Origin of the sequence: Pseudoalteromonas sp. SG43-5 (assembly GCF_014164345.1) — a bacterium.
Taxonomy (GTDB): Bacteria; Pseudomonadota; Gammaproteobacteria; order Enterobacterales; family Alteromonadaceae; genus Pseudoalteromonas; species Pseudoalteromonas distincta.
This window is the reverse complement of sequence record NZ_JACJFA010000003.1, coordinates 173,014-230,684: the sequence shown is the minus strand read 5'-3', so window position 1 is coordinate 230,684 and position 57,671 is coordinate 173,014. Positions and strand designations below refer to the sequence as shown.

Sequence of the window (57,671 nt, the reverse complement as noted above, 5' to 3'; positions counted from 1 at the left end):
TATAGGTAAATAGGCTGAGTTATTAGCATCTTGTGGCAGCATATCAATTAATAGCTCGCCTAAGCACAGGAGTTTAGTCATTTGGAATATCCTAAAAAGCCTAGCAAGGCTAGGCTAAAAAACGTGAAGGGTGTTATTTATTCATACTTTAAAAGGCGCTACAGTGACTACTCACCGCAGCGCCGCAATACACACATTTAGTTAAAAGCGTATTTTAAAGTTACCGATGTTGTGCGGCCGTTAATAGTACGGGCACGAATAATGTTATTTTCAGGTACTGAACCTTCTTCTGCTTCTGTAATACCTACTGTATCAAATAGGTTATTCACATTAAGCGCAATATTAAGGTTTTCAGATAAGTCATAGCTTACAAAGCCATTTACCTGTGTGTAGCCGTCAAATTGTAGATCGTTATTATCTTGAGCGTATGCATCGGTAGTACCAATGAAACTTACCCCTGCAGCGCCTTTTTCATAGTTGTAACGTGCCATTAATGAGTAAATTAAATCGGCTTGACGACGTGGCGTATTACCTACAACATCTGGGTTAAGCGCATCTTTTGCTATTTCTGCATCGGTCCAAGTTAAATTACCGCGAAAATCCCATGCATCAATAAAGTAAGTAGATTCTATTTCAATCCCTTTTGCTTCGTATTCACGGTCAAAAAACGTTTGTGATGTTGCTTCAAAATTTTGCTCTTCAGTTTCGGCAAAAAACGCAGTAGCAAACACTGATAATGAATCAAAGCGCTTTTTAACACCAAACTCAAACTGGTTTACTTCATCAACAGCGTCTTCTTTTGCAACAGAGCCGTCGGCGCGTACTTTTCCAAATAAAAGACGGTCAGCATTTGCACGCCCACCTTTACTAATACGTGCAAACGTAGCAAGGCTTGGGTCAATTTGATAATTAGCACCAATTGAATAAGAAGAATAGTTCCAGTCATAGTTTACTGGGCTGGCGTTGGCAATATCAATACCTGCAACGTTTTGCTCAGGGATTGATATTTCTCCGTCGCGGTTCATATCTACAGTTGATGTTACGGCACCTGCATAGTTACCGCGAGCTTCGCCACTGTCGTAACGGGCACTTGCATCAATGCTTACGTCGCCTAATTTAGTAGAGAATGCAACGTATGGTGCACGGGTGTCGTACTCTGTGTCGTAATCACGTTGGCAACAGTTTCCCCAGTAAGGTGTGCCATATGCATATAAACCATTTTCTGAAAATTCAGTACCGTCAGCTGCAGTAACATTTAATAATGCAGCATTGTCGCCTTTAAGCTCCATAAGGTATGAATTCCATAACCACGACATAGCAATGTTTTGTGTTGACGCGTAATAACCAAAGGTAATGCTGGTGTCATCATCAAACGATTTAGTTAGTTTAAAGTCGTTAACTAATGAATCGAAGTCGTTCATTGTTACGTCAAACGTATGAATTCGCATAGCAAGGTCGTCGTTAAATGCAGCGCCCGTGTTTGCGTTACTGAGTGTTGCGCCTACACCACCAATGCTCTGTGCAATAGATGATGCGCTGCCAACCTCTGCAGGAATAAGCGAGTTAAAGTTGCCGCTTATTGATGATTTACGAAAACGGTTTTCGATACGCCAATCGTTATCTAAATCAAATACAGCTTCAAAACCAACAGAGTCAACCTTTGGATTCATACCATCGCGAATATCGCCGCTACTGATTTGGTTTTCACCATTTAGACGTACTGTTTTAGTAAATAACGCTGAGTGAGGTGTGTCTGATTGCGCATCAAAGCCAGCAATAGAGTCACCATTTGAGTACATTGGCATAGGAAGGTAGCCAACACTCTTATCGTCTAAGTGTTTGTAATAAAGGCGAACGTAACCGTTGTCGAAATCTTTAGTAAGATTAGCTTTTATTTGGCCACCTTTATTAGACGTGTAACCTGTTTCGCGCGGGCCTTCGCCTTGTCGAACAAAGCCACCAACATGAAAACGCACGCTATCGGTTAAGTAAGTGCCGTATTCAAAGTCTGTACGAACGCTGTCGTAATCTAAGCCAAGTGTTGTAGATACACTGCCAGATTCGTTTTCGCCATTTTTAGAGATAAAGTTAATAATGCCACCAGGTGCATTACTTGCGGCAGTAGATGCTGAGCCACCACGAATCGATTCGATAGTTTGCACAGTGTTATCTAATCGCATAAAAATATCTGAATTACCAAAAGCGATATCACCGTATTGCAGTACAGGTAAACCATCTTCTTGTAATTGTAAAAATTTTGCACCGCCTGAAGCAACTGGCAGGCCACGAACAGCAATATTTGCATTACCTTCGCCACCTGTCGATTCTGCACGGATACCAGGAATGATTCTAAAAGCCTCGGCTGTTGAGCGAGGAGTAGACACCTGAACTTGTTCAAGTGATACGCTACTAACTGAAACGCTTGAAGCCATGATTGTTGTTCGACGTGGTACGCCGGTTACAACAATTGTTTCAAGACCTTTGTTTTGTGATGCTTCAGGTGTTGCTTGGTCTGTTTCTTGTGCGTTAACGCCTTGACTTACGGCAAGTGCTAAAGCGCTGATTAAATATAAAGGTGTATTGTGTGTTGTCATGTGGACGCCTCGTTGTGTTGAACCCAATAGGATTTGTTATTTTCACTTAATCGATTAAGTAAAAATAACAAATATTTTACAATAAGCAAATTATTTTGTGTTTAATTTGCTCTTTTATTATTCATATGTTGATTTTAAAAGTATTTTTTATTGTATTGAGATACAAATTTATTAAGCTGTTGGGTTATTTTCTTGTAAAGCACTCATTGATGGGTCGCGTAAATAATTGAACAACATAGCTACAAATAAAATCACGGCAAACCCTGTTGCTAAGTAAAAGCCATAGCGCACATGGCCAAAGTAATCGCTGATCATACCCATAAATAAAGGAGCTAAAGCAGCCGATAATGCGGTAAAAAATAATATAACGCCGGCTACGGCTCCATGGCGCTCAGCAGGAAAACACGATATACCTTTAGAGTTTAAAGTTGGATAAACCATAGACATAAATAAACCTGAAAGAGGTAGTAACCCTACAGCCCAGTCAACGCCACCAATAAGTGTACCCACATAACAAAGCGCAATACCTAAGCTTAAATAAGCCATAACACCTTGCCAGCTATAACGATTTAGTAACCATACGGCAATAAAACGACCTGCAGCACGTAGTATAAAAAATATAGTAAGTGCATAAGTGGCAAGGAGTGGCCAAGAGCCTGTGTAGTCCTTTAATAGCGTTGGCATCCATACATAAATAGCCACTTCAGTCGCTACATAAAGTGCAATAGCTAAAGAAAAGCCAAGTGCATAAGGGTTTTTTACCATTTTCATGGTCGTGGCCAAAGAGGCTGGCTTTTCAGTTGTTTTAACTACGTCAGGGTAGTCTGCGCGCCATGCTAATAAAGCAAGGATTAAACACATTACGCCCGCAGTAATATACAGGTATGTCCAACTAACGTTTTGCACTAATAAAACACCAACTAGGGCAGGGCCTACAATAGCGCCAATGCCAAAAAAGCCCTCAACCTTGTTCATAGTTTTAGTATGGTCGTCGTTACTATGTGAAATATCGCCAAGCAATGCCAGTGCGCCGGTTTTAAATAAACCAATGGCCAGACCTATGCAGCAAAGCAATACTAAAAAGAAAGTAAAACTGGTGCTAAATGCAAATAAAAAACAACTCGCGGAAAATATTAATAGACCTAGCATAATGGTTTTTTTACGGCCAAGGCTGTCAGCTAAAAAGCCTAAAAATAATCCACTAAAGGCAATGAGTGCCATAGGAGCGTAATGAAATGCACTAGCTTGAGTCATGCTCAAACCGAAATCTTTTATAAGTTCGGGGATTATCATGCCGACTGCGTCAGAGGTCATGGCAAACATAAAAAACATCATGTATGTAAGCCAGCGTATTTGTTGCAGTGGGTCGCTGCTTACGTGAGTGTGTGATTTTGTCATGTGTTTATTCCTCGTTAAATTCTCTATTAATACTTCGTAAGTCAGTCAGTTGCTTACTGTAGTATTACGTGAGACACGAAATTTGTATGTAAAATTATTAAAAATTACTTGTAAATTCTTACTCGCTAGTTAAAGATATATCTTAATCGATTAAGTTTCAACATGGTAATCACACAATGATGAAGAATAAAGTTCAATTGATCACATATGCTGATCGAATCACTGGCCAAAATATAGGCGCGCTAACCACACTTTTAAACGGCCCTTTAAAAGGCGTATTTGGTGGTGTGCACTTATTGCCATTTTACAATCCTATTGATGGCAGCGATGCTGGCTTTGACCCTATTGACCATAGTGAAGTTGATTCTAGAATAGGCACTTGGGAAGACATACAAGTATTAGGTAAAGATCTCGACTTAATGGCTGACCTAATTGTTAACCATGTATCGGCGCAGTCTTTTCAGTTTCAAGATGTATTAGCTAAAGGTAAGCAATCAGAATTTTGGGATTTGTTTTTAACCAAAGATGATGTATTTCCAAATGGTATGAGCGAAGCTGAGCAAAAAGCAATTTACCGCCCACGTCCTGGTAGTTGCTTTACCCCAATGAAATGTGGTGATGGTAAAACGTATGACTTCTGGACCACTTTTACCGATAACCAAATTGATATAAACGTAAAAGTAGAAGCCGGTGTTGCGTATTTAAATAACGTACTCACTAAATTTTCGGCTAACAATGTAAATATTATTCGTTTAGATGCGGCGGGTTACGCTATTAAGCAAGCTGGCACTAACTGCTTTATGCTTGATGAAACGTTTGGCTACCTAGATAACTTATCTAAGCAAGCAAACGATTTAGGCATGGAAACCATTGCAGAAATTCATAGCCATTATCAAACTCAGGTAGAAGTGGCAAAACGCGTAAATATGGTTTACGACTTTGCGTTACCACCGCTTATTTTACACAGCTTATTTAACAACGATGTAGATGCACTACTCAAATGGTTACAAATTTCGCCACGTAATTGCTTAACTGTACTTGATACACACGATGGTATTGGCATTATTGACGCAGGTCCAATGGGCGACAAACCAGGGCTATTAAATGCACAGCAGATTGATAACCTAGTAGAAACAATGCACGCCAACAGCAACAACCAAAGCCGCCAAGCTACGGGCGCTGCGGCGAGTAATGTCGACTTATATCAAGTTAACTGTACGTACTACAACGCATTAGGTGCTAAAGACTTTGATTACTTACTGTCGCGTGCAATTCAATTTTTTGCTCCAGGTGTACCACAAGTGTATTACGGCGGCTTATTTGCCTGTGAAAATGATATGGAGCTATTAGCTAATACAAATGTTGGCCGTGATATTAACCGCCCATATTTAGATGCAAATATAATCGACAAAGCCTTAAATAAGCCTGTAGTAAAAGGTTTAATTGAATTAATTAAAATTCGCAATTCACACCCTGCATTTGCAGGTGAATTTAGCGCCCAAGGTGAAGGCAGTATGTGTTGTTTATCGTGGCAACTAGATGAGCAAACTATTTCACTCACTGTTGACTTTAAATTACGCCATGCACTTATTACGCAGGTAAACGGTGATGAAGAAACAACGATTAACTTAAATTCATTTTTAGCTTAATGTTATAAAAGTAATTTACAAGCGCCATGTAAAGCAAAAGCCAAGCTTAAGTAGCTTGGCTTTTTAACACATAAAACTATTACAAGGTTTGTAAGCTAACTACTCGCACCAATCTCTAATTCGTAACTGACTTCCTGAGTTTTTTCTTCTTTAGAAATAAATAATTCAGCGGCTATAACGCCTTTTTCTTGGCTGTTTTGATGGATGGTGGTGAGGCGAGGCACAAACCGGGCTGCTTCATCAATACCATCAAAGCCCACAATACGCAGTTCTTCACCTATTTTTATGCCTTGTTTTATTGCTTCTCGCATTGTGGCAAGCGCAATTAAATCACTCATACAAATAATAACGTTAGGACGAGGGGAGGCACTTAAAACCTCTTTAGCAGCAATATTAGCAAAACGCTCGCTACTTTCAGGAATGTTCCAAATACGATCGTCAGCCACCGTAATATTTGCCTCGCTTAAAGCGCGTTGATAACCACGTAAACGTTGATGCGAAATAGATTGTCCGGTTTCAAATTCGTGGTGTTCATACACGCGGCATAATACGTTTTCATCAAGTAATCTAAGCCCTAATATAGCCACTTTATCGCTTTGATTATGCAGTACGTGTTTAGCAATTTCGTAACTTGCTTGCTCGTTATTAATATTTACAGAGGCATTGCGAGCAATATCAAAATCAATTGTCACTACATGTTTAGACACTGTTTTTAACTGCTCAACTAACGCGTTATTACGAGGGCGGCCATAACAAATAAAGCCATCTACCAAGTCGACCACGTTGTTAAGGTTACCGCTATTACCTGAAAACAATAAAACATTAATGCCGTTTTTTTCAAGCACCGAGGTAACACCGCGCATAAAGCTGCTGGCCACAGGGTCCGACACCATGTATTCCACACTATCGGGCAGCACTAAAGCCACAATATTAAATGTGCCATTACGCAAAGATTGCGCGGCCTTATTGGGCCCGTAATAGCCCAAAGTTTTACACGCTGCGAGAATATCGTCTCGGCGTTTAGCCGATAGCTGATCAGGGCGATTAAACGCATTAGATACTGTCGCGTTAGACACACCTAACTCTTTAGCAATACTTTTTAGGGTCCAGCGGGTTTGCTTACTCATACCAATTCTTTACTCAATACACATGTTAATAAACTAACATATTCAGGGCGTTAGCAAAGTAAAAAAATAAGATTTTAGGGCTAATGTCGGCATTCTTTAGGCGCAATGCCAAAGGTTTGTTTAAATAGGCGACTAAAGTGGCTCGCGCTATTAAATCCAACATCAAAGCACACTTGGCTAATTGCATGGCCTTGTAGTAATTGAGTACGCGCTTTTTTTAGTCTTAACTGTTGCTGCCAAAGGGCTGGGGTAGTGCCAAATGCGAGTTTAAATTGATGATAAAACTTACTTCGGCTCATACATGCTATTTTGCATAAGGTATTTATGTCGAGCGTTTCACTTAAGTGTTCTTCAATATAAAGCAGGGCATCGCTCACTTTTGTTTTAAGGCGTGGCTTATCGCAGCTAGCTAGCAATAGCTCGCGGCTTTGTTGTTGTAATAAACGGGTGATCAATTCGTTCAACGACAAATCAATCAAGTAATGTCGCTGTGCGCCTTGCTCACTAAATAAATGCACCATGCGCTCTAATAATTGCTGCGTTTGAATATTATGTTGGGTATGCACTAACTGAGGTACATATTCAAATAAGCCATCGTGTGCAAAATTTTGCTGCATGTTTAGTGCATTCGCCACGCTCGTTATTTTATCTGTGCTAATTTCAATGGCTAAACAGGTGGTTGGGGCGTGCATTGATGCTTGTGGAAAATCAATTAAAACACCTTGCTCTGGCGCTAATACAAACGACTCGTGTGGTAAAAATACTTTATGGTATTGGCTCCTTTCTACGTGCATTACCTTTTTGCCGCTTAGCATGGCACAAAACAGCAGCTCGTTTGAGTGTAGTGCTACCTTTTGCGCGCTTTGATACGTGTCGTAAATACTCAACTCACTGCTATCTGCAGCGAATGTGACTTTATTTTCTATTAATACATCAAGTTGTTGGCGTTTTTTGTTTAACTGAGATGTGTGCATATCAATCCTTTAGGTTTTATTAGTTTGGACTCACAGACAACTTTTGTGGACAGCTAATCAAGTTTTTAGGTACTTGTTAGTTTAATGTCAATCAACATTGATTAAATATAAAGCATTTTGTTTTATATAAATGTTCGACCTTTAGCTAACAACAATAAAGAGAGCACACACATGATATATGCAAATCCAGGTAGCGATGGCGCACTCGTAAACTTTAAACAACAATACGGGAACTACATTGGCGGAGAGTGGGTGAAGCCAGTAAATGGCCAATACTTTGATAATATAAGCCCAGTAAACGGTAAGGTATTTTGCCAAATACCGCGTTCAGACAAAGACGACATAGAGCTGGCTCTCGATAAAGCGCATGCAGTGCGAGAGCAATGGGGCACAACGTCGGTGACCGACCGAAGTAACATACTGCTAAAAATAGCCGACCGAATTGAGCAAAACCTAGAGTTACTAGCTGTTGCCGAAACATGGGATAACGGTAAAGCAATTCGTGAAACACTCGCTGCTGATATTCCGCTAGCGGCAGATCACTTTCGCTACTTTGCAGGGTGCCTACGATCGCAAGACGGCACTATAGGTGAAATAGACGCAACCACCGTTGCGTATCATTTTCACGAGCCACTAGGTGTGGTTGGGCAAATTATTCCGTGGAACTTCCCTATTTTAATGGCCGCATGGAAACTTGCCCCAGCTCTTGCTGCAGGTAACTGTGTGGTACTAAAACCAGCCGAACAAACTCCAGCATCTATTTTAGTTTTAATGGAAATTATTGGTGATTTACTGCCTGCAGGCGTGCTCAATATTGTAAATGGGTTTGGTAAAGAAGCAGGCGAAGCACTGGCCACAAGTAAACGCATTGCTAAAATTGCATTTACAGGCTCTACACCTGTTGGCTCACATATTTTAAAATGTGCTGCTGAAAACATTATTCCGTCAACGGTAGAGCTTGGCGGTAAATCGCCCAATATATTTTTTAATGATGTAATGGAAAAAGATGACGCGTTTTTATCAAAAGCCATAGAAGGCGCCGTACTTGCTTACTTTAACCAGGGCGAAGTATGTACCTGTCCATCAAGATTGTTTATTCAAGAAGATATATACGAGCAGTTTATTGAGCGCATACTCGAACGTACCCAACAAATTAAACGCGGTAACCCACTCGACAGCGAAACCATGGTGGGCGCTCAAGCTTCAAAAGCACAGTTTGATAAAATACTTAGTTACATAGACATAGGTAAAAAAGAAGGCGCTGAAGTACTCACCGGCGGCAACGTAGAGCAGCTAAATGACGATTTAAACGGCGGTTATTACATACAACCTACACTGCTTAAAGGTACAAACGACATGCGTGTATTCCAAGAAGAGATTTTTGGCCCTGTTATTTCTATGTCGACCTTTAAAGATGAAGCCGAAGCACTTGAACTTGCCAACAGCTCAGAATTTGGCTTAGGCGCAGGGGTGTGGAGTAGAAACATGAACCGTGCTTATACCATGGGGCGCAAAATTGAAGCTGGCCGAGTGTGGACCAACTGTTACCACATGTACCCAGCACATGCTGCATTTGGTGGTTATAAAAAATCAGGAATAGGGCGCGAAACACACAAACTAGCACTCGATCACTATCAACAAACTAAAAATTTATTAGTGAGCTACAGTGAAGATCCGCTCGGCTTTTTTTAATAAAACAGTTCAAACTTAAACACAACAACCATTAAGTAATGAGAGCGCTGCATATTTGCAGCGCTTTTTATTCACAGTGCTCACAACACTATTTTAAGCGTGTTGTAATATATAAGTACAATACCAGCCGCGTTCAAAACGTTAAAACCTAAGCGTTTTAATAACTCATTCCTGCGTTAAAAAACGATTTTACGATATTAACTTTTTATAAAAGTTGCTCTAAAAATGTGCAGTGATTTATGCATTGTCGGATATTACTGATCTCCCCCAATTTAGTGTGTTACTGCATTAATGGAAACTTCTTTATAGTTAACTAATTGTTTACAGATGGTTATTTGCTGGCTAAGATAAATGCATTGTAATATAGGGACATTTTTCGGTTTATAAAGCGACAAATGTCGTAGATAAAATTGTTAGGTATCTCAATGGAATTTGAACAGACCAAAATTGGAATTGAAACCACGTATCCAGACAGTGGTCATGTAGAAATCGAATATCCATGGGCTGATAAAGTTGGAGAAAACAGATTTCAAATCAAAAACTTCCCCTTCTATGCTTACGGTATATCATACGATGACATAGTAGAAGCTGAGTTCGTTAATAAAGATGATAAATACCCGTTTTTTACTAAAGTAATCACAAAGTCGGGACATAGAACGCTAAGAATTAAACTGGATGAATCTGCAAAAGAATCAAAACGCTCGCAGGGTATTTTAGATAAATTAAGTTCTATGGAGTGCGGTTATGAAGGGACTAACGGTGAATTTTACTTTGTAATAAATGTTCAACCCCAATGCGATTTCGATGCAGTTCGTGATTTTCTCAACGATAACGATATTCGTTGGGAATATGCAGATCCTACATACGAGAAAATGCATAGCACCGATACCTAACAATCGCATTAACACTCGCTGCGCTCACTAGGGACAAAAACACGTAGGCTCCCTGCGCTTCGCTTGTACGTATTTTCGCCCGTTATGCGGGTGTTAGGTGCTTCTGAGAAATCAATGGCCAAATCAGAGATAAGACAGTTCTTAAAAGAAATCCGCACTAAATTTCCTGACGTTGTGCCTCTCATGGAAAAACATGAAAAATGGGCACTCACATTCCTAATGGAAGAGTTCGCAAATTTGACAACCATTTTGTTTAATCAAGGTAATTTAGAAGAAGCATTAGAACAGTTGCAGTACATGAGCGAAAAACTAGATACTGCAACCAAAGCAGAATTCGAATACATAGATGTATATTATGCAGAGCACTTATTCTGGAAAGGTACAAAAGAAGGTATTGAGCGTGGCTGGCCTCTCGTGCCAGATAATCTCAAAAAACTATACTTGGGCTTTCATGGTAAAGCCCCTAGGGTAGTGGTTTAAATATGCACGCACCTAACAACCTAATCAACACACTCACTTCGTTCGCTGGGATGCATACACATGGGCTGCGTCGCTTCGATCCAAATTATAGCCCATGTGTTTCCGCCCCTAAGTAGGGTGTTATTAGGTGCTCTAGATAGTATGCAGAATATTAATCCATGGCTTTGGTCAGCTTTTGTTTTGTCTCTCTCAGGGATCTTTTTTAGATGGGTGTTTGGTAATACGTTTGTGAGCTTGTTTCTTGCCGTATTGCTAGCTTTAGCGATAGTACCTTTAGTTAAAAAAATTCAGAGAAAGAATTAACAAGATACCCATCCAAACTTTGTATTTTTCGAAGCCTAGATTCTAATAGGTTAAATAAAGTGGCTGTCATCATGATTTTTTGGGTACAAACTAATTGCCTTAAAGCATAAAGTTATATAACTTATTAAGGTGAATACATTTTATTGACGTAAATTAATTAGCAGGAACGCCAAATGAACAATAAAATACTTAAATCATCTACCGCTACGTATCAAAGTGGTGTTGCAAAAGCCGATGGTAAATTTTATGTAACGCAAGGTGAGGTACGTTTTGAGCCATACAATGAAAGTGCTGGTTTAGGGCCTTATACTTTTACACGAAGCGCAATCGTAAAAATTGAAAAATCAGCAGGAACAGGCGCAGGCATTTTACCACTAACAAGCGATGCAATAACAATCACTTTAGATAATGAAGATACTTATGATTTTATTTTAGCAAACCCCGATGAATGGATTCGTCTACTCAAGCATTAAACAATCTCTAGAGCTGGCATTTAGGCATAATTATTTTAAGTGTGAGCTAAGTTAAACGGCATCAATATCAATAGTGTCCAGTTTTAACTATTAAAAAACTACAATAAAAGGATTTGAATGATGTTTAAAATATCTATGCTCACTTTTTCTACTAGCAGCTTTATTGTATCTTTTATGGGTTTTGCTAACACCGCTGTGTCACCGCAAACTGATTTAACTGGACACCTATCTTAGACTTTGATTTCTCATAAATTAAAAAGCATTATTTTGAATAATTATTTAGCTAGAAATTTCATGTTTACTCTAGTTCTAGTTTATAACCGACGGGCTCGCCTTGTGGCTTTTGGTAACTAAAACTGGTTAGTTTTACTAAAACGCTATCGCTTTTTTGCCAGTATACAATTGCCCTGTGATTACGTACTTCATGCATAATTACATCGTAATGTAAGCTCATGGGGAATAGTTCACTCTGGTTATTAAATGGTGCTGAAAGCTCAATAACCATGGAGCGGTAAAACCCAACGTGAGAGTTATGCACTAAATTAATTTCAGCATGGTTAAGCGTAACTGGCAAAGCTTGAGCATCGCTTATTAATGCCATATGGCTGTGTAAATAATCGTTTAATTTATTGAGTACATTACCTTTTAAGGGCTCATCTATTTGTGCGCCATCAAGTGAAAAGAGCGACGGCGCGGCTATAATTAAATCTTCAAGGGCAAAGCTTAACTTTAAACTCAGCGTATTAGTTGGCTGCTCAGTTAATGTTAGCTCACTGCCTGGTAGCGCATGTGCATTAGCAAATTTAGTGCTTAGTAAAACACATAAGGCGAGTGCTAAGACTCGCATTATAGGGTTTTTAATCATTGTGTTTGGCCGCCGTAGTCATCGGTTTTATCTCGCCATACAGAGTGTGTGTGATTGCCCTCTTCGTTAGTTGATTTATTTGATTGGACAACTAATGTATTACTTGAGCAAATTAAAACGTTATAAAAAAGCCGCTTGTTGAAACAAGCGGCTTAACTATTCTAACTAGGAAATAGTTTAGAACGTGTAACGTGCACCAATTGAGTAACGAGGACCGTATTGATTAGCAAATAAGAACTGCTCTTCGTAACGTCCGTAACCTTCTTCGGTTGCATTATTTAAGTTTATGCCATCAAAAAATACCGTTACGTTTTCGTTTACATCGTAGTTAACGCTCATGTCCCATTGGCCATACGCTTTAGCATATTGCGGAGGCGCATCAGCTGAACCTTGCGCTTGGCCTACACCAATTAGATACGAGTCGCGCCATGCATAAGTAATTTTAACTGATAGGCCGTCTTTTTCGTAAAAGCCTTGGAAGTTAGCTGAGTCACTTAAGCCTGTAAGCGGTGCTTGTTGATCAAGGCTTTCGCTATCAAATTCAACGTCGCCATCTACAAATGTTGCGTTAACACCAACACCAAAACCGGTTTCACCAATTAAGTGCTGTACTGCAACTTCAAAACCATCTACCGATTTACTGTCGGTGTTTTGCGGTTGGCTAATATTCCATGTAATTAGCGGATCGTCGCTGTTTGGTTCAATAACGCCATTTGCATTGCCGTAACCGCTGGCAATCATTTGTGCAAAAATAGCGTCGGTTGTTGCTTGCTCACCACGTGATTCAATATCGCTTACGGCTTGTAAGTAACGAGGGCCGTTTAAAATATCGTGCAAGCCATCAATAGTAGTTTGCGTAATGGTGGTTTGAATAAAGTTATCAACGTCTTTTTTAAAGTAACCAACAGATGCGTAGCTGCCTTCTGCGTAGTAATACTCAAGTGATAAATCAAGGTTTGTTGATTCAAACGGCAATAAGTTTGTATTACCTTGGCTACCTGTGCGAGAACCTGGTTTTGGGCTGCCTGTTAAGCTGCGGCCACCGGCTAAATTACCCAGTGGTGCACGCGACATTGTTTTACCCCAAGATACGCGGGCTACTACGTCTTCAGTTAAATCAACACTTACGTCGATTGAAGGCAGTAAAACATCGTAATCACCTTGTTGCTCTAAGAAGTTATCATCGCCGCCAGCAGCGTATTGCATGATCCACTCAGAAGCGCTGATCCAATTAACTTGATCTTCAACGCGTTGACGTACAGTACTGGTTACATCTGTTTGCTCATAGCGTAGGCCTGCATTTACTTTTACGTAGTAGTTACTTACGTCAAATTCCCAGCTTGATTGAACATAAAAGCTATTAGTGATTTCTTCTACGTAGCTTTCGCTGTCAATACCATCCATATATGCATTTGCGGCGTATGCATCGCCGCCTGTCACATCAGCTGTTAAGTAAGCAATTTGGCGCGCAACAGCTTCGTCAAAATCGTAGGTATAGTAGTAACCAGGTTGTAAGTCACTGCCGCCCCCTTCAAATTGATCTAAAAGGCCCGATGTATCGTGACGGGTAAACATGCCGTCTGGGAATATTTCTGTATACGACGGGTTAAAACCAGGGCCACCTACTAAACCACTCCATGCGGTGTAACCACCGGTGTTTTGTTCTGTACGTGATGCGCCAAATTTGACTTTAACTAAACCAATGTCATAACTTTCGTTATACCATGTTGTATGTAGCTGTAATTGTTCAATGTTTGATTCACCCGGTGAGTGAGTAAACTGACTAAAGTTTGAATCAATTTCGCCAGGCGTTAATTCACTTGTGCCATTTAACCAATTAACTTGTGCACTGGGTACTTCGCCCGTGCGGTAATCATAAATTTTATTAGCTAGCTGATCAGAACCTAAAATTACTTGGCCGGCACTTCCCAGCCCATTGTCGGCGCCGTTATCGGTTTCGTTTTTAGAGTCGTGGTAATCAAGCTCTACGTGCCACGTGTCACTAATTTCCCAATCTAGGTTTAAACCAAGTGAGCGCGCTTTTACTTCTGAAGTTCCTTTATTAGCTGTGAATGACGCATCGTTACCGCTAATATCAGCATAAACAGCCGTACCATTTTCATCAAGCTCGTAGCCATTAATATTGCTACCAAAGTCGTTCCAAATACCCCAACCAATACTTTGAGAACCTGTTACAGCTTTACTTGCGGTGTAATCAAGTGTTGCTACAAAGCCATCTACCGGTGCATATTGAAAGGTAACTTGTCCGTTTGTACGTTCACGTTCTACATCTTCAATAGAGTAATTCATGTCTTTAGGGAAGTAGTAGTTACCTGCAGGGTCTGTGCGGTTATCAACGACGTTGCTGCTATCTAATTCAGGTAAGTCTACGTTTGCCTGCCAGCCTTGAATATTGGCACTTTGTTTTTGAAAGTCACGCTCTTGGTGCGAAAACGAAAAACCAAAGCCAAAAGTGTCATCTACAAAAGTATTGCTGTAAACAGTAGAAAACTCTGGTGTTACGTCATCACCAGCTTCGTTTGACGAGTCGTGATTTGCTTTAACGGTTGCTGAAAAGTTTTGACCCGGCTTTTGAAAAGGGCGCGCAGTAGAAATATTAACTGTTGCACCTAAGCCACCGCTTGGCACGTCTGCACGTGCTGTTTTAAAAACTTCAAGGGCACTTACGCCCTCAGAGGCAACGTTTTCAAGATTATACGAGCGTGTATAACCTGTGCCCGGCATTTGGCGGCCATTTAAGGTTATTAAGTTAAACTCAGGGCCAAAACCACGTACTGTAATTTGGCTACCTTCACCGTTTGCACGGCTCACCGATACGCCGGTAATACGTTGTAATGATTCTGCTAAGTTGGTATCTGGGAATTTACCCATTTCTTCAGACGAAATGGCATCTACAATACCTGAAGAGTCGCGTTTCATATCCATAGAACGAATAAGTGAACCACGAATACCTTTTACTTCAATAACTTCTACATCAGATGAAACGCTTGTTTCTGCTTCTGCCGCAATAGCTGTGTTTAATGTGCTCGCAGCAATGATGAGAGACACAGAAGCCGCAAGTTGGCTCTTTTTAAAATTGAATGTGTTCATAATAGCTCTGCTTTATAAAATGTTGTTGTGTAGCAATAGGCGCTAAGCGCCTATTGGTGTGTGTTTTATGGATTTGCAATAATCACGTTATCTATACGGTAAAGCGCGCCATCGCCCATGTCCCAGCTAGGAAAAACCATAATTACGTTTAATGCGCTAATGTCTAGGCCGGCATCAAATAATTGCTGAAGAGGGAAGGTGTATGTTTGCCATTCGCCCGTTACAGGTACTTGGCCTTCAACACTGCTAGATAAAGCAAGCTCTACGGCACTCGATGTACCAATTGATTCAATTTTAAATAGCCATTGTGCGTCAATATCTGAAGGGGCTGATACAACTTTCATATCAAATTGAACTACACCATTTTCAAGTATTGCAGAGGCATCAAACGATACGTCTTCATCAGCTATAAAGCCCATTACTGTAGCAGTAGAACCAATGCTAAATTGCGCTACTGCGCCATGCGCGTCATCATCGGTTTCTGTTGTTGGTGTAGAGCCACCACAACAATCCCAAATACTCCACTGATCGGCAGCTGCATCTTTAAATACAGTAAGCTCACCCGTTGCAGCTGGCGCTGCATTTGGATTATAAATCTTAACGTTATCTACACGGTAAACAGAGCCTTCACCTGCCCCCCACGCTGGGAAAATCATTAATACATCTATAGTACTTACATCTAAGCCAGCAGCTGCAAGATCAGACAATTTAAATGTATATGTTTGCCACTCGCCAGTAACTGGCGCTAAGCCTTCAACACTTGCCGTTAATTCAAGCTCTACTGCAGAGTCGCCGCCATTTGACTCAACTTTAAATAACCACGGTGTAGCTGGATCGCTAGGAGTAGAGGTTACTTTTAAATCAAATTGAATAACGCCTTCATCTAAAATGCTACTAGCGTCAAACGATTCGCCTGCGCCTCCTGACGATGTGCGGCTATTAAAGCCCATCACAGTAGGCTCTGCACCAATGCTAAACTCTGCAGTTAGACCATGTTCTTCATCATCCATAGCTTCAACAGGGGTTGAGCCACCACAACAATCCCACATTGGCCATGCTAGATTTTGCTCATCAGTAAAAATAGTAAGCTCAGGTGATACGCCTAAGTTATCTTGAGTAATCTCAACATCGTCAATTAAATAAACAGCGCCTTCACCTGCGCCCCATGCTGGAAACACCATAATCACATCAATTGCACTAATATCTAAATTTGCTGCATCTAGATCTTTTAGTAAAAATGTATAAGTTTGCCATTGGCCAACAACAGGGCTTACGCCTTCAACACTGTCTGTAATCGGCATTTCTATTGCGCTAGAACCTTCATTACTTTCAAGTTTTACAAGCCAAGCTGCATCAGCTGTGCCTGGTGCATTTGTTACTTTCATTTTAAAGCGAACGTAACCTTCATCCAGCATTGGAGATGCATCAAACGGGCTGGCTTTTCCTGCTTCGTCAGTAATAAAAATCTCACGGCTAATAAAGCCCATTACAGTGGGTTCTGCACCTACTACAAATTCAACTACATCACCTTGGGTTTCATCTGCAACAATAGCGGGAGTAGAACCACCACAACAATCCCATGCAGGCCAATTTGGATTAAATGATTCACCAAAAATAGTTAGTGGTGTTGCAATGCCTGTCGAAGGTGGACTAGGAATTGGTGCATCGCCTTCAAGCAACGCATCGTCTAAGCTATTGTAACCTGGGCGAATAGTTTCACAGCCTTTACCTGTTTCAGGGTTTGATGCACATTGATAAACACGTACGTAATCAATAGCAAAGGTTTGGCCGTTTTCAAATGCGCTAGCGTCTACACCTAAATCATTTACGTTTTCAGGCCAGTCACCGCCTACTGCTAGGTTTAGCAATAAGTGAAAGTCTTTATCAAATGGTGCGCTATCCCAATGCGTTGTAAGTTCGCCAGAACCTTGTTCAAAGTATTCTGCAAACCAACCACGATGTTTTAGGCCTACAGCCTCACCACTTGCATTAGTACGAACTTCTGATTGACGCTGAGTTGCATAAAGGTAACCGTCTACGTACCAGCGAATTTCACCTTCTTGCCATTCAACAGCATACGTGTGGAAATCATCTGCGGGATTAGTATCTTCAGGGAATTTGTATTCTTGCCCTGTGTAGCTGTTATCTGGCCACGCACGTCCGTAATGAAGGGTGCCGTGGATACTGGACTCTATACCGCCATCTTCATCTGGTGTTTTAAGGTTTACTGATTCTAAAACATCTATTTCGCCAGAACGAGGCCAAGTGCCGTAAACTTCATCAGTTGGCAGCATCCAAAATGCTGGCCAGCTACCTTGTCCTGATGGAAGTTTGGCGCGCACTTCAAAGCGACCATATGTAAAGTCGGCGTTGTAACGCGTATTTAAGCGCGCTGAAGTGTAAGGTTTTTCTGCACCCTCTTCAGCGGGTAGGGCAACAATGTTTAACACACCGTCTGCAATAAATGCATTTTGCTCACTGTCGGTGTAACACTGTTTCTCGTTGTTACCACCGCCATCGCAGTTTAATTCATAGTTCCATTTGTTTGTATCAATGGCTGAGCCTTCAAACTCGTCGCTCCAAACCATTTGCCAATCTGATACTGGCTCAGAGGCATCTACATTTTCAAAATTTGATTTAGTGGCAGAGTCACCACCACAGCCAGCTAACGTAACTAAAGAGATAGCGGCAAGTAAACGTGTAATGTGCGTTGTTTCAATGTTCATAACTGAACCCCGGTTTCAACAGATTATTGTCAGATTAATTGTTTTTTGAGCTTTGTTTTTCATGCTGTAAGCGCTTACATTTTAGATTGTGTTTTGTAAGCGCTTACAAATGATATTGTGGAGTACGCAAATGGTCAACATATTTGTTTATTTTATTTACAATTAGTTTACGGTAAGAGGCGTTTTAGTGTTACTTAATTCATAATAGACTCTTTAATAAGAGCCTATTAAATATAGGACTAATCCGAGAATGTACGCGGTTTACTTATTTTTAAATGGCATGAGCAATAAACCCCAAAGCGAGGCATTTTGCTTTTGGCTTGGGTATTCTTTTAAGCCAATATTTATATCTGCGTCGGCTTTTTTTGCTTTATCTTTGTAGCTACCAAATAATTTATCCCACCAAATTACACTAAAACCATAGTTTGAGTTGGTTTCACTAACCACTTGGCTATGGTGAATTCGATGCAAAATTTGCGTCATTAATATTAAACGCAGTGGTTTTTCAATGGCATTAGGTAGGCGTATATTTGCATGATTAAATAATGCTAAACCATTAAGTGCTATTTCAAATATAAGTACCGCAATGGCAGGTACGCCAAGAGCTGTTAATGCAATGAGTTTTATAAGTATGCTCAGCACAATTTCGATAGGGTGAAAGCGCAAGCCCGTACTTGTATCAACATGTGCATCGGCGTGGTGTACACGGTGCAAGCGCCATAAAATAGGCACTTGATGAAATAATCTATGCTGCCAATAAATTAATATATCGAGTAAAAGTATGCTCAATATAATAATTAAACTGCTTGGTAGGGCTATTTGATTAAATAAGCCAATGCCGTGCTCTTGATTGTAAAGTGCAACAGCGGTTAACCCAATAGGGACCACTAAGCGCGCAATAACTGATGAAGCAAACACTAATCCAAAATTAGCAAACCAACGTGTACTGCTTTTAATAGGTGCTTGGCGAGCAGGTTTTTGCCATTCAAGCAGCATCATTATAATTAAAATGCTAAAAAAGCAGCCGAGTCGCCACCATACTTCATTAGTCATCTATTACCTCAGAATTTGCACTGTTAGGCACGTTTTCAGCTGCTTTGTTAGCATCGGCTTCTTGTTGCTTAAGCGTGTGATAACCGCCATGTATACGGGTAAAAATAGTTATGCCACATGCAATAGCAAAAATGCTCGCCATAACAGCAAAGTGCTGCGGCCAAATACAAAATGCAATAAATAGCGCTATTGTTTCAGTGCCTTCGGTTAAGCCGTTTAAGTAGTAAAAGCTTTTGTATTTAAATTGCGGTTTTTCGAGTTTAAATTTTTCGGCGGCAATCGCAAAAGCTAAAAAGCTTGAGCCCGTACCAATAAAAGTGGCAAGTAATAACGATCCCGCTATCGCGTTTTGCTCAGGGTTTGCCAAAATAAAGCCAAGCGGAATAGCCGCGTAAAATAAAAAGTCGAGTGTGATATCTAAAAAGCCACCCGCGCTTGAACTTTGGTTTGCATAACGTGCTAATGCGCCATCAAGTCCATCTAAAATTCGATTTAAAGCAATGGCCACTAATGCGCCGTACCACATTTCAAACGCCAGTAATGGCACGGCTAATAAGCCAACTAAAAAGCCTACCACGGTTAGCTGATCGGCGGTTATGCCGCGTTTATGCATAAGCATAACCACAGGTGTTAAAAGTGGCTTAATGACAGGGGTGATAAATTTGTCTAGCATGTTTATTGCCTTATGCGTTTAAAGCTATGTATTTAAAGTGCGCTATTTAAAGTTATGAGTTTGCCATTTGCAGCGTCGGCGTCGCTATGGTCATGAGTTACCATAATTGCAGGTAGCTTATGATCGCGTATTTGGCTAAACACGAGTTCGCGTGTATCAACACGCAGTTGGGTGTCGAGTTTGCTAAAGGGTTCGTCGAGTAAAATGGCTTTAGGTTCGCTCAGCAGCATACGTAATAATGCAACACGGGCTTGTTGCCCGCCCGAGAGGTTATCGGGGTGACGATTACCCATGTCTTTAAGACCTACTTGCTCAAGTGCGTGTTCTATTTTTTCAAGGCGTTGTTTTTTATTACCTTTTGGCATTGCAAAGGCAATGTTACCAGCAACAGTTAAATGAGAAAATAATAAAGCGTCTTGATAAAGCACTCCAATATGGCGCAAGTGTGGAGGGGTGTTATCGATATTTTGACCATTAAGCCACACCTCTCCATTGGCCTTAAAGCTACTTGGTAAAGTACCCGTAAGCCAATTTAATAAGCTTGATTTACCACTGCCTGATGGGCCCATAATAGTCAGAATTTCACCGCCATTAACTTGCTCGTTTAAGCTAAGTAACAGCTCATTTTGGCGATAAAGCTGACAATTTTTAATCTGTAACGATGACTGCATTAAAAAACCTTAACCCTGATAGTGTTAAACATGGGTGCTTTAAATATGTGCACTTTTAAATACGTGCACTTTTAAATACGTGCACTTTTGAAAAAATATTTAGGTAAACCCCATGCCAGTATAAATCCAATAAGCGGCAACGCCATTTGCATAATAGCGTACACGGCACTGGTGCGTCTGCTTGCGCCATTGGCAAGCGTAACGGCTTCGGTTGTTATTGTGGTTATGCGCCCGCCACCAGCTAAAAGCGTGGGGAGGTATTGTCCAAAACTAATTGCTAAGCCCAGTGCGGCTGCAATTAAAATAGGGGCAAACAACTGAGGTAGTTTTACTTTAAAAAACACCTTGCACGGCGCTGCGCCTAGGCTTGCTGCAACATGAGCAAAACGAGGATCTAAGCGCCTATAGCTGCTTGCAAGTGACAAAAACACATAAGGCAACACAAACAGTAAATGCGTAAGTACCACATTAAAAAATGCAGCTTGGTTATTTACCAATTGTTGTATCCATACTAGCCCAAACAAAAAGGCAATACTGGGTACTAATAACGGTAAGTAAATAATTAAACTGGTAAAACGAGAAATAGGTTTGTCACTCAACTGCTCTGATTCTAAACACAATAAAGTAAGAATAATGGCAAATAATGTGGTTACTAAGCCGATTGCTAGCGTATTAAAAAGCGGGCTGCTCATTTGCATTAGCGCACTTTTAAAATGCAGTAGTGTAAATTGCTCAGGCATTGCATCTGGAAAGCGCCAAAAGCCTGCAACCGACCACATAACTAAACCAATAAGCGACAATAGTATAAAGCTAATTACTAATGTGGTGAGTACGACCGTTATTTTTTGCCAATAAAATCCGCCGTATTCGCGCACTCCATTAGTGAGGGAGTCGCTAAATAGCACTTTTACGGCCTTTTCTGCGCCAAGCCAAAGGGCTAATAACCCACCTGTAACAGCCAGTTGTAATAAAGCGCCCGCTGAGGCTTTAATGCGCAGGTTTAAATCAACATCGTTAAACCAATGCATTATTGCAACGGCTAACGTGGGTGGTGTATTTGGCCCTAAAATGAGTGGCATTTCTACACTGGCACTTGCATAGGCAAGCACCGCTAAAAGGGGCAAACGCAGCAGCGGATAAAGGCTTGGCAGTATTACTTTAAAAAAGGCGGTCATTGGGCAATAACCCAAGTTAAGCGCAACCTTATGTTGTTGGCGTAATTTTTTGCCAAGCTCAGGTTGAGCAAGTACGCCCAGTGCCATTAATAATAAAAAGGGAAGCTCTTTTAGTGTTAAGCCTAAAATAATACTAATACCGAATGAATCATGCGGAAACATGCCGTTTGGCGCAAGTTCCCAGCCGCTTAACCAAGGCGACGCTAAGCGTGAAATCATACCTGAAGGGGCAATTAAAAACCCCACCGCAATAGCCGCGGCGGCATGAGGTATCACTAATATAGGGCTCAATAAACGCTGAATTCGGTTGAGCCACGGGCTATTAAAAAACGCAGCTAAAATCATTAAGGTAATGATAAATGCAAGCAAAGTACTTATTAAGCCCGTTGCAACGCTTAAGGTAACCATTTGAGTAAGGCCAGGTGTTTGCCAAAGGGCATTAAAACCTTGCAAGCTAAACGTTGTTTGCTCAAGTACGGGCGCATAACCAAAGGCAGGCAGCAATACGCTAATTAAGCCACCAAGTACGGGTAGTATAAGTAAAGCGAGTAAAAATCGCGGGCTAAATTTTACAATGTGCGTAAACATATCGGTGCTGCACTGCGTTGTTGCTTTGGTATTTACAGGTACACTTTTTGAAATAACGCTCATTGGCTTACTCCATAACGGGTTTGCCAACCTTGCATAATGGCGTTTACCCAACTTGGATGAGGTTCGCTCAATGTGCGTTTAATACTGTTTAAAGGCAGTGCACTTGGATGCGGTTTAGCTGTTTTAAATAAGGCTTGCTGTTCAGGCGTTAACGTTGATTGAATAAGTACGCTTTTATCGCCCCATATATGCGCTTTTTGTTTTTGAGCTTGCGCTTCAGGGCTGAGTAAAAAATTAGCCACTAATTGTGCACTTTGCTGGTGGCTTGCATTGTAAGGGATTGCCACAAAATGGGTATTACTTAAACTGCCATCACTCATTGCGTAACTGCGAATGCTGTTTGGTAAATCATAGCGTTTTACAGCTGCCGGTACTTCAGGTGCTGAAAAAGTAAAGGCTAAACTCAGCTCTGTATCGTCCACAAGGCGGCGCATTTGAGCACCACTTTGCATAAAATGAGTGCCACCACGCCAAAGAGTTGGGTGTAGTTTATCTAAAAAGTCCCATAGTGGGTTTAACACTTGCGCCGTATTTTTAGTTGTAGCTGGTTGGTTTAGCTGCGCTTTAATGTTTTCGCTGCTGTGCTTATGCAGCACAACTAAGGCGTATTTTAAAAAGCTCATACCTAAAAAGTCAGGCGGCTTTGGGTAACTAAAGCGACCAGGGTTTTGTGCGCTCCAGTTTAATAATTCGTTTAATGTCGTCGGCAATTTATTGTTTGCCTTACCATTTATTGCAATGCTGTCGTAATAAAACGTAAGTGACGCTTGCCCCCATGGCGCTTCCATCCCATTGGTAGGTAAACCAAAATCAAATGTTACAGCAGGGTTATTAGCAGCATCGGTTAATGCAAAGTAGGGGAGTTTATTTGCCCATTGCTTTAAAAGAAGAGAATGCTCACTCATGGTGGCAAAGTTAGCCCCGTTGATCCACATTAAATCTACGCTGCCTTGGCTGTTATTGTTTGCTGATTTTTCGGCAAGTACACGGCTTACCGCTTCGCTGGTGTCACTTAGTTTTACATGCACTAAGTTAATGTTGTACTTAGTTTTAACTTGCTGTGCTGCCCATTGAATATAAGCATTTATTTGCGCGTCGCCGCCCCATGCATAAAAGTATACATCTTGATTGCTACCAAGTGCTTGAACTTGTTGCCAGCGAGAACCCTGTTGTATGTTTATTACTAAATTACTTGTACTATTTGAGTTAATAACGGTATTAGCAAACGCAGTGCTTGAAAAAGCAGCTAAATTTGCGATTGCACAAACGCAAAACGCGACACAGCAAAAGCTGTATCGCGCCTGTGTTTGCCAAAACTTAATGGCGAACATTTAAATCCCAGTTGTAGTCTAAAAATTTAACTTTCATGTCATCATTTTCAAGTGCTTTTTGCTGAGCGGGTATCAGTTTAAGCGCATCGCTGTACTGCAAGAAAAACTGCTGTAGCGTGTTTGCACCTCTAAAGCCTTTTTCAAAGTCATCGCCGTACCATTTAAATATTGAAGACACGCTTAGCGTATTTTCTTGAGCCATATTGCGTGTCATATCTGATAAAAAGCGCACTGTTTGCTCTTGCAATTGGCTCTCTAAATCAGTGGCTGTATAGGCTTCTTCTCGAAGCGCTGGGCAACCAATACTCGCGCAATTTACTGCAAAGTGAATACGTGGATCGTTGTATTTACCGCTGCCACGTATTAAACCATGCTCTATATCATCAAGGCTGCGAGTTTTGCCAAGTAATGGCACAAACTCTTTACTCCATGGTGAGCTAAAAAAGCTCCCTAAGTCTTTAATTGACTTAATATCTGGGTACTTAGTCAATATAAGTTCAACAGTCCACGCATTATAAGCATTGATTAAAAAAGCGAGTTGCTTAGGCTTTTCCCACGCGTCAAATTCGCTTTGCGTTACAGCCGTTAACGAATCTAAATACGTTTTTAGCTGTGCATGCTCACGTTTTATAGCAGCGTAATCAACCTCAGTACTGTGATTATGATTAATAGCGACAACATACTTATTTAATAATGCATTCCAGCTATCGTGCATGTTTTGGGCTTGGGCCGAAAATGACGTTGCAAACGATGTTACAACTAAAGCCGAACCAAGTAGCAATGCTTTTAGAGGTGTTTTAAACATAATTAACCTCTGCGCCAAGTGTGGTATTTTTCAAGCAAGTTAAGCACTTTTTCAGGTGCATGAGCGCGTTTCCACTCGCCTGCTGCGTATTTGTTACCTTCAGCCCAAGTAGGGTAGCTGTGTATAGTACCGAGTATTTTGTTAAGGCCTAAACCGTGTTTCATTGCCAGTACAAACTCAGCAATTAAATCGCCAGCGTGTTCAGATACTACGGTAACACCCAATATTTTGTCTTTGCCTTTGGGTGTAATCACTTTAATAAAGCCTTTAGTGGCGCTGTCGGTAATTGCACGGTCTAGCTCTTCAAATTCAAAACGAGTGATTTCGTAATCTATGCCTTTGTCTTTTGCGTCTTGCTCGTTTAAGCCAACACGTGCTACTTCTGGGTCAATAAACGTAGTCCACGGAATAACACGGTAATCTACTTTAAACTTTTTAAGGTGACCAAATAAGCCATTTACCGCTGCGTACCAACCCTGATGAGCGGCGACGTGCGTAAACTGATACGGACCTACAATATCGCCAGCTGCGAAAATATTTGGGTACAGTGTTTCTAGGTATTCGTTAGTTACTACTGTGCGGTTTGTTTCAATGCCTAGCTCTTCAAGACCGTAACCTTTAAGGCGTGCACTTCTACCAACGGCACATAATAGCTCGTCGTATTCAATATCTATTTCTTTGTCGTTATGTTTAACAACAATATATTTTTTACCATCGCGCGTTTCACAGCGAAGTGCTTGGTGCGATGTTAAAATATTAACGCCACTTTCGGTTAACGCTTCGTGAGCAAAAGTAGACACTTCAAGGTCTTCTTTGATCATGATGCGCTCCGCCATTTCAATTTGCGTAACGCTTGAACCTAAACGTGCAAAGCTTTGTGCTAATTCGCTACCAATTGGACCACCACCAAGTACTACAAGTTTTTTAGGTGCCTCATCTAGCTCTGCAAATTTATTCCACAATGTATCGCTTGTTACATAGCCTGTTTCTTCAATACCAGGTAGTGGCGGTACAAATGGGCGTGCGCCAGTTGCAATAACAATGGTGCGTGCCGTGAGTGTTTGCGTGCCACCGTCGTTAAGTTTAATTTCTACAGTCCACGGGTCTATTAATTTACCGTAGCCTTTTACAACATCTACGCCTAAGTCAGTGTAACGCTCAACACTGTCGTGTGGTGCTACATCTGCAATTACTTTGTGTACACGTGCCATTACTTTTTTGAACGAAAACTGCGGTGTCGCATTTTCTAGGCCGTAGTTTTCACCATGGCGAATTTGTTCTGCAATTTTAGCGCTTTTAATGACTGCTTTACTTGGAACACAACCATAGTTTAAACAGTCACCGCCCATTTCGCCCGCTTCAATAAGGGTTACTTTTGCTTTAACAGCAGCGGCTATATAACTTGTTACCAAACCACCTGCGCCTGCGCCAATAACAATCATGTTACGGTCGAATTTTTTAGGCTTAGTGTAGTTTTTGTATACGCGACGCTTTTTAAACACGTTTAAGATTCCTTTTGCAATGAATGGGAATATACCCAATAAAGCGAATGATAAGATTAAGTTGAATGATAAAATTCCAGATAAGCTTTCTATTTGCGCCAGTTGTGTACCTGCGTTAACAAATACAAATGTACCGGCGAGCATACCTGCTTGGCTTACCCAGTAGTAAGTCCAAGACTTTATTGAAGTAACACCCATTAGTAAGTTGATTAAAAAGAACGGAAACACCGGCACTAATCTAAGCGTAAATAAGTAAAATCCACCTTCTCTTTCAACGCCTGCATCAATGGCGGCTAATCGCTCAGGAAAACGTTGTTTAATAGTGTCACGTAGTAAGTAACGCGATACTAAAAAGGCAAGTGTTGCGCCAATAGTTGAGGCAAAAGATGCAACCAATAAGCCTTCAACTAAGCCAAACAATGCACCTGCGGCAAGTGTTAAAATAGCGGCGCCTGGTAAAGAGAGAGCAGTTACTACTACGTATAGTAAAAAGAACCCACCAATAACGAGTAACGGTGACTGCTCTTTGTATTGGTTAAACTGATCCATCGATCCTTTTAAGCCATCAAGCGTAAGTAGTTGGTGTAAGTCAAAATGAAAGAACAGGCCGACGGCGGCCGCTGCAATCAATAATAGAAATATTTTTTTAATCATGTTCTCTCTCTTAAAAACTATGCGTAAGGGTTAACTTGGCGTTAATTGGCAACTCAGGAAAAGCTAAAGTTGCACCAAAGTAACCGCCTTCAAATACTGGGCGCCAGTTTTTTTGATTCGTCACGTTGTTCACATCTAATCGTAACTTGGTATTAGGCGTAAAAGCATAGCTAGTATTTACGTTTAGGGTGTACTGATCACGAATTTTTACTGTCGCCAAAAAGTCTAATGGGTAACTCTTTGTATATAGACCTGAAAAACCCGTTTGCCATTTCGAATTAATTGAATAATTTCCGTTAAAGCTGAAAGATTGCTCAGGGATGCCCTGAACTTGGCGGTTTGAAGGTGCAAACGCGGTAAAGCTAGGTGCGCCAACACTGGTACCTGCAATAATATCTGGACGTGAGTTGTCAAATGCATCTGCTACTTGCGCTGAGTCTTGGCTACTTGCAGAATTATCGTAGCGAGCATCAATATAGCTGTAGCCGGCACTTAACCAATAAGGGTAAGCATCATAGAATACTTGGCTTTCAAAGCCGGTAGTACGAATGCCGGTATTACTACCATCGCGATTACGTAAACTACGACGTTGGCTAAACACTGCACCATCGGCGTACCAATCACTGTCGGTTGGTGCGTATTTCAAACCAAATTCAACTAAGGTATTTTCGGTTGAAAAGTTTTGTGCGCTAATCGTGTTGTCACCACCAAGAGACGTACCGCCAGCCATACTATTTGATGTGGCTTCGTTGTAACTTGCTGCACCATAAGTGGTGTAATCACCGTTTAATCGGTAATTAAAGCTTATTTGCCCCGAATGTAGCTTATCGTTAATGCTATCGCTCGCTGCAATTTCACCCTCTGGTGCTATTGGGTCGTGCGCGTCTACGTCATAAAAATCAATGCGGTAGCCAACACTTGTATGAAACTTATCTGTCCAATCTGAATCTTGCTGAATAGCAAAACCCGTTTGCCATGAGCGCGAATCGGTAGTGTCTGATAAGTTAAAGTCGCCGCTGCCATCGTTATTAATATCGTACTGACCACCAGGGGATACAAATACACCTGGACTAATTTCAATTAAACGCGCTTGTTGTGCATCAGTTAAAGGAATGCGGCGATTTGAAATTGGGCCAGTTAAATCAATAGGTAGGTCGGCTTCTGTTGTAAATTGGCTGTAGCCTAGCACGCGGTTGTAACGCACATCAAAAGCAAAAATTGTTTGCTGTTCGTTGCTCCATTGGTAAGTCAGTTCGGTACGGTTCTGCGCGGTATCGGCACCATCTATAATTTCAACAAAGCTATTTTGTGCAATTTCTTCGCGTTGTAAGTGCTGAAAATACGTAATGTTTTTTATTGATGCGTTGTTTGAAAGTTCACGCTTATAAATACTGTGTAGTAAATAAGTAGTGGCTTCGTTTTGATTGTCAGGGTCGGTAAGTACTGTACTACGGTCTATTTTTACTTGCCCAGTAGGTGAAACAATAGAACCTGCCGCTGGAACTGTACTGCCATTTACTTGCACGCCTTGGCCGGTAATATAAAGGCCATTATCTATTAGCGCTTGAGTAGGGCGGTTAATACCTGCGTTATCGGTAAATTCAACTTGGTATAACTCAAAGTTAATATCCCAGCTGCTCTTGTCATCAGGTAACACCCTAAGTGCTGCAAATAGGCTGTCGCTTTTCGTGCCCGAAAAGTCGTAGTAACTGCCGTTATCAATGTGTTCAGCGCTTACTCTAAAACCTACTTTGTCTTTTACTATAGGTGCACTGTAATCAACTAAAACGCTGTACTGATCCCATCGTCCTGCCGATACCGTTGCTTTGCCTTTACTGTCGTCAGTTGATGCTTTTTTAGAATGTAAGTTTACAAAACCACCGTTGCGTTGGCTTGAACCAAATAATACCGGTGGCGCGCCTTTTACTACATCTATTTGTTCTATAGAGTTGAACGATAACGGCACACCAAAGCCATTATTACCTGCTTGGCGGCGTGTATCATCTTGGAAAAGCTCACCTAGTTGCCCACGAATAGTAGGTAAACTTGGTGCCCCAAAACCACTGGCTGAATAGGTATTAGGGCTGACTGCAAGTACGTCTTGTAAAGTTGTAATATTGAGTTGTTCTATTAACTCGCTTGAAATTGGTGTTACTGAACGGGCTATATCTCGTAGAGCTAAGTTGTCGCCAAAGGGGCCGTCTACAGTGGCATTTTTAACCGAAAGACCTTGAGATTTAATAACTTGGCCTGCCACCTCAATACGCTCAATTGCGCCTTCTTTGGCTGCAAAAGCATTAAGTGGTGTATTTAATATGGTGGCTAGGGAAAGTGCTAAATATGCGTGTTTCAAACGTTTTCTCTCTACGGTTAAAATGTTGTTGGCGATAAAGACCGAAAGGATTAAAAATAACTTTCAGTAAAATTTTGATTCTTTTTGTTTTTTAGAACATAACAAAACAGATGCATTATAAAGATGGTAATTAAGTAGTATTGTTTTATTAGTTGATAAAATATTAATACAGCGATTGTACTAGAGTGAATGTAAATATATGCTTTTAATAGAATTTTTAATTATAGACTACTTTTAACCTGCTAACATTTTAAAAGAGTTAACTTTTATGCAGCATTTTTTAAATTACTTAAATAAGCTTCACTTTTAGTACTGCATGGCTTAACTAATGAATTTAATTAAAAATTTTTGAAATAAAAAATAACTTATACGGTCTAGGTTACTTCTACGTTTATTAATATTCATTTAAGGAAATTTTATGACAGGTTCAATGAATTCTGATGTGCAAAACCGTTTGCAGTGGTCACTTTTATCTTTGCGTTTAGGCGTGTTTATTGTAATGGTTATGTGGACATTCGATAAGTTTGTTAATCCTGGGCATAGCGCACGTATTTTTGAACATTTTTACGGTATTAGTGGCTCTACAGATATAGTGGCTTACATTATTGGTGCGGTGCAGTTAGTGCTTGTTTTAGCATTTTTAGCGGGTATTAAAAAACGCATTACTTATGGTGTGATTTTTGTGATGCATGGTTTGTCTACGCTTTCATCTTATAACCAATACATTGATGGCTTCAACAACTTATTATTCTTCACTGCATGGCCAATGTGGGCTGCGTGTTTTGCACTTTACTTATTACGCGACCAAGACGTGAAATTTACTGTAAAGTAATAAAGTATATGCAAAAAAATTGGTTATAAGCCATAAGGCTTATAACCAATAAGTACACAGGGAGTGTGTGGAAGTCGGTTTGCGTGTTTACAACTAATGCATTGCGTCGTTGTATTGCTCAGCAAGGCTCTCTTTTTGCCCTTCGGTAAGTGCTTTACCCGCTAATTGAAACACTTCGTGTTCTTCTTCACTTAAATGATGATGTACCAAATGGTGTAGCTTTTTAGCTGCAACTAACCATGCAGACGAGCTCATTTCGGTATCTTCAAGTTGTTCAATTAATTCATCAATTTCGTGATGTTCAGCTACGCTGTGGCGCGCTTTTTCATGAGTTAAGTCATCAAACATAAGTGGGTTATAAAAGTAACGTTCTTCAAATTTTGCGTGATTTTCTAATTCTGTTTTTAGCTCATCCATTAGCGTGTGGCGCTGCTCTGTGTCGCCGTGTGTTTGAATAAGCGCATCTACCAATTCTCGTTGTTTGTCATGGTCATGACGTAGTGCTTCAAAAATATTCATAACTAGTCCTTTTACAATTTATTTGCTTATATCATTAACTAGCAAACTAAATGCCAAATATTAAGTTATTGTATTTTAATAAATTTAATTTAATTTATTATTCTTTGGCTGCGATCACTGTAAATTTTACAGTGATATGAATGCAATAATTTCAGGCTTTCGCGCAGTTCAATTATAAAAGTGAGTATAAATTCCTACAGAACCTTACAAATATTTACTGGTTGTTTATTTTATTGCAGTGATAAAGTGTCAGTGTTATTTGGGTACAACCTATATATTACTCTCACACATAAATGCAGGTAGCACGTTAACTTAATAGGATAGTTTAAGGATGAACATAAAAAGCCCCGTCGCCGCATTATTGCTGTGCGCTTTACTGAGTGCATGTAGTACAGCCCCGCGTTCTGACCCTAACTTATGCATTGAAGAGGCTGAAATGGCTGATCGAAATGGCGCTCAAACAAGCTCACAGGTTTACAATCAATGCATTAGCGCACAAATTAAAAAGGATGAAAAAAATAACACTTTTTTTGATGCCATCGGTACGTTCTTTTTTGAATTTTTTGTAATGGTGGTAGAAAAGTAAATAAGTTGCGTAAAAATAGGATTAGTTATGAAGCAATTATTGATAGCAATTCCACTTTTTTTATTACTAAGAGCTTGTGCGGCGCAGCCTTACGCAGGCTCGGCAAAATGTATGGAACAAGCAGATATTGCATACGAAACCGATACACGTAAAAATGAGACACTAGATAATGAATGCAAAGCTGCAAAAGTAAATACGCCTAATAAAGAGCTTGAGAATCATGGCTTGGTTGATAGAAGCCTTTTACAGCTAATCGTTAGCTTTTTAAATGGCGTATTTTAATAGTAAAAATATAATTAAATAAGGTATGTATGAGGGAAGAACTAAGAGCAAAAATAATTACCGTATGCGATAAAAAAATAGCAGTTAAAGGCGAAAATGTAGGGCTTTCTTTTTATGCATTTTTTGCCAATAAAAACGACGATCCAGAGCTACTTATGGAAGCTGCTACTTGGTGGATACACACCCATAAATTAGATCATTTTGTAAAAGCACATAAAATTAAACAAATGGTTTTAGACGAACTTTAGTCAAGTAAGTGAGCCAATACTTTTAGCTGTGTTTATTTAATCAACTACGATTTGGTTTCTTCCGTTTTCTTTTGCTTTATAAAGTAATTTATCTGCATGCTTAATAAGAATATCGAGTGTGCTTTTTAAAGGGCTACTTACAGAGGCTCCTGCACTAAAAGTGATTTTTGTATCTGTAGGAAAGTCTTCTATATTACTGTAATGCTCGGCGAAGCTAATGGCGAGTCGGTTAAATATATCGCGAATTATTTGTTCGTCAACCGAATTTAGTGCAAACAACCATTCTTCGCCGCCGTAGCGGCCAAACTGATGATCACCACTTAGTGTTTCTTTTGCAGCCTTTGCAAAGGAAATAAGAACTAAATCTCCAACATCGTGACCAAATTGGTCGTTAATTTTTTTAAAGTAGTCTAAGTCAACAATTGCTATCGTCATTTTACCTTCACTGAGCTTTGCTTCTGCGGCGCGCATTATTCCTCTGCGATTAGGGCTATTTGTTAGATAATCTGTTAATGAAATATCGTGATATTTTTGACGTTGTCGAGCTTGCCGATAAAATAAAAATAATGAAGCAATCACTAAAATAAACGCTATAGCAGCGCTAAGTCGCCAAATTATTTTTTGTTGGTACTCTTCTTTAGCTTGTAGTTCACTAATGTCTTTTGCGTACTCTAGTTGCTGTATTTTTTCTTCTTTTTCTTTTACTTCAAACTGTACCTGTAGTGTTTTTATATTACTTTCACTGGTAGCTTCGTAGTGTTTTTTTGTATAAAGAAGCTTTTGTTCAATTGCTTCAAAAGCCTCGTCAGTGTAGTTGAGGCGTCGCTTTAGCTCATAGCGTTTACTTAAAAAATCGGCTTTATAAATACTGCGGCTGAATTTATCTAAGTTTAAAAATACCTCATCGTTTGCTTCATTTGCTTGATCAAGTAAATCTAGTTTTATATATATGTCAGCTAACAAAATGAGCGATGCGAGTTGCATGTCGTGTACACCTGCAGAACGAGCAAGCTCAATGTTCTCTTTAGTTAAAGTTAAAGCTTTATCGTAGTTTGCTTGTAAGTACTCAATGCTAGCAATTGAGTATTGGGCAAAGGTTAAGCCTTTTTGCATATTAGCTTTTTTAAAATAGAGCAATGCTTTGTCTAGGTATATTAAGGCATCTTTAGGTTTTTTTATCTCGAGCAATATATTGCCTAAACTCCAATATGCTTTTGCAGTAAAAAGCCCATCTTGTGTTTGCTCATATGCTGCAACCGCTTTTTTTGCATAATATATGGCTTTGTCTTTTTCGTTTAGATAATTATATGCATCGGCTATTTTTCTAAAAAAGTATCCCTGAGATGCTGAGTCGCCATCTTTTAATGATAATTCTAGCCCTTCTAGTGCAACATTTAGGGTCTTTTTCAATGCATCAGTATCGGTGTAATAGTAAGCAAGTGCTCGTAAAATAATAATTTTTTCTTTAGATGAATGCTGTTGCAAGCTCTCTTCTAATTTTGTGGCTAGCGTGTGTGCTGGAGCTGGGTTTGCATCCCTCGCTAGAGACTTGAGTTGTGATTCGAGAAATAATAAATACACACTTTTTTGGTTTGGTAACTCTTTGTTCTTTAAGTAATAGGATAAGTGAGTATTTAACGCTGCGTATTTTTCTTGTCTAAAAAGTAACTCCGCATACAAAGCGGCCGCTTCTAGATGAAGCTTTTCCCAATTTTGATCTTTGCTTATTTTAAACGCTTGAGTGAGTTTGTCTCCATTTTGAAGATAGTCTAATTCATTTAGTTTTATGTTATTGATGAGAGTTTGAGTCGTGTCAAAGTCTAGCGCATGTGAAGTTGCATTTAATGAATCGCCGTTAGCAGAGGCAAGTTTACTAAAAAGTAAAAATAAAAGGAGAACAATATACTTTGCCCATAAAGTATTACCTAAAATCTTTATTTGTGTATTGTTAGCCATGTTAATCCTTTGCTGATTTATTTTTATTATTGAAATACTTATTCACAGTGCTTAATAAACTTGGGTTTGAACAGTTTTTTTATACTTCTCATTGAAAAAATAAGACCACAAACGATATCAATTTAATTAATAAAAACAAACACATTATATAATATAGTCGCTGTAGTTATGTGTTTTATTAAAAATCAGCGGCTACTTCAAACTCTAATCGTTTAAGCGTAATAGGGTGAGTAAATGCTAAGTATTCTGCATGTAAATGTAATCGTTCGGCTTTTTGCCCGTAATGTGTGTCGCCTATAATTGGCATGTTTAAACCTAAGCTGTGCGCACAATGCACTCTTAATTGATGAGTTCGCCCTGTTTTAGGGTATAACTGTAATCGGGTAATATTGTTGTTACGCTCTAAAACCTGCCAGGTAGTAAGTGATGGCTTACCGTTTGTGTAACACACCATTTGGCGCGGTTTATCATCAAAGTCGAGCACTAAGGGTAAATCAATTACTCCGCTATCCTCAGCTACGTTACCATTAACTAATGCGACATAACGTTTATCTATGGTGCGTTCAATAAACTGCTTTTGCAGTGCTTTGTGCACACGTTTATTAAGCGCAATCATCAATAACCCAGAAGTCGACATATCTAATCTGTGTACAATTAGTGGGCCTGATGCCTCTGGAAACTGCGTTTTGATTCGCATATAAACTGAGTCATCAATATTAACGCCAGGTACCGATAAAAACTCAGCGGGCTTATTTACCACAAGTAAGTCGCCATCTTTATAAACAATACTTAAATCTTTACCCTGAGCTGGGTTGGTAAGTAGTGGGTTATCTTCAACATCTAAACCCTTTAGCATATGCCCAAGTATTGGTTGGCATTTACTGTAACAAGAAGGGTAGTAGTTTTTATGCTGCCTAATTGCTGATTTAGGTGCTGCTCCCCACCAAAACTCTGCCATAGCAAGTGGCTTTAAGTCATGTTTATAGGCGTATTGTAATAATTTAGGCGCTGCACAATCACCAGCACCCGAAGGAGGAGTGTGCTCAGGTAATGCTGCAAAAATAGCATTTAAATCTGTAGTTTCACCATTTGCATTTAAAAATTGGTACTGTGCAAATAGCTTTTTTTGTAAGCTTTTAGAAAGCGTTTTACGGCGTTTTTTTAAATGAGCAATTTCATTAGAAATATTGATGTGTGTTTGCTGCAGTGACTCGATTATATTTTGCCAATAGGCTTTAAGTACCAGCAGTTGCTTTTTTTCTACGATGCTTTGCCCTGCAAGCTTATTTTTTAACTGCTCAAAATCACTTTCGCTAAGTTCTAATTCACCTTCAGTACGTTGTATTTTTCGTTGCTGACGACCGGCTTGCATTACTGCCTGTTGAGCTAATAGCGCTTGCTGGTAGCTCTGTGTTGCATCATCAAGTTTGTTATTAACTTCAAGTAGTTGTTCGCTATTTTCTAACTGCTCAATTTGAGCATTAATATCGTTAATTATTTTACTTTGAGCCAAATAGGTATCATCTTGAAGTTGCATGCTAGAAACAGGCGGCACAAAACTAATATTGCCTTTATCACCTTCAATTTGTCCCGAATAAGCACTTAAAAAGCCTAATTGTTGCTTAGCATTTTGCACCACTAAAACCCCAAACATTTTACCTGCATTTTCTGCTTTTAAATGCGTTAACGTTTCAAGTTGTTGCTGTAATTGTTTTGTGGCTGCTACAGCTAATGGTTGCGGCTCGTAATAAAAAGGGAAAGTAAACTTTTCAGGAAGCGCGAGAGCATCAATATTTTGAGAAAATAATGTAAAGCAAGAAGCAGAATTTGACATAGAAGTAAGAGAAAAGCATTCAGTAAAATAATTGAGCGCATAATAACATATTCATAGTTAAGCCACTAAAAATCTCGCACCCGCATATTCATAAACACTTTAAAGCGGACATTCATGTTTTATGTATCAGTATGGGGTCGCAGCAAGCATAGGCGTTTGTTAGTAAAGTCTCAGTAGTAATATATTTATCATTATCAAAATATTTAAGCTTATCGATTCTCAATAATTGAGCGCATTTCGAAACGATGACTTACCTGATAGATCAGAGACGAAAAATCAATTTACAGAATAACTGAATATTTAGGAGTTCTATATTATGAGTCAAAATATCGCAAGTTTTATCACTAAAACCCTCGAACAAGCTGGCGTAAAACGTATTTGGGGAGTAACTGGCGATTCACTTAACGGCATTAGTGAAAGTCTGCGAAAAATGGGAACAATTGAATGGCTAGGTACGCGACATGAAGAAGTTGCCGCATTTGCAGCTGGTGGCGAAGCACATTTATCAGGCGAGCTTGCGGTGTGTGCGGGTTCTTGCGGGCCAGGTAACCTTCATTTAATTAATGGCTTATTTGATTGTCAGCGCAATAATGTACCAGTATTAGCAATTGCCGCACATATTCCTTCATCTGAAATTGGCAGTAGTTATTTTCAAGAAACCCATCCGCAAGAATTATTTAAAGAATGCAGTGTGTATTGTGAAATGGTGTCGAGCCCTGAGCAAATGCCGTACCTGCTAGAAACAGCAATGCGACAAGCAATACTAAACAAAGGCATGAGTGTACTTGTGCTACCTGGCGATATTGCATTAAAAGATATGCCTAAAGCTATCAAACCAAAATGGAACGTGCCAAGGCCAGCAACACATACTCCCGCTTTATCTGATATTGAAGCAATGGCGACTCATCTTAATAAAAGTAAAAAAGTAACCTTATTGTGTGGTGCAGGTTGTAAGGATGCCCACGACGAAATTGTTGCGCTAGCCGAAAAATTACAAGCACCGATAGTGCATGCCATGCGCGGTAAAGAATTTATTGTATACGATAATCCTTACGATGTTGGTATGACCGGATTTATTGGCTTTGCATCGGGCTATCATGCAATGCAAGAAGCCGATACGTTATTAATGATTGGTACTAGTTTTCCTTATCGTGCTTTTTATCCCGAAAATACCACCATATTGCAAATTGATAATCAGGCTGCGTCACTCGGGCGACACGTGCAAATTGACTGTGGCGTGTTAGGGGATACTAAAAACTCAGTGGCCACACTGCTTGATTATATTAAAGGTGAACGGAGCAGTTCGCACTTACAAAAATGTGTTAAAAATTACAAAGAGTCTCGACAAGATCTTGATGAACTTGCCAGTGGCAAAACCTCGCAAAATTTAATTCATCCGCAATACCTAACACGTTTACTCAACGAGCAAGCGACTGACGATGCTGTTTTTACTTGTGATGTAGGTACGCCAACAGTGTGGGCTGCGCGTTATTTATCAATGAATGGTAAGCGTCGCTTAATAGGATCGTTTAATCATGGCTCTATGGCAAATGCGATGTCGCAGGCAATGGGGGTTCAATCTGTTGATAGAGACCGCCAAGTCATTGCAATGTGTGGTGATGGTGGCTTTTCGATGTTAATGGGGGATTTAATCTCACTTAAGCAGCTTAATTTACCAATAAAGATTGTTGTTTATAATAATCGCTCACTTAGTTTTGTGGCTATGGAAATGAAAGCCAGTGGGTTTTTATCAAGCGATACCGATTTAAAAAACCCAAGTTTTGCTAACATTGCAGAGGCTTGTGGATTAAAAGGGATTCATGTGGATGACCCTGAAAAATTACTATCGGCAATGAACGAGATGATGAACCACTCAGGACCTGTTGTTTTAGAAGTCGATACTGCAAAACAAGAGCTTTCAATGCCGCCGCAAATCAAATTAGAGCAAGCAAAAGGCTTTAGTGTTTACATGATGAAAGCGCTGATAAACGGCAAAGGAAACGAGATTGTAGAGCTTGCCAAAACTAACTGGTCACGCTAAGTGAGTTACTTCCCTATTGAGTACTTTTGCTCAATAGGGAAGTGCCAAGTAATAATCCTCACTATCATCTTTTATTATTAATAAGCTAAGGCTGCTGTTTGTAAGTGATTGAACTGAAATAGAAAATAATATATGGTTTATCATTAAATTAATAAAAACACGCATAAAATACCTCTACTCATAGAGGGAACGGAGCAATAATGAAATGGAAATCGGTTTTACTGTCGCTGGCTGTTTTATGGCTTATTCAAGCTCAGCAAAGCAGTTTACGCACCAGTGAATACGCAAATATCTAGCCTATTGCAAGTAAATTCAACGCAGTTAGCGCTGAAAATAGCTGCTTGAGATAGATTTATTATCCAGAGTTTAGGTTATTTAGAAAGCGCTGAACTGTTTTTACGTTGGAATCACTATGAGGTTTTTGAGTTTGACTCAAGTGCAATGTAATGAGCTAAAACATTTAGCATTGGCCTCAATTGCTACTTGGTAGTTGTTTTTAGTTTAATGTTTTACTCGCTTTACTCAATTAAAGTAAAGCGAGTGCTCAGTATCAGTTACAAACTCTTTTTAGGCGGTAGGGCTACGTTTGCAAATATTAGCCCTGCAACAAGCGACATAAATATTAAAAACGTTTGCTGGCCTATATGCTCTGCGTATATAAAGTCTTGGCCTTCAATGAGTGAGTTTAAGCCAATATAGGTTTTGCTACCTGGTACTAATACAATTAAGCCTTGCATGGCCACAATAGAAGCCGGCGCATTAGCAACACGGTTAAACAAGTTACTAAATATACCTACCGATAAAGCACCCACAAACGTACCTAACGTGTAATCAAGGTACATAGCCGAGCCAATACTGGTGCCATACGCTATAAAGCCTGATGCAATAGACCAAACAGCGTGCTTAAGTTTGGTTCTAAAAATAACGATTAAGCTGCTACAAAGTAAAAATATAGCCAGCCATGCTGTCCACTTTGGTAATGGTTCAGGTTGTACAAAGTCAGCTTGCCCAAAGAGTGCAAAGCCAATACCTATGCCAATAAAACCGCCAAAATAGAGTTTAAATAACAGCATAAACGAGTCCATGACTCTTGCTGTACCCGACACTAAATGCCGCGCTGCAAGCTCTGCTAAGCCAAGCGCAAGTGCTAAACCTGGTATAAATACAATAATGGCCGAAAGTACCACCAAGCGTATGTTTATTTCAGGTGTTATATACACGCTTACTGCACAGGCAAGTATTGCTGATATTATGGCCACTAATGGCTCAAGCATATGGGCTACGCGTTTTGAGCGTCCAGACCAAAGCACAAACAAATAAACAACTAAAGTAAGAAGCGATGACCAAATAACATCAGTCCAGCTAGTACCCATTAACATTGCAAACGCACCACCAGAAGTTGCAAACGCAACGCCCGTAACAAGTTTATTGTATGGGTTTGGCATGTCGTAGATAGCATCTAGCTGGGCGTCAACTTCTTGTAAAGTTAGCTTGTCGTCAAGCATTTGGTTTACAAGATCGTCGGTGTCGGCAAGTGAGCCTAAATCGTGATCGCCAGGGTCTACACGCGCAACATGGGTGTACTCGTCTTCGTGGCCATCAGTCCAAATAACAAACGTTACCGAAGTTGGCGACATAACAAACGACGATTTAAGTCCTAAATATGTAGCCACTTCCATTAGGTGGGCTTCTAGGCGGTAAGCAGGCGTACCATACTTGTGAAGCATTTTACCCAATTTAACGATAAATTTGCGTTTTTCTGTAAAGGTTGCAGTTTTCAAATCTTTTTGGACCAAATATTGCGATAACTAAGCTAAAAATATAGACAATACAGCTAAAACTGCCCACGTTTGATGGGCGCGATTTTAAACACTAATTGGTGTGTGTCTAGTCATTTTTAATCTAATTTTTTATTTTTTTCAGCTATCCATTGCGACATGTATTGAGTGCTGCGCATTGTATGATGTTTGAGCATTTGGCCTGTAAAGTTTTTTTCGCGATGAGCCTCTAAATCGCTACTTATTGAATCGATTTTTTTAATTAACACCGTACTCAATTGTGCTTTATCGTAAAGCGTATTAAGGAGCGTGTTGCCATCTTGCTGTGCTTGTTCAAAGTCACTTTGATTGGTGTACATTTCAACAGCAGCATTGGCAAAATCGTCGGCGGTGTTGGCTATTTTACCAGGCCATGGTAAATCGTTATGCATGCCCTCTGCACCAATATAGGTGGTAACGCTGGGTGTTTGCATAATCATGGCTTCAAGTAATTTACCTTTAATGCCTGCACCAAAACGAAGTGGTGCTAAACATACGCGTGCGCTTTGCATTACATCAAACGCATTATCGGCCCAGCCTTTTATTAAAAACCCTGTTTTAGGGTTATTTAGTGCCGTGGCTTTTGGTGGTGGGTAGGAGCCATAAATATGTAGTTCTGCTTTTGGGAGTTGCTTGCGAATAACTGGCCATATTTTTTGTAAGTAAAGTACAGCATCCCAGTTTGGTGCGTGTCTAAAGTTACCTATGGTCATAAAGTGCTGGCGCTGCTCAAACGTTTTTGTACTTGTAGGCAGTGAGCTTAAATCGACCATAAATGGTAAATGGTGTAATAAGCTTGGCTCTATTTTAAATACGCTGTTTAGCAGGCTCATTTCATAACTTGAAATAATTAAGCTTAGGTCGCAGCGTAAAATAGCGGCAATTTCTCGTTTTGCTATGTCTGAGTGTAAATCGCTGGTTGTAAACTCGCGCTCACCTTTGTGCGCTTCGTGGCGTGCATTACGTAGGCATTGTAAATCTTCGGTATCGAGAATTTTAATGGCATTTGGGCAATGTTTATCGACGCGCCAGCCAAATTGTTCTTCCATCATAAAGCGGTCAAACATGACTATATCTGGGTTATAGGCTTTAACGTATTCGTCAAAGCTATCGCAGTTTAGTGCAATGCTTTGGCTGGTTATACCAAAGTCGTCAAGGTTTACCATGTGGTCGGTGCGCTGCGCGGGCGTTGCAAATTCAACGTCCCAGTTTTGCGCTCTAAATGCATTTAATAACGACATCATGTGCGTTCCCGCAGCAGACGAATTTGGCTCTGGCCATACGTAGCCAATTACCAGCACTTTTTTCATTGGCTAGAATCTCTAATTTGTAAGTTTACATTTACCAGTGTTTTTACTGGCGGGACTGTATTTTGTAGTAGCTCTTGGAGTATTAAAAGGCACCGCTTAGCTATATCAGTTGTACTAATAGCCACGGTGGTTAAGTGATTATTTATAACCGCGCTATTAGGAATGTGGTGGCAACTCACTACTTTAATAGAGTGATGAGTTAATGAGTTAATAGCGGCAATAACACCTTGAGCAATAATATCGTTTGCACACACCACTGCGTTTAATGTGGGTTTGTGTTTATATGCTTCCATAAATGCATTTTTAGCGCTAAGGGCTGTGTTTACTGCGCAGTCAATGGGTGCTAATGGTGTAATGCTGTGCTGCGCGCATGCGGTATTAAAGCCACTTTGCAGTGCTTGTGAATCACTTAAAGTAAGTTCACTGCCTATAAATGCTATGTTTGTCACGCCTTGTGCGAGTAAATGCATACTGGCTAAGTGGCTGGCTTTTTTATAGTCGGGTAATACACACGGAGCTGCGCTAAAGGGCACTTCACTCATTAAGGTAATTACTTTGTGTTGCGCGCTGAGCGCATCAAGCCATTTGGGGCAAGTATTAGCAACGGGGCAAATAATAAATGCAGCCGCGTTGTATTCTTTTAAGTTTTTAACTGCGTTTGCTTGTAGCTCAAGGCTATTATTACTGCTTACAATCATGGCTTGTAAGCCATTGTCGTTTAACAAAAGTTCTAAGCTGGTAGCAAGGTGTGCCATAGCTGGGTTAGTTAAATCATTTATTACTATGGCCACTAAGTTAGAGCGTTTTGAGCGCATAGCAGCGGCATCACGATTATAAACGTACCCTAGCTCATCTATCGCTTTTAGTATTTTTTGTTTACTTTTATTGCCCACTTTATCGCTTTGGGTAAGTACCAAGGATACGGTTGATTTTGATACACCAGCACGCTCTGCAACATCAAAAATGGTGACTGATTTGGCTTTGTTATGCATTGTATTTTAAGTACCGCAGTGGTGAATAAATAGCGCTGTAGTTTAGCTTAATCAGCACTATTAAGTCATCTTTTAGAGGTGTTTAACTTACCTTAATACTTTATGAACAAAGCAAAACGTGTTTATATACGCCTATAAGAGTAAAAAATAACAAAAGGATAAAAACATGAGCGCTTTTAGGCTGTTAGTTGTCTTTATTTGTTGTGCGGCATTAGTCCCAACAAGTTACGCCGAGCAGGGCTATCAAACCCCATCACCCGAACTTGCAGCATTGGTTGACGCTAAGTTAGCACCCACTAGTTACTTATCGAGCGATGGCCAGTGGCTAGCGCTTTTTGAGCGCAAACGTGTAGTAACCCTTGATGAACTTGCAAAAGAAGAGCTTAAGCTTGCAGGTATTAAGCTAAACCCCGCTAATTTTTCGCGCTCTCGTGTGAGTGCCAAATTTAGTGCCGTGGAGCTAAAGCATGTTCAAAGCGGGTCGGTTATTAGCATTAACAACTTACCTAATGGCATTATCCGCTCACCTAAATGGTCATCTAATAGTAAATATTTAGCCTTTGTTGTTGAGCAACCAACCCAAGCCAACTTATGGCTTTACAGCGTTGAAACCAAACAAGCAAAAGAGTTAACTAGTGCTGCGTTAAATTCGGTACTAACTGCATCGCCATATAAATGGCTGCCAGATAGCAGCGCCATTGTTGCAAATCTTGCTGTTAATTTTGGTAAACCAAGGCTTGAAAATAACAGCCAAAATGTAGTGCCTGTTATTCAACAAAGTACTGGCGAAAAAGCGCCAGCACGTACTTACCAAAATTTATTAACCAGCCCGTTTGATGAATCACAGTTTAAGTTTTACGGCCAAGGGCAATTGGCTTACATAACGCTTGATGGCAATACTCAAGCAATAGGTAGCCCTTCTTTATTTAAATCGTTTTCAGTATCACCTGATTCTACCAATATTTTAGTTGCCGGTATTAATGAGCCGTTTTCGTATCAAGTGCCTTACAGCCGCTTTGCAAGCACGTGGCAAATATGGGGCATGCGCGGCTATGCATTAGCAGAGCTGGCAAAACAGCCACTTGCCGATAATATTCCACAAGGTTACGACAGTGTACGCACTGGCCGCCGTGATTTTGAATGGCGAGCCGATCAAGGTGCTGAAGTTATTTGGGCCGAGGCGCAAGATGGCGGCGACATGAAAACCGACGTTGAGCATCATGATTATGTTTACAGCTTACGTGCACCATTTAAACGCGAGCCTAAATTATTTGCCAAAGTAGAGCGCCGTTATGCGGGAATGGAGTGGGGCAACGAAAACGTAGCAATGCTGACAGACTGGCGCTTTAGCGATCGCCAAGTACGTACTTACATAGTGCAACCACGAAATGCCGACAGAAACCGCGTGCTATTTTCAGAGCGTAGTTACAACGATGCGTACAAAGACCCGGGTAATGCCATTTACGAGCGCAACGATTTAGGCGCAAACGTAATTAAAATTGTAGGCGGGCGTTATATTTACCTGCGCGGTAATGGTGCTTCAGAGCAAGGTAATGTGCCGTTTTTAGATAGGTACGATGTTAAAACAAATAGCAGCAAGCGTTTATGGCAATCAGAAGCGCCATACTATGAGCGTGTTCGTGCACTACTTGATGACGAAGGTGAGCGCTTTATTACTATTCGCGAATCTAAAACTGAGCAACCTAACTTTTTTATACGTGATTTAGATAACGACACGTTAACGCAACTAACGACATTTGAGCATCCGTACCCTGCATTTAAAGGCGTAACTAAAGAGCAATTACGTTATAAACGCGACGACGGCGTTGAGCTTTCGGGCACGCTTTATTTACCACCAGGGTACGATAAAACACAAGGCCCGTTACCGGTACTTATGTGGGCTTATCCACTTGAATACAAAGATAAAGCCGTTGCATCGCAAGTACGCGAATCGCCTTATGCGTTTACCTACATTGGTTATTGGGGCCCAATGCCTTACCTTGCTAAAGGGATTGCCGTGTTTGACGACCCTAAAATGCCAATAGTGGGTATTGATGGCAGCGAGCCAAACGATAACTTTAGAAAGCAGTTAGTATCAAGTGCGCAAGCAGCTGTTGATGTATTGGTTAAAAAAGGTATTGCCGATAAAAACAAAATAGCCATAGCAGGGCACTCGTATGGTGCATTTATGGTTGCTAACTTATTGGCTCATAGCGATTTATTTAAAACAGGTATTGCTCGCAGTGGCGCGTATAACCGCACATTAACGCCGTTTGGTTTTCAAGGAGAAGAGCGTGATTTTTGGCAAGCACAAAGTGTGTACGCTAATATGTCGCCGTTTTTCCATGCTGAAAAAATTAACGAACCAATGCTAATGATCCACGGCCAAGAAGATCCTAATTCAGGAACCTTCCCAATGCAAAGTGAGCGCATGTACGCAGCCCTTAAAGGTTTAGGTAAAGATGCTCGCTTAGTAATGCTCCCTTATGAAGCACATGGTTACCGTGCGCGTAAAAGCTTATTACATGTGTTGTGGGAACAAGAACAGTGGTTAGATAAGTATTTGTTAAATGATACAGCAGAGCCAGTAGAGGTTATTACTGACCCCGTGGTAAGTGCTGGTCAATAGTAATAAAAATGAGTAAGCAACAGCGCGGCTACTTATAGCCGCGTTTTTGCTTTTAATATGAGAGTAAATTAATGATTGATGTAGCAGCACTTGCGGTTTTTATTCCTACCTTCTTTTTTGTGTCGATAACGCCAGGTATGTGTATGACCCTTGCCATGACACTCGGTATGAGCATTGGCGTGCGCCGCACATTATGGATGATGATAGGCGAGCTGTTAGGTGTCGCAAGTGTTGCCATAGCTGCGGTATTAGGTGTTGCAAGCGTAATGCTAAATTACCCAGATGCGTTTGCTATTTTAAAGTGGGTAGGCGGTGCGTACTTAATTTATATTGGCGTTAACATGTGGCGAGCCAAAGGAAAAATGTCGGTCGATACCTCAAAACCAAGTGACGTAAGTAGGAAGTCGTTATTTACGCAAGGTTTTGTAACCGCAATTGCTAACCCTAAAGGGTGGGCGTTTATGATTTCACTACTGCCACCCTTTATAAGTGTTGAGCATGCTGTAGCCCCTCAGCTTTTAGTATTGCTTGGTGTTATAATGACCACCGAGTTTTTAAGTATGTTAGCTTACGCAACAGGCGGTAAAAGCTTACGTTTATTTTTAAGCCGTGGTGATAATATAAAATGGATGAACCGTATTGCTGGTAGTTTAATGGTTGCTGTAGGTGTGTGGTTAGCGTTGGACTAATTATTCAAGATTAACGATAAACGTGATTGAACAATGTCTATACAGCTTGCAAGGGTTTTTTACATAAAACTAAATAAATAGAGCTATCACACAAAAATGAGACAAAAGTATTAACTTAAGCTGAACACCTTGTCGTGGTTACATTTGTTTATTTTTTTGTTGATAGTAATATAAATTTATTAATTTTCTGTGTTGCATTTTTTTACAAATTCGGTAATTCTATACTCATATTCAAGGAAGAATGAATCAAGTCAACAGCTTAGCTTTGTGCTTTCTTGCCTTTTTAATGTATAGGGAATTACCTCATGAAAAAAGCTATTCTATCCGCACTTATTTTTGTACCTCTTTTTGCTGGTTGTGTTTCAACAACCGATACTAGTACTTCTGCTAATTTAGACCGCAATACTGCAGTTGCAGAGTTAACTACTCGAATGGATACACTCGGTTATTTTCACCCGGTGGCTGTACAGGTAGGTATTGACGAATTTTTAAATATGTCAGCTATTATCCTTGAGCGTCAACGAAAAGTTATGGGTGAATACCGCACTCAAACTGATAACTACCGTGATGTACAAGCCTTTTTATATGCCCATCAAAAGTCGACACCAGAGCAACTTCAAGCTGCAATCGAAGAGTTTGACGCAGGAGCAAAGAATAAAGATGAAGAAATTGGTCATAAAATAGCAGCTTATAACTTAGCGAACGAAGGTATTTATCAGCAAAATGTTGAACTTGCGACTGATTTAACGGTAGAGATTGCTAAATCTGCTTATATTTTAAGCCAACACAGCACTGTCATAGCGAAAGTAACAGCTTTAAAAATGGGTGGAAATCTTGTCAGTTCATGGCTTTCAAGCGATGAAGAGAATGCTGAGCAAGAAGAAGATCCCAAAGATATAGGCACCGCTCTTATTAAAGCAAAAGATCAACTTGCGTTAGCGCTTGAAGCAAACGAAATTATAGAACTTGAGCAAGCAACTATTACAGCAATAAATGAGTTACAACTTGAGCAAGAAGCGAAAGGCTAATGAAAACAAGCATTTTTGCTTTTCTTATAGCAGGTGCTTTTAGCTGCTCAGCTCAAAACTGGCCAGATTGGGTAACTCAACCGCAAAAAAGTGATGAATATATTACTGCGGTTGGGGTTGGTGAGAGTCGCTTAGCTGCAAAGCAAGCGGCTATAGCCGATATTACTACTCAACTAAGCGTTGATGTAAGTACGCAGCAATTACAAAAGTTCATAAAGCAGGACAACCAAGCAAGCAATTATTTTGAACAAGCAACAACCTTAACTAGTTTACCGTTTACATTAACTGGACTAGAGGAGCTAAATACGCTTGAGAAAAATAACTTATTTGCTTTAAAAATGGGAGTTAAAAAATCGACTTTAGTAAAAAACCTAAAATCTGATTTATTAAAACTTTCTCGTATCTCTGCGCCAAAAAATGACAACGAACAGCGTTTCATTTGGGCACTTAAAAATAGTGGAGGTCTTGATGTTGCGGCAAAAAAGCTAGCAGTATTAGAGCTCCTTTCTGGGCCTAAGCTATTAATTCAATCGACTTTAAATAATTTATTGAATGAGCAAGCAAAAGCATTAAATGCTGTTTCTTGTGATGTGATCGGTGCTAATAATATTAGCGAAATTAAATCAGCACTAAATAATGCACTCCCACATAGCGGCGATACACGTTTATGGATGCGTCCCCAAATACGTTGGCAGTACGCCAAATCTAATAATAATTATTCAGCCAAAGTTATTTTAACTCTAGCGCTAACGCGAAGTTCAAGTCCTTTCAAAGTATTACTACAACAGGATCTTTTTGCGCAAGAAAGTGCTACGACACAAGAAAATGCAAAACAAAAAGCGATTAACAATTTAGTACAACAACTTAAAGCGCCTGCTAGTCAGTGGCTGTTCGATATTTAGGAATGGTAATGAAATTAATAAAAAACTTAACTCTATCAGCATTTACACTCGCCTTATTAGCAGGATGTAACTCTTCACCTAAACAAGGAAGTGCTACACAATCAGGGTTGGTTAGTAACAACGCCTCAAATACCGTAATAGCCAAAAGTGCTTATATATTTAATGACGCGGATATAGCTATGCCTGCATATTTTGACACCCAAGGTCTAGAGCGTTGCACGTTTGATGCAAATACAGAAACAGATAGTTGTCCGCTTAAAAAACCAATCGTACGCATGTACTTTGATTTAGCTGGTGTAAATGGCAGTGGTATTGGTGTTGATGCTATGCGCGAGTTTGACAACCAAAACTTATTGCTAATGCTCGAAAATCAATTTGCAGGAATTAATCGCTTCAGGATAGTAACGCGTGATGATGATGCTATTTCAAAGGAACAACAATTAATTTTACAACAACAAGGAGTAGTTGCCGCTGCCAAGCGTGCAGAAGTTAAAGCGTTAATCCCCGATTTTGTAGTAAAAATAGACTCACTCAGAACATTAAAAACCGAAGGTTCAATTACCGATTGGGCCGACTATACATTAGAGTTGACAACAGGCGTTATAAATCCGCAAACACGTGAAAAACTATCGCACCCTAATTTAGGCAAAATTCGTGTTAAATCTGAAGATGTACGTGATCGCTCGGAGTTAAAATTTACGACTGTAAGCGGGCGCTACGTCGCAGGTTTTCACTTTGATCAAAGTGCTCATGTAAATGCAGTACTCAGTGATATGGGATCGCGTGGTATTGATATCTTGCTTACCCGTATGTTGAGTGAAATGCCTGCCACAGCGCAAGTTTTAGGTATTAAAGGGAACAAAATTAGTTTAGATAGAGGTCAAAATGCTGGCGTACTTCCTAACGAAACAATGATAGTTTTTAGCTATGAAGCAGGATTTGTTGAACCGATTGGCGTTGCGAATGTTAACCCTTCGCGTAGTAGTGCAAATGGTGAAATTATTCGTTGGAAAGACTCCGATGCAGCAGATGATGTTAAAAACAAAGCTGAAAATGGTATTTATCGACCGTCAAATGGTACAAAAATATTTGCTGTATCGGTCGGTACTCCCGCTGACTTTTTGGAGAGCCGTACATGATCAAAAAGCTTGGTTTATTAGCATTATGTTCCTTGAGTGCGCAAGCTCAAGTGAATGTATTGTCTGATGGTACACTGCAAACACAGTCATGTGCATATGGACGAGGTAGCACGGCTATCTCGGGTGCAAAAGCCCAAGCTAGTGCTGAGCTTATAAGTTTTATTAAAGGTAATAAAAGCTTAACAACCCAGAGTGCACAGCAACATTTAGCAACCAGTTTAGATGATGATGCCGCCAGCTTATATGAGCAACAACGCACTATGATGATGGAAGGTTTGAGTGCTGGTGCCGTTCCTTTAAATTACTCAACGCCTACACTCAGTGGTAACGACACATGCATGACTGTAAGCCTTAACCCGCAAGAGTTAGGAGAGCCGCAAGAGCAAAGCTGGCAACAAACCACTCAAAATATTAGTGTGACAGTAATAGGCCAAGGCTGGAAAAAAGAAGGTAAAACAGCACTGACGATTGCAGAGCAAGATGCTTTGCAACGTGCTGTATCGCAAGTTGTAGGTGTGTGGCTTACTCAGCAGCATACGCAATCATCAAGTACAAGTATGAATATTGTTGACGGTAACGAATCAACAAACATGCAAGAGTTAATAGGGCAACAGCTTTCGAGTCATAGTGAAGGGCTTGTGAAAGAGTGGCAAACCCTGCAAACCAGAGAACTGCAAAATGGTGGTGTGGAAGTCACCGTTATGGCTGTTGTAGAAAAAGCACCACTTATTCAAAAAGCATCTAAATTATTAAGCATGATTGGTTCACCTAGAGTGCAGGTTATTGCGCCTGAACCATTAAAAACCGAACTAAAAGTTTGGTTAAACGAGCAAGGAATTGAAGTTGGTAACGCGGCTAGTTTAGTTATTTATGCAAAATCTGAAGTGATTAAGCGCGCTAACAACAGACAACTTTATTTAAGTGCTGACGTTAGAGATTTAGCTGGAAACACTTATGGTCAGTGGAAAAACGATCCTTCATTTATGTCGTTGCCTAATGCTCCTTACGTAGAAAAAGATTTAATGGCAGTACATTTGGCGAGCGAGTCACAATCAAAAGCGCTTCATAAAGCCCTTAATAATGCATTTACTCAAGTAGTTGCAAGAGGGGGCTTGGTTCGTGAAGTCATGTTGCCAAGCAATAAGCTAACGCAACCAGAAAAATTGCATGATGTGTTAAGTACGTTAGGTGGCGTAAGCGATATATCTATACATAAACAGCAAAAATATACCGTAGCAAGCCTGAGATTTAAAGGTAGCACCGGGGAGCTTGCTCATGCGCTTGATCAGGCGTTAATGACAATAACAGCAAAAAGCCTTTCAAAAATTACAGTCGAAGACGACTTTACACTCAGGTACAAATAAGGATAGATGATGAAATTAAAAATATTAACATTAGCAATGGTTTTAGCTATGCCTGCAATCGCAGAGGAAGAATTTAGCTTAACAGATATGATACCTGCTCGCCCAGGCGCGCAAGTAGTGGGTGCTGAACAAGCCGAAGTTTCTGGCGATGTAGTGGTTGCAAAAGATACAAGCGTTGCAGTTGCTGTTGCTCATCAGGCACTGATGGATGACAACGAAGACGGTATTAAAATGATTCAAGTTGGTAGTGGCACCGGTATTTTATCTATTGGTAGTGCTAGTTATAACACCTACGAAAATATGAATGCGACTTTGCTGTCTAAACGCGGTGCTTATAATCAAGCTTATTTAATTGCGAAAAAACAATTAATTGAAAATATGAAAGGTGTTGAACATCAATGTAGCAATGTAGTGTCTGCAAGAATGGATGTTATTGATACGGGCGTTGAAGGTACGGCAAACGAACAAACTAATATGATGGAGGCGTGTAAAGAGTCTGTATCGGGTTCGTTAGCGGGCTTTGTTACTTATGACGTTTACGACAACATTGATGATAAAGGCGTACGTGTAAGCTTAATTTCAACGCCTAAAACACGTTCACAAATTAAAGGTAATCGTGGTGCCGTAGCGGTAACTACTGAACCGAATGTAATTTTCCAACAAGTAATCAGTGATGTTAAAAGTGGTGTTTTACCACCGGTTGGCGCCAAAGTACTTACTAACGCTGATACTGGCGAAGTTATCGTTTTAGGTTATGGCTCTGCAATTGCACGTCAAAATAGAAACAGCAATGTTGCTCGTAAGCTTAAAGGCGTTGCTAAATCGCAATCGCAAACACGTGCGCGTTCTGCGTTGCTTGCCACTATTCAAGGTGAAAAAGTGTATTGGCAAGGTAGTTTTGACGAAAAGCAAATGGAAGGTACTAAACAGTTTGAGTACGATGACCCATACTTAAATGATCCGCAACAAGTAGAAATTCTTGAAGAAGATCGCAGTACGTTTTTAAATCAATTAAAAACATCTGACGAATATTCAACCGTTGCAAAAGGTAAATTACCACCTGGTGTAAGTGTTAAAAGTTTTGCAAGTGATGATGGATTTTGGCAGTACAGCGTAGCTGTTTATGCGCCAAGCTTAGAGGCAACGGCACGCAAAGCAGCTAAAGAGATGGAAGGTAATAATGGCCAAACTGTTAACGGTGTAAGTCACTACGGCCACAAAATAAAAGCACACGGTGGGTTAAACGAAAAAGCGGCTAACCCCCAAGGTGCATCAGGTAAAGTAGCGAGCGAAAAGGAACTTTAATGCTAGCACCTATTTTAGCGCTTTCGTTGGTGGCTTCGGCCACTTTCGACTCAGAGCAAACCATTGAACAACAAACTGCTTTTTTTAAAAGTCAGGCTAATGGTCAATACGCCCGAGTAATGGCGTTAAAATCGAGTGCAAAAAATGCGCTTGAGCAGGCATGTCGAAATGCATTGACCTTGCCTGATCGTCGTATTATTAAAAATACTTTAGCTAATAAGCTCAATATTACTTTGCCAGAGTCGGTAAGCTTTATTGACGCTGAAATTACGGACTATGAGCAAGAAAAACAGCAAGAATGGTTAACTTGTACTGGTGTTGTAACACCTGCCGCGCAAGATATTAACGAAGCTGGACTTGCCATTAGAGCGGCTTGGCAAGTTGGTAGCCAAAAAGATAAAGCAAACTTACGCCCTTTATTGCAAGTTGCATTGAATCACCCTACAACGATGTCTGATGCAGTAGCATTAGCAGCGGATCAATCGCCAGAGGAGCAACGTTTAAGCTATCTCGATAAATATTTAAAAGCGAGTGAGCTAAAACTCGACGAAGCGAGAGCCTCAGTTGCACAAACCTGGTTTGTTAATAAGCGCTATAAGCAAGTAATTTCGTTAACCCGGCGATGTGGAAGCATAGACTGTAAGCGTTTAAACTTAGCTGCTCAAACTGAGTTTGATAATCTATCTGCTGATGATTTAAGTAGTTATTTTTAATTTTATAGGGATATAAAAAATGCACTCAAAAGTTAAAATACTACTAAAAATTAGCGCTTTAGCTTGTTTAACTATGAGCTTAAATAGCTTAGCTCAAACAAGTGAAGAAGCCGAATTTGAGGCTTTTTTAAAAAAGCGTCAAAGTGAGTTTAGTCAGTACGAACAACAGCAAAAGCAAGAATTTGAAGCGTTTGTAAGTGCTTGGCATAATGCGCAAAATGCATATTTAGAACAAGTAACCCAAAAGTGGCAAGATCCAAACCTGCCAAGCTCAACAGTGTGGGTTAAATACAGTGATGATCTAAATAAACGCACGAGTGTAAATTTCGAAAGTGGTGAAGTCGTTGTTGAGTTATTAAACAGCCAAAACGACGAGCAAGCAGTTGAATATGCAAAGCAGCAATTAAATGAGCTTTCACAAGTAACGGTAAATAAAACACTTTCAAATGATCCCGTTTATATTGCGGCAAATAACACAATAAACAGCAAAAACTTTACCTCAACGGGTAAGCCTTTAAATAAAAAAGTTGAGCAAAGTAAGTCACCAACAACGACTCAAGCTAAAAAAATAGTCGAGCAAACGGTGCTCTCTACAGAGATTGTAAAAGAGGTGCTCACTGCAAAGGCACCTGTAATAACTAAACAAAAAGACAGAGTAACAATTAGCTATAAATTGCCCGATAATACACTTTCGAACCAAGCAAAACGTTATCTACCAGAAGTCCAACAGCAAGCCAAGCGTTATAACTTAGATCCCGCACTGTTATTGGCAATTATACATACCGAATCGAGTTTTAATCCGCTTGCACGATCGCCAATTCCTGCTTTTGGTTTAATGCAAATAGTGCCTACTTCAGCGGGTAAAGATGTGAGCAATTTTTTGCAAGGTAAACCGCTATTACTTAGCCCTGAGTACTTATTTCAGGCTGATAATAACGTAGAAGCAGGCAGCACTTATGTGCATATTTTAAGTAATCGTTACTTTAAAAATGTACGTAATGTGCAATCAAGAATTTACATGAGTATTGCCGCTTATAATACTGGCCCAGGTAACGTAGCCAAAACGCTGAGTGGCTCTAAATCACTGAACCAAGCAAGTATTGCAGCTAATGCAATGTCAGCTGAGAAGGTTTACACCCTAATGGTTAACAATTTACCTGCGCAAGAAACCCGTAACTATTTACAAAAAGTGGTAAAACGCACCGCTTATTATCAAAAGCAATTGAAAGGAATTTAAAATGAAAAAGTTATTACCTCTAATAGCCGCTTTAGCATTAGGTGCGTGTTCAAGCACTGAAAAAACACAGTCGGAGCCGTTAGCAAAAAATGATTCAGTACCAAGTTGGGTGTTATTACCTGTGTCTGATAAAGGTTTAGCATCGTCGTCATGCGTACCTTGGTCAGGCAGTATGTCAACCGACAGAGCACAAGCAATTGCAGCTGCTCGCGCCGATTTATCTCAGCAAATACAGGTTAAAGCAAGCGTTATGGACAAGCTATACCAACGTAAAGCACAAAGTAATGATGAGCTAAACGTTGGTGGAACTTTTGAGCAAGTAAGTAAGCAAGTTGCACAGCAAAGCCTTGTGGGTGCTGTGCCACAAGAAGTTGCATTTGCTAAATTAGACGGGGTAAAGCAACTTTGTACATTCGTTGTAATGAGCAATACACAAGAAACATTTAATAACCTAGTAGCTCAATCTGGTAAGCGTCTAGATCCTAGTTCACGCGAAGCGCTTTACGAAGAGTTTAAAGCCCAAAAAGCGATGAAAGATCTTGAAAAAGAGCTAGATAGTTTAAATAAGTAATAAAAAATTCTATATTACTAGTTTAGTTTCTAACTCCGCTAAACTAGTATTCTTAAACGGAGTTATAAAGGACTAAAATGAAAGATATATTCTTTTTTGATTCAATGTTAACCCCAAAAATAATTACATTCGTTTACTGGTTAATTTTAATAGGTACTTTGATCTCAGGTGTAACAACAATGTTTGCTAAGTATGGTGGTGGTTTCATTAGTGGTTTGGCCATAATTGTTGGTGGGGCAATTGGTGCGCGCATCTGGTGTGAGCTATTAATTGTATTATTTAAAATTCATGAGAATCTTCAAAAAATAGCTAATAAATCAGAATAAATTTAAATACTCATAAAGTAGTGGTTGCATCGAGTGCTACCACTACTTTTAATCTTAGGCGGTCCAACCAATTTAAAGTAGTTGATATTGTCAATTAATTTGTTATAGTTGATTTTGTCATCTATTTAACGCTTAAGGCATGCCCAAAAATGAGTACACCCGTATCAGCAAACCCAGTAATGGTTGAGCCTAAAAAAACACCTGTAATTTATAAAATACTGGTTATGGTAAGTATTATTACCTTAATTGGCGGTACGCTAACTGGCATTATGACTTATGTGAATGTGGGTGTTACAGAGCATTTTTATGCAGATTGGTTTACCTCATTTATAAGTGCAGTATTGGTTATGGCGCCTGTTGGTTTTGTAATGATGACCTTAATGCATAAGCTAGTTAATAAGTTATTGCCTAGTAGTAGCGAGCTAAAACGTAACTTAGTGATTAGTGTTTTTATGGCGCTGATCATGGAGTCGGTTATGGCGTTTGTTACCGCTACTAATAATATTGGCTATGCAGATATGCGTGTATTTGTAACTGGATGGGCTGAAGGGTTATTAGCCGCATTACCAATAGGTTTAACTATAATGCTGATAATGTCGGTTACGGTAAAACCTAAAATAGAACGCTTTTTAAAAAGCTAATAACAAAAAAGAGCCATTGGCTCTTTTTTGTTATTTAGTGTTTACCTGCTCTTTAAATTGCACGATTCAAAAAAGGTGCTGTTCGGCTTATTTTAGATTGGGCTACCTCTGTAGGTTTCCCTTGCGCTACAATTAAGCCGCCTTCTTCGCCAGCACCGGGTCCTACATCAATAACCCAGTCACTATTGCGGGCTACTTGCATATCGTGTTCAACCATAATGACGGTATTGCCAGCATCCACTAATTTATTTAACTGCGACATCAGCATTGATACATCCGATGGGTGCAGGCCTGTAGTTGGCTCATCAAGAACATAAAGTGTGTTACCGCGCTGCGCACGTTGAAGCTCTGTTGCTAATTTAATACGCTGCGCTTCACCGCCCGAAAGCTCAGTGGCAGGTTGCCCTAAACGTAAATACCCAAGACCTACTTGCATAAGTGCATCGAGTGATCGCAGTATTGCAGGCTCATTTTCAAAAAAGGTATATGCCGATTCAACCGTTAAATTTAGAATATCGCTGATGTTTTTATCACGATATGTAACCTCAAGTGTTTGCTCGTTATAACGTTTGCCATGACACACTTGGCAAGGTGAATAAACGCTAGGTAAAAACAGCAGCTCTATACTCACAAAGCCAACGCCTTCACAGTTTTTACAGCGACCTTTAGCAACATTAAACGAAAAGCGACCAGCATCGTAACGGCGCTCTTTCGCTTTTTGGGTAGAAGCAAATAGTTTACGCACATGATCAAATAAACCCGTATAGGTAGCTAAGTTTGAACGAGGGGTACGGCCAATCGCTTTTTGATTTACGGTAATCAGGCGGCTTATATTATTTATTCCTTCAATGATTTTTCCGCTGGTGTGTGTTTGCAGCTCTTGTTCGAGTAAGTCGGCTTCGTCGGTTGGCGCTTCCGTTATTATTTTTTGCCCAAGTGCTTCGTAAACAAGTTCTACTAACGCTTGGCTTACTAAACTTGATTTACCAGAGCCCGAAACACCAGTAACGGTTGTCATAACACCTAGTGGAAATTCTGCATTGAGTTTTTTAAGATTGTTACGCTCAATATCTGCCAATTTTAACCACGCTTTTGGCTGCCTTTGCTCCTTTTTTTGCGCGCTGTTTTGAGTTGACTCTTGACTGGCGTTTTTAGCAAAAAGGTGACGACCGGTGTGCGAATTTTTTATTTTTCTTAACCCTTCAACAGGGCCGCTGTAAATAATGTTGCCACCATGCACACCGGCATCAGGGCCTACATCAACAATCCAATCAGCATGTTCAACAACGCTAACATCGTGTTCAACAACAAATACAGAATTGCCAGCCGCTATTAGCTCATCAAGCGCTTTTAAAAGTGCTTGAGTGTCTGCAGGGTGTAAACCCGCTGAAGGTTCATCTAACACGTAAACTACCCCAAATAATTTAGAGCGAATTTGTGTGGCAAGTCGCAATCGTTGTAGCTCTCCGGGTGAGAGCGTTGGCGTTGTACGCTCAAGCGACAAGTACCCTAAACCAAGCATGGTTAGTGCTTCAATACGGGTAAGAATATCGCTGGCAATGCGCTGCGTAACAATGGCTTGCTCTGGATTTTTTGTATTTTTATTTACTTTGGTGTTGGCGGCATTACTTAATTTTTTAGCAAGTTCGTTTAATGTAAGTTGAGATAGCTCGCCAATATCAAGCCCTGCAAATTTAACACTTAGCGACGCTTGTTTTAATTTTTTACCTTGGCAGGTAGGGCACTGCGATATTTGCATAAACTGCGATACGCGCTTTTTTGTACGCGGGCTTTGGGTAGTAGCAAAAGACTGTAAAACAAAGCGTTTAGCGCTTGAAAAAGTTCCCATGTAGCTTGGATCTTCATTATTTTTTATCGCATTATGTGTTTGCTCATAGGTGTAATCTGGGTATACCGGCACAGTAGGTGTTTCGTCGGTAAATAAAATCCAATCGCGTGCTTTTTTAGAAAGTTTGTTCCAAGGTGTGTCTATGTCATAACCAAGCGAGGTAAGTATACGGCTTAGGTTTTTACCTTGCCATGCTGGTGGCCACGCGGCTATAGCGCGCTGGCGAATAGTTTTCGTATCATCTGGCACAAGTAGCTTTTCGGTTACTTCAAACACTCGGCCTATTCCTGAGCATTCTGGGCAGGCACCTTGTGGCGTATTCGGCGAAAACGCATCGGCGTAAAGTATGCCTTGCCCTTTGGGGTATTCGCCTGCGCGTGAGTAAAGCATGCGTAGCGCGTTAGAAATAGTTGTTATGCTGCCAACTGATGAGCGAACCGACGGTGCGCCGCGTTGCTGCTGCAAAGCAACGGCAGGCGGTAGCCCTTCAATAGAATCAACATCGGGCTCATCAACTTGATCTATCAACCTTCGGGCGTACGGCGATACTGAATCAAGGTAACGGTGCTGCGACTCAGCAAACAGCGTTCCAAACGCAAGCGACGACTTTCCAGAGCCCGATATTCCTGTAAAAACAACCAATGCGTTACGAGGTAAATCAACGTCTACATTTTTTAAGTTGTGAACGCGTGCCCCTCTTATTTGAATGCTATTACTGGGATCAGATAAATCCATTGTTGAGTTTTTATGTGTGCTTGCCATACGTTTATACTCCTGTTTAATCGCGCTTTTTACTTTAAGTTAGCTTTAATTATTTACTCTTATCACTCGTTATTACCTCAAAGTAGCGCAAGCACACTGAATGAGCGCTTAGTCTGTAGTGGCGCAGCCAAAGCGCTGGATAAAATTGTGATGATTGTTTGTTTACATAATAGGTATGGAATGCGAATATAATTTAAACAGTTATTGTTATGTAATTTATTAGGTAATTTACTAGGTATTTTACTAGGTAATAAAAAGGAACTCACAGTGAAGAAAGCCTTAGTGATCATTTTATTGGTGCTTTCGTGGGCAAGCCAAGCCGACTCTATCAAAGCGCTAAATGTTGACCGTGCAGTACCAAATAGCATGCACTTATCGTTTGCAAACGATAGCAACATAACCCCTAAAAAAGGGGATTTTAAAATCGTTAATTATGTATTAATGAGCAATGAAGAGGGCGAACGCTGGGCTGTTATAACGCTAACTAACTTATCGTCGGGCAATCGAGAATTAGGCGAGGAGCACTTACTTGCACTTTTTGCTGACGGCAGCCGATTTATGCCAATGGAATTTAAACTCGGTTTTAAAGGCAACGAAACACAATCGGTAACTGTATCGTTTGCCGATTATAAATTCCCTATTTTAAGTGTGTATTCGAGTAACGACCAGTAGCATATTGGATAAGTTAAATATGCAGCAATTGCTTTAACTTATCTGCGCCGGCTCTGCTGGTGCTTAGTTCAGATTTAATATCGTCATTTACAATCACCATAAGTTTGCCATTAAACCAGCGCTGTATTTCTTTAATGTGGTCAATATTAACCAAATAACTGCGGTGGATTCGTACAAAGTTATGTGCTGCTAAAGCATGCTCAAGCTGATCAAGTGTATCGCTTAAATGATGAAATGTATCGCCATTCCACGCCAAACTATTGCCCTGCTCCGA

At 40.2% G+C, this 57,671-nt stretch carries 47 protein-coding genes (2 of these 47 only partly in view); 23 read left to right on the top strand and 24 right to left on the bottom strand.

The genetic code is table 11. The features are described 5' to 3' along the window. The 3 genes from H5161_RS05100 to H5161_RS05090 all read right to left on the bottom strand — a co-directional run. Positions 1-81: the 5' end (the start) of a carbohydrate kinase gene (locus H5161_RS05100; protein ID WP_039488389.1), read on the bottom strand. 867 nt of this gene lie to the left of the window's left edge; the window shows 81 of its 948 coding nt (coding positions 1-81); the start codon lies at positions 79-81; the stop codon falls past the left edge of the window. A 116-nt stretch (positions 82-197) separates the two neighbouring features. Continuing rightward, on the bottom strand, positions 198-2,594 hold the full coding sequence (locus tag H5161_RS05095) for a TonB-dependent siderophore receptor (protein WP_182692364.1): 2,397 nt from the start codon (positions 2,592-2,594) through the stop codon (positions 198-200). Between the two features lie 171 nt (positions 2,595-2,765). Next, positions 2,766-3,992: a sugar MFS transporter gene (locus H5161_RS05090; RefSeq protein WP_039488390.1), complete on the bottom strand. Its 1,227-nt coding sequence runs from the start codon at positions 3,990-3,992 to the stop codon at positions 2,766-2,768. A gap of 176 nt (positions 3,993-4,168) precedes the next feature. Between H5161_RS05090 and gtfA the strand changes: the two genes are divergently transcribed. Then, the gene (gtfA, locus tag H5161_RS05085; protein WP_182719934.1) at positions 4,169-5,641 is read left to right on the top strand and encodes a sucrose phosphorylase; all 1,473 of its coding nucleotides are present in this window, start codon (positions 4,169-4,171) and stop codon (positions 5,639-5,641) included. Positions 5,642-5,736: 95 nt separating this feature from the next. Here the strand turns inward: gtfA and H5161_RS05080 are convergent, their stop codons facing one another. After that, positions 5,737-6,768, bottom strand: coding sequence for a LacI family DNA-binding transcriptional regulator (locus H5161_RS05080; protein WP_182695370.1), 1,032 nt, complete (start codon positions 6,766-6,768; stop codon positions 5,737-5,739). 80 nt (positions 6,769-6,848) lie between these two features. Beyond that, on the bottom strand, positions 6,849-7,742 hold the full coding sequence (locus H5161_RS05075; RefSeq protein WP_024596981.1) for an AraC family transcriptional regulator: 894 nt from the start codon (positions 7,740-7,742) through the stop codon (positions 6,849-6,851). 171 nt (positions 7,743-7,913) lie between these two features. Here H5161_RS05075 and H5161_RS05070 point away from each other — a divergent pair, with 171 nt between their 5' ends. From H5161_RS05070 to H5161_RS05055, 4 genes are all read left to right on the top strand, one after another. Then, complete coding sequence (locus tag H5161_RS05070; protein ID WP_182753153.1) at positions 7,914-9,434, top strand: aldehyde dehydrogenase family protein; 1,521 nt, start codon at positions 7,914-7,916, stop codon at positions 9,432-9,434. A 425-nt stretch (positions 9,435-9,859) separates the two neighbouring features. Beyond that, positions 9,860-10,327 carry a DUF4265 domain-containing protein gene (locus H5161_RS05065; RefSeq protein ID WP_182695373.1) on the top strand — a complete coding sequence of 156 codons (468 nt, stop codon included), beginning with the start codon at positions 9,860-9,862 and terminating at the stop codon, positions 10,325-10,327. Between the two features lie 114 nt (positions 10,328-10,441). Then, the gene (locus H5161_RS05060) at positions 10,442-10,807 is read left to right on the top strand and encodes a hypothetical protein (RefSeq protein ID WP_182695374.1); all 366 of its coding nucleotides are present in this window, start codon (positions 10,442-10,444) and stop codon (positions 10,805-10,807) included. Positions 10,808-11,283: 476 nt separating this feature from the next. After that, positions 11,284-11,583 (top strand): hypothetical protein, encoded by a 300-nt coding sequence (locus H5161_RS05055; protein ID WP_024596978.1) that lies wholly within the window; start codon positions 11,284-11,286, stop codon positions 11,581-11,583. A 298-nt stretch (positions 11,584-11,881) separates the two neighbouring features. On the opposite strand, the gene H5161_RS05050 is transcribed toward H5161_RS05055, so the two are convergent. The 11 genes from H5161_RS05050 to H5161_RS05000 all read right to left on the bottom strand — a co-directional run bounded on the left by H5161_RS05050 (position 11,882) and on the right by H5161_RS05000 (position 29,153). Continuing rightward, positions 11,882-12,448, bottom strand: coding sequence for a hypothetical protein (locus H5161_RS05050; RefSeq protein WP_182768827.1), 567 nt, complete (start codon positions 12,446-12,448; stop codon positions 11,882-11,884). A 177-nt stretch (positions 12,449-12,625) separates the two neighbouring features. Next, the gene (locus tag H5161_RS05045) at positions 12,626-15,559 is read right to left on the bottom strand and encodes a TonB-dependent receptor (protein ID WP_182719930.1); all 2,934 of its coding nucleotides are present in this window, start codon (positions 15,557-15,559) and stop codon (positions 12,626-12,628) included. Between the two features lie 65 nt (positions 15,560-15,624). Beyond that, entirely contained in the window at positions 15,625-18,285 is a 2,661-nt protein-coding gene (locus tag H5161_RS05040; RefSeq protein WP_182768826.1) for a glycoside hydrolase family 16 protein, read from the bottom strand. Positions 18,286-18,546: 261 nt separating this feature from the next. After that, positions 18,547-19,338 (bottom strand): sterol desaturase family protein, encoded by a 792-nt coding sequence (locus H5161_RS05035; RefSeq protein WP_182768825.1) that lies wholly within the window; start codon positions 19,336-19,338, stop codon positions 18,547-18,549. Further along, complete coding sequence (locus tag H5161_RS05030) at positions 19,331-20,011, bottom strand: CDP-alcohol phosphatidyltransferase family protein (RefSeq protein WP_182695379.1); 681 nt, start codon at positions 20,009-20,011, stop codon at positions 19,331-19,333. The genes H5161_RS05035 and H5161_RS05030 overlap by 8 nt, the downstream gene beginning before the upstream one ends. 32 nt (positions 20,012-20,043) lie before the next feature. Next, positions 20,044-20,682: an ATP-binding cassette domain-containing protein gene (locus H5161_RS05025; RefSeq protein WP_002960109.1), complete on the bottom strand. Its 639-nt coding sequence runs from the start codon at positions 20,680-20,682 to the stop codon at positions 20,044-20,046. A 71-nt stretch (positions 20,683-20,753) separates the two neighbouring features. After that, complete coding sequence (locus tag H5161_RS05020) at positions 20,754-22,508, bottom strand: ABC transporter permease (RefSeq protein ID WP_182768824.1); 1,755 nt, start codon at positions 22,506-22,508, stop codon at positions 20,754-20,756. After that, positions 22,505-23,839 (bottom strand): ABC transporter substrate-binding protein, encoded by a 1,335-nt coding sequence (locus H5161_RS05015; RefSeq protein ID WP_182768823.1) that lies wholly within the window; start codon positions 23,837-23,839, stop codon positions 22,505-22,507. The genes H5161_RS05020 and H5161_RS05015 overlap by 4 nt, the downstream gene beginning before the upstream one ends. Next, complete coding sequence (locus tag H5161_RS05010; RefSeq protein ID WP_182768822.1) at positions 23,826-24,644, bottom strand: DUF547 domain-containing protein; 819 nt, start codon at positions 24,642-24,644, stop codon at positions 23,826-23,828. Before H5161_RS05010 ends, H5161_RS05015 begins: the two co-directional genes overlap by 14 nt. Before the next feature lie 2 nt (positions 24,645-24,646). Continuing rightward, on the bottom strand, positions 24,647-26,800 hold the full coding sequence (locus H5161_RS05005; protein WP_182768821.1) for an FAD-dependent oxidoreductase: 2,154 nt from the start codon (positions 26,798-26,800) through the stop codon (positions 24,647-24,649). Positions 26,801-26,810: 10 nt separating this feature from the next. After that, positions 26,811-29,153 (bottom strand): TonB-dependent siderophore receptor, encoded by a 2,343-nt coding sequence (locus tag H5161_RS05000; RefSeq protein ID WP_182768820.1) that lies wholly within the window; start codon positions 29,151-29,153, stop codon positions 26,811-26,813. Positions 29,154-29,571: 418 nt separating this feature from the next. Between H5161_RS05000 and H5161_RS04995 the strand changes: the two genes are divergently transcribed. Beyond that, positions 29,572-29,985 carry a hypothetical protein gene (locus tag H5161_RS04995; RefSeq protein WP_096794390.1) on the top strand — a complete coding sequence of 138 codons (414 nt, stop codon included), beginning with the start codon at positions 29,572-29,574 and terminating at the stop codon, positions 29,983-29,985. A gap of 93 nt (positions 29,986-30,078) precedes the next feature. On the opposite strand, the gene H5161_RS04990 is transcribed toward H5161_RS04995, so the two are convergent. Beyond that, on the bottom strand, positions 30,079-30,504 hold the full coding sequence (locus H5161_RS04990) for a hemerythrin domain-containing protein (RefSeq protein ID WP_008134499.1): 426 nt from the start codon (positions 30,502-30,504) through the stop codon (positions 30,079-30,081). Between the two features lie 331 nt (positions 30,505-30,835). Here H5161_RS04990 and H5161_RS04985 point away from each other — a divergent pair, with 331 nt between their 5' ends. From H5161_RS04985 to H5161_RS04975, 3 genes are read left to right on the top strand one after another with little or no spacing between them, the layout of a single operon-like run. Continuing rightward, positions 30,836-31,090 (top strand): hypothetical protein, encoded by a 255-nt coding sequence (locus H5161_RS04985; protein ID WP_182768819.1) that lies wholly within the window; start codon positions 30,836-30,838, stop codon positions 31,088-31,090. Positions 31,091-31,117: 27 nt separating this feature from the next. Further along, positions 31,118-31,372 (top strand): hypothetical protein, encoded by a 255-nt coding sequence (locus tag H5161_RS04980; protein WP_182768818.1) that lies wholly within the window; start codon positions 31,118-31,120, stop codon positions 31,370-31,372. A 29-nt stretch (positions 31,373-31,401) separates the two neighbouring features. Then, entirely contained in the window at positions 31,402-31,620 is a 219-nt protein-coding gene (locus tag H5161_RS04975) for a DUF6500 family protein (RefSeq protein ID WP_024600489.1), read from the top strand. A gap of 36 nt (positions 31,621-31,656) precedes the next feature. Here H5161_RS04975 and H5161_RS04970 read toward each other — a convergent pair whose 3' ends face one another. Continuing rightward, a complete protein-coding gene (locus H5161_RS04970; RefSeq protein ID WP_182768817.1) occupies positions 31,657-33,576 on the bottom strand; it encodes a GGDEF domain-containing protein in 1,920 nt (639 codons plus the stop codon). 178 nt (positions 33,577-33,754) lie between these two features. Continuing rightward, complete coding sequence (locus H5161_RS04965) at positions 33,755-35,410, bottom strand: RluA family pseudouridine synthase (RefSeq protein ID WP_182768816.1); 1,656 nt, start codon at positions 35,408-35,410, stop codon at positions 33,755-33,757. Positions 35,411-35,726: 316 nt separating this feature from the next. Between H5161_RS04965 and poxB the strand changes: the two genes are divergently transcribed. Beyond that, complete coding sequence (poxB, locus tag H5161_RS04960) at positions 35,727-37,451, top strand: ubiquinone-dependent pyruvate dehydrogenase (RefSeq protein ID WP_182768815.1); 1,725 nt, start codon at positions 35,727-35,729, stop codon at positions 37,449-37,451. 554 nt (positions 37,452-38,005) lie between these two features. Here poxB and H5161_RS04955 read toward each other — a convergent pair. The 3 genes from H5161_RS04955 to H5161_RS04945 all read right to left on the bottom strand — a co-directional run bounded on the left by H5161_RS04955 (position 38,006) and on the right by H5161_RS04945 (position 41,570). Beyond that, entirely contained in the window at positions 38,006-39,232 is a 1,227-nt protein-coding gene (locus H5161_RS04955; protein ID WP_002960134.1) for a threonine/serine exporter ThrE family protein, read from the bottom strand. A 116-nt stretch (positions 39,233-39,348) separates the two neighbouring features. Beyond that, entirely contained in the window at positions 39,349-40,578 is a 1,230-nt protein-coding gene (locus H5161_RS04950) for a glycosyltransferase (protein WP_182768814.1), read from the bottom strand. After that, positions 40,575-41,570 carry a LacI family DNA-binding transcriptional regulator gene (locus H5161_RS04945; RefSeq protein WP_182768813.1) on the bottom strand — a complete coding sequence of 332 codons (996 nt, stop codon included), beginning with the start codon at positions 41,568-41,570 and terminating at the stop codon, positions 40,575-40,577. Before H5161_RS04945 ends, H5161_RS04950 begins: the two co-directional genes overlap by 4 nt. Positions 41,571-41,736: 166 nt before the next feature. Here H5161_RS04945 and H5161_RS04940 point away from each other — a divergent pair, with 166 nt between their 5' ends. The 12 genes from H5161_RS04940 to H5161_RS04885 all read left to right on the top strand — a co-directional run bounded on the left by H5161_RS04940 (position 41,737) and on the right by H5161_RS04885 (position 54,114). After that, positions 41,737-44,199: a prolyl oligopeptidase family serine peptidase gene (locus H5161_RS04940; protein WP_154902959.1), complete on the top strand. Its 2,463-nt coding sequence runs from the start codon at positions 41,737-41,739 to the stop codon at positions 44,197-44,199. Between the two features lie 71 nt (positions 44,200-44,270). Next, positions 44,271-44,888 carry a LysE family translocator gene (locus tag H5161_RS04935; protein WP_149603552.1) on the top strand — a complete coding sequence of 206 codons (618 nt, stop codon included), beginning with the start codon at positions 44,271-44,273 and terminating at the stop codon, positions 44,886-44,888. 305 nt (positions 44,889-45,193) lie between these two features. Beyond that, the gene (locus H5161_RS04930) at positions 45,194-45,916 is read left to right on the top strand and encodes a hypothetical protein (protein ID WP_002960140.1); all 723 of its coding nucleotides are present in this window, start codon (positions 45,194-45,196) and stop codon (positions 45,914-45,916) included. Beyond that, on the top strand, positions 45,916-46,818 hold the full coding sequence (locus H5161_RS04925; protein WP_182768812.1) for an LPP20 family lipoprotein: 903 nt from the start codon (positions 45,916-45,918) through the stop codon (positions 46,816-46,818). Before H5161_RS04930 ends, H5161_RS04925 begins: the two co-directional genes overlap by 1 nt. Before the next feature lie 8 nt (positions 46,819-46,826). After that, complete coding sequence (locus H5161_RS04920) at positions 46,827-47,957, top strand: hypothetical protein (protein ID WP_033021129.1); 1,131 nt, start codon at positions 46,827-46,829, stop codon at positions 47,955-47,957. Further along, positions 47,954-49,321, top strand: a complete 1,368-nt coding sequence (locus H5161_RS04915; RefSeq protein WP_182768811.1) for a hypothetical protein — start codon at positions 47,954-47,956, stop codon at positions 49,319-49,321. Before H5161_RS04920 ends, H5161_RS04915 begins: the two co-directional genes overlap by 4 nt. 9 nt (positions 49,322-49,330) lie before the next feature. After that, positions 49,331-50,626, top strand: coding sequence for a hypothetical protein (locus H5161_RS04910; protein WP_121955187.1), 1,296 nt, complete (start codon positions 49,331-49,333; stop codon positions 50,624-50,626). Then, positions 50,626-51,339 (top strand): hypothetical protein, encoded by a 714-nt coding sequence (locus tag H5161_RS04905; protein WP_182768810.1) that lies wholly within the window; start codon positions 50,626-50,628, stop codon positions 51,337-51,339. The genes H5161_RS04910 and H5161_RS04905 overlap by 1 nt, the downstream gene beginning before the upstream one ends. Before the next feature lie 19 nt (positions 51,340-51,358). Further along, complete coding sequence (locus tag H5161_RS04900) at positions 51,359-52,576, top strand: murein transglycosylase domain-containing protein (RefSeq protein ID WP_121955185.1); 1,218 nt, start codon at positions 51,359-51,361, stop codon at positions 52,574-52,576. Position 52,577: 1 nt separating this feature from the next. Next, positions 52,578-53,147 (top strand): hypothetical protein, encoded by a 570-nt coding sequence (locus tag H5161_RS04895; RefSeq protein WP_002960153.1) that lies wholly within the window; start codon positions 52,578-52,580, stop codon positions 53,145-53,147. Between the two features lie 77 nt (positions 53,148-53,224). After that, positions 53,225-53,473 (top strand): DUF4282 domain-containing protein, encoded by a 249-nt coding sequence (locus H5161_RS04890; RefSeq protein WP_002960155.1) that lies wholly within the window; start codon positions 53,225-53,227, stop codon positions 53,471-53,473. Positions 53,474-53,622: 149 nt separating this feature from the next. Further along, positions 53,623-54,114: a DUF2798 domain-containing protein gene (locus H5161_RS04885; protein ID WP_182692473.1), complete on the top strand. Its 492-nt coding sequence runs from the start codon at positions 53,623-53,625 to the stop codon at positions 54,112-54,114. Positions 54,115-54,166: 52 nt separating this feature from the next. On the opposite strand, the gene uvrA is transcribed toward H5161_RS04885, so the two are convergent. Next, entirely contained in the window at positions 54,167-56,725 is a 2,559-nt protein-coding gene (uvrA, locus tag H5161_RS04880; protein ID WP_182768809.1) for an excinuclease ABC subunit UvrA, read from the bottom strand. 267 nt (positions 56,726-56,992) lie between these two features. Between uvrA and H5161_RS04875 the strand changes: the two genes are divergently transcribed. Beyond that, the gene (locus tag H5161_RS04875) at positions 56,993-57,397 is read left to right on the top strand and encodes a hypothetical protein (protein ID WP_024597346.1); all 405 of its coding nucleotides are present in this window, start codon (positions 56,993-56,995) and stop codon (positions 57,395-57,397) included. Between the two features lie 13 nt (positions 57,398-57,410). On the opposite strand, the gene H5161_RS04870 is transcribed toward H5161_RS04875, so the two are convergent. Next, on the bottom strand, positions 57,411-57,671 hold the 3' end of the coding sequence (locus tag H5161_RS04870) for a LytTR family DNA-binding domain-containing protein (RefSeq protein WP_182724059.1). It continues 528 nt past the right edge of the window; only the last 261 of its 789 coding nucleotides appear in the window; its start codon lies beyond the right edge, outside the window; it ends in the stop codon at positions 57,411-57,413.

What these genes read in the sequence shown, in the direction of transcription:
- H5161_RS05095 (WP_182692364.1), bottom strand. Translation starts at nt 2,594, where the DNA reads ATGACAACACACAATACACCTTTATATTTAATCAGCGCTTTAGCACTT.
- H5161_RS05090 (WP_039488390.1), bottom strand. Translation starts at nt 3,992, where the DNA reads ATGACAAAATCACACACTCACGTAAGCAGCGACCCACTGCAACAAATA.
- gtfA (WP_182719934.1), top strand. Translation starts at nt 4,169, where the DNA reads ATGATGAAGAATAAAGTTCAATTGATCACATATGCTGATCGAATCACT.
- H5161_RS05080 (WP_182695370.1), bottom strand. Translation starts at nt 6,768, where the DNA reads ATGAGTAAGCAAACCCGCTGGACCCTAAAAAGTATTGCTAAAGAGTTA.
- H5161_RS05075 (WP_024596981.1), bottom strand. Translation starts at nt 7,742, where the DNA reads ATGCACACATCTCAGTTAAACAAAAAACGCCAACAACTTGATGTATTA.
- H5161_RS05070 (WP_182753153.1), top strand. Translation starts at nt 7,914, where the DNA reads ATGATATATGCAAATCCAGGTAGCGATGGCGCACTCGTAAACTTTAAA.
- H5161_RS05065 (WP_182695373.1), top strand. Translation starts at nt 9,860, where the DNA reads ATGGAATTTGAACAGACCAAAATTGGAATTGAAACCACGTATCCAGAC.
- H5161_RS05060 (WP_182695374.1), top strand. Translation starts at nt 10,442, where the DNA reads ATGGCCAAATCAGAGATAAGACAGTTCTTAAAAGAAATCCGCACTAAA.
- H5161_RS05055 (WP_024596978.1), top strand. Translation starts at nt 11,284, where the DNA reads ATGAACAATAAAATACTTAAATCATCTACCGCTACGTATCAAAGTGGT.
- H5161_RS05050 (WP_182768827.1), bottom strand. Translation starts at nt 12,448, where the DNA reads ATGATTAAAAACCCTATAATGCGAGTCTTAGCACTCGCCTTATGTGTT.
- H5161_RS05045 (WP_182719930.1), bottom strand. Translation starts at nt 15,559, where the DNA reads ATGAACACATTCAATTTTAAAAAGAGCCAACTTGCGGCTTCTGTGTCT.
- H5161_RS05040 (WP_182768826.1), bottom strand. Translation starts at nt 18,285, where the DNA reads ATGAACATTGAAACAACGCACATTACACGTTTACTTGCCGCTATCTCT.
- H5161_RS05035 (WP_182768825.1), bottom strand. Translation starts at nt 19,338, where the DNA reads ATGACTAATGAAGTATGGTGGCGACTCGGCTGCTTTTTTAGCATTTTA.
- H5161_RS05030 (WP_182695379.1), bottom strand. Translation starts at nt 20,011, where the DNA reads ATGCTAGACAAATTTATCACCCCTGTCATTAAGCCACTTTTAACACCT.
- H5161_RS05025 (WP_002960109.1), bottom strand. Translation starts at nt 20,682, where the DNA reads ATGCAGTCATCGTTACAGATTAAAAATTGTCAGCTTTATCGCCAAAAT.
- H5161_RS05020 (WP_182768824.1), bottom strand. Translation starts at nt 22,508, where the DNA reads ATGAGCGTTATTTCAAAAAGTGTACCTGTAAATACCAAAGCAACAACG.
- H5161_RS05015 (WP_182768823.1), bottom strand. Translation starts at nt 23,839, where the DNA reads ATGTTCGCCATTAAGTTTTGGCAAACACAGGCGCGATACAGCTTTTGC.
- H5161_RS05010 (WP_182768822.1), bottom strand. Translation starts at nt 24,644, where the DNA reads ATGTTTAAAACACCTCTAAAAGCATTGCTACTTGGTTCGGCTTTAGTT.
- H5161_RS05005 (WP_182768821.1), bottom strand. Translation starts at nt 26,800, where the DNA reads ATGATTAAAAAAATATTTCTATTATTGATTGCAGCGGCCGCCGTCGGC.
- H5161_RS04995 (WP_096794390.1), top strand. Translation starts at nt 29,572, where the DNA reads ATGACAGGTTCAATGAATTCTGATGTGCAAAACCGTTTGCAGTGGTCA.
- H5161_RS04990 (WP_008134499.1), bottom strand. Translation starts at nt 30,504, where the DNA reads ATGAATATTTTTGAAGCACTACGTCATGACCATGACAAACAACGAGAA.
- H5161_RS04985 (WP_182768819.1), top strand. Translation starts at nt 30,836, where the DNA reads ATGAACATAAAAAGCCCCGTCGCCGCATTATTGCTGTGCGCTTTACTG.
- H5161_RS04980 (WP_182768818.1), top strand. Translation starts at nt 31,118, where the DNA reads ATGAAGCAATTATTGATAGCAATTCCACTTTTTTTATTACTAAGAGCT.
- H5161_RS04975 (WP_024600489.1), top strand. Translation starts at nt 31,402, where the DNA reads ATGAGGGAAGAACTAAGAGCAAAAATAATTACCGTATGCGATAAAAAA.
- H5161_RS04970 (WP_182768817.1), bottom strand. Translation starts at nt 33,576, where the DNA reads ATGGCTAACAATACACAAATAAAGATTTTAGGTAATACTTTATGGGCA.
- H5161_RS04965 (WP_182768816.1), bottom strand. Translation starts at nt 35,410, where the DNA reads ATGTCAAATTCTGCTTCTTGCTTTACATTATTTTCTCAAAATATTGAT.
- poxB (WP_182768815.1), top strand. Translation starts at nt 35,727, where the DNA reads ATGAGTCAAAATATCGCAAGTTTTATCACTAAAACCCTCGAACAAGCT.
- H5161_RS04950 (WP_182768814.1), bottom strand. Translation starts at nt 40,578, where the DNA reads ATGAAAAAAGTGCTGGTAATTGGCTACGTATGGCCAGAGCCAAATTCG.
- H5161_RS04945 (WP_182768813.1), bottom strand. Translation starts at nt 41,570, where the DNA reads ATGCATAACAAAGCCAAATCAGTCACCATTTTTGATGTTGCAGAGCGT.
- H5161_RS04940 (WP_154902959.1), top strand. Translation starts at nt 41,737, where the DNA reads ATGAGCGCTTTTAGGCTGTTAGTTGTCTTTATTTGTTGTGCGGCATTA.
- H5161_RS04935 (WP_149603552.1), top strand. Translation starts at nt 44,271, where the DNA reads ATGATTGATGTAGCAGCACTTGCGGTTTTTATTCCTACCTTCTTTTTT.
- H5161_RS04930 (WP_002960140.1), top strand. Translation starts at nt 45,194, where the DNA reads ATGAAAAAAGCTATTCTATCCGCACTTATTTTTGTACCTCTTTTTGCT.
- H5161_RS04925 (WP_182768812.1), top strand. Translation starts at nt 45,916, where the DNA reads ATGAAAACAAGCATTTTTGCTTTTCTTATAGCAGGTGCTTTTAGCTGC.
- H5161_RS04920 (WP_033021129.1), top strand. Translation starts at nt 46,827, where the DNA reads ATGAAATTAATAAAAAACTTAACTCTATCAGCATTTACACTCGCCTTA.
- H5161_RS04915 (WP_182768811.1), top strand. Translation starts at nt 47,954, where the DNA reads ATGATCAAAAAGCTTGGTTTATTAGCATTATGTTCCTTGAGTGCGCAA.
- H5161_RS04910 (WP_121955187.1), top strand. Translation starts at nt 49,331, where the DNA reads ATGAAATTAAAAATATTAACATTAGCAATGGTTTTAGCTATGCCTGCA.
- H5161_RS04905 (WP_182768810.1), top strand. Translation starts at nt 50,626, where the DNA reads ATGCTAGCACCTATTTTAGCGCTTTCGTTGGTGGCTTCGGCCACTTTC.
- H5161_RS04900 (WP_121955185.1), top strand. Translation starts at nt 51,359, where the DNA reads ATGCACTCAAAAGTTAAAATACTACTAAAAATTAGCGCTTTAGCTTGT.
- H5161_RS04895 (WP_002960153.1), top strand. Translation starts at nt 52,578, where the DNA reads ATGAAAAAGTTATTACCTCTAATAGCCGCTTTAGCATTAGGTGCGTGT.
- H5161_RS04890 (WP_002960155.1), top strand. Translation starts at nt 53,225, where the DNA reads ATGAAAGATATATTCTTTTTTGATTCAATGTTAACCCCAAAAATAATT.
- H5161_RS04885 (WP_182692473.1), top strand. Translation starts at nt 53,623, where the DNA reads ATGAGTACACCCGTATCAGCAAACCCAGTAATGGTTGAGCCTAAAAAA.
- uvrA (WP_182768809.1), bottom strand. Translation starts at nt 56,725, where the DNA reads ATGGCAAGCACACATAAAAACTCAACAATGGATTTATCTGATCCCAGT.